This window comes from Mycobacterium mantenii, assembly GCF_010731775.1.
GTDB lineage: Bacteria > Actinomycetota > Actinomycetes > Mycobacteriales > Mycobacteriaceae > Mycobacterium > Mycobacterium mantenii.
The window spans coordinates 1,830,348-1,888,018 of record NZ_AP022590.1 but is presented as its reverse complement, the minus strand read 5'-3'; the positions used below and the strand labels follow the sequence as shown (position 1 = coordinate 1,888,018).

The window sequence follows — 57,671 nt, the reverse complement described above, 5'->3', positions numbered from 1 at the left end:
AAGGTCGGCCTGCGGGTGACCACGCTGGGACCCAAGGGCGTCGACATCGTCGAGCGCGACGGAACCACCACCCACGTCGGCGTGGTGCCCGAGACCAGCCAGACCGACCCCACCGGCGTGGGCGACGCCTTCCGGGCCGGTTTCCTCACCGGCCGCAGCGCCGGGCTGAACCTCGAGCGTTCGGCTCAGCTGGGCTCGCTGGTCGCCGTGCTGGTGCTGGAGTCCACCGGGACCCAGGAGTGGGACTGGAACCGCGAGACCGCGGTGAGCCGGTTGGCCGGCGCCTATGGCGACGACGCGGCCAACGAGATCGCCGCGGTGCTGGCCTGATTCGCACAATTGATTCAATTCGCGGTGGCGCCACGAGAGTGAACTGACGGCGTCGAGTGTGAGCTGAGGGCGGCGACACGCCGAAAGTCACCGCCCAGGGTTCACACTCGAAGCCCTCAGTCCCTTTACAGCTGCACTGGGTAGTGCGGCTCGCCGATCTGCGGCACCACGCTGTGCTCGACGAAGATCGCGTGCCAGAGCATGAAGATCAGCAGCGTCCACAGTCGGCGGCTGTGATCGCTGGCGCCGTTGCGGTGCTCGTCGAGCATCCGCCGGACGGCGGCCAGGTCGACGAGGTGACCGGCCTGCGACTCCTGCGACGAATCCACCAGCTCGTAGGCCCACTCCAGCAGCTCGCCGGCGCGCAGCCAGTGCCGGATCGGGACCGGGAACCCGAGCTTGGGCCGGTGCAGCACGTGCGCCGGGACGATCGGCTCCAGCGCACGCCGCAGCGCGTACTTGGTGGTGGTGCGGGTGATCTTGGCCTCGACGGGTAGCCGGGAGGCGACGGCGAACACCTCGGGATCCAAAAACGGCACCCGAAGTTCCAGCGAGTTGGCCATGGTCATCTTGTCGGCCTTGACCAGGATGTCGCCGCGTAGCCAGGTGAACAGGTCGATGTGCTGCATGCGGGCCACCGGATCCCAGCCGGCCGATTCGGCGTATACGGCCGCGGTGACGTCGGTGTGGGTCCATTCCTCGCGAAAGCCGGGCAGCACGTCGCGCAGCTGCGCGTCGGAGAAACTGCGGGCGTTGCCGTAGTAACGCTCCTCGAGCGTCAGCGAGCCGCGGTGTAGCAGGCTCTTGCCGCGCATGCCCTCCGGCAGCGGCTTGGACATCTTGCCCATCGACCGGCGCAGCGGGCGCGGCAGATAGTCGAAGGGCTTCAGCGACAACGGCTCCCGGTAAATCGTGTAGCCGCCGAACAACTCGTCGGCACCTTCGCCGGACAGCACGACCTTGACGTGCTTGCGGGCTTCACGGGCGACGAAGAACAGCGGCACCAGCGCGGGGTCGGCGACGGGCTCGTCGAGGTACCAGACGATCTCGGGCAGGGCGGCGACGAACTCGTCGGGTGTGACCACCTTGGCGATGTGGCGGGCGCCGATCGCCTCGGCCGAGGCCACCGCGACGTCGATCTCGGAGAACCCCTCCCGCTCGAAGCCGGTGGTGAACGTGATCAGCCGGGGGTTGTGCCGGATGGCCAGCGCCGCGATGGCGGTGGAGTCGATGCCCCCGGACAGAAACGCCCCGACGGTGACGTCGGCGCGCATGTGCTTGGCCACCGAGTCCTCGAGCACCGCGGTGATCTCGTCGTAGCGGGCCCGCTCGGTGTCGCGGGTGATCGGCACCGCGGCAAAGCGCGGCACGAAATACCGGGTGACCTCCGGTTTCAGGCGGTCGGGACGGATCCGGGCGTAGCAGCCCGATTCCAGCCGGCGCACCCCGCGGTGCAGCGTCTCGGGCTCGGGCACGTACTGCAGGACGGTGTAGTGCTGCACGGCGCGCTCGTCGATCGCGGTGTCGAATCCGACCAGCTCAGCCAGGTCCAGCAGGCACTTTTTCTCGCTGGCCACCGCGGTGCCGCCGGTGCCGGTCGCCATGAACAGCGGCTTGATGCCGAAAGGGTCACGGGCGCAGAACAATTCGCGGGTGACTGTGTCCCACAGCGCGAACGCGAACATGCCGCGCAGCCGCGTCAAGGCGTCGGTGCCCCAGTAGTGATAGCCGGCGACGACGGCCTCGCCGTCACCGTCGGTGGAGAAGACGGCGCCATGCCGGGTGGCCAGTTCGTCGCGCAGCTCGAGGTAGTTGTAGATCTCGCCGTTGAACACCAGCACGTAGCGGTCGGGCGCCTCGGGCGGGCCCCAGCGCAGCGGCTGGTGCGAATGCGCGATGTCGATGATGGATAGCCGATTGAAGCCGAAAACGACGGAGCCGTCGGTGTCCGGGTCCACCCAGGTCCCCGGCTCGTCGGGCCCGCGGTGGCGCATCGAATGCGACGCGCGCGCGATCGCACTGTCGGCGCGGGCGGCGGCCGCTTCTTTATCCGTGCCCTCCGGGGCGGCGACGAACGCCAGCAGACCACACACGGCGCCCCAGTATGCCGCACTTCGCGGGTGCGCGTGGATGCCGCATCCGGCACGTCGCGCTCGGCCGGGCGCACCGGCGGGCCGGGGTTTCGTCGCCGGGCTCAGGCACGTGGTCTACGCTGCGTAGTATTCGATATCCGAGCAGGAGGCGCTAACGTGACCCCTCGCGAGCAGGACCGTTCGCAACGTTTGTCGCAGGGCAGGTTTCGGCGCCGTTCCGGGGGCTCTGGGCGCCAAGGGAAGGGTCTTTCCCGTCGTCTTCGGCCCTTCGCGCTGGCCATGACGTTGGGTGTGCTGGCGTTGTTCCTGAGCGGATGCAGCAGCTGGGCGGACGCGCTGGCCCTGGGCTGGCCGCGGGGCATCACTCCGGAGGCCCACCTCAACCGGGAACTGTGGATCGGCGCGGTGATCGCGTCGCTGGTCGTCGGCATCATCGTGTATGGCTTGATCTTCTGGGCGTCGGCCTTTCACCGCAAGAAGGCGACCGACACCGAGCTGCCCCGGCAGTTCGGCTACAACATGCCGCTGGAGCTGGTGCTCACGGTGACGCCGTTCCTCATCATCTCGGTGCTGTTCTACTTCACCGTGGTGGTGCAGGAGAAGATGCTGCACCTGGCAAAGGACCCCGAGGTAGTGATCGACGTCACGGCCTTCCAGTGGAACTGGAAGTTCGGCTACCAGCGCGTCGCCTTCAAGGACGGCACGCTGACCTACGACGGGTCGGACCCGGCGCGAAAGAAGGCGATGCTGTCCAAGCCGGAGGGCAAGGACGCCCACGGTGAGGAGCGCGTCGGCCCCGTCCGCGGGTTCAACACCTCGGACCGGCAGTACCTGAACTTCGACAAGGTCGAGACGCTGGGATCCAGCAGCGAAATCCCGGTGCTGGTGTTGCCGACCGGCAAGCGCATCGAATTCGACCTGGCTTCCGCGGACGTGATTCACACGTTCTGGGTGCCGGAGTTCCTGTTCAAGCGCGACGTGATCCCCAACGCCGACGCGAACAACTCGGTGCACGTCTTCCAGACCGAGGAGATCCAGACGCCTGGTGCGTTCGTGGGTCACTGCGCCGAATTCTGCGGCACGTACCACTCGATGATGAACTTCGAGGTTCGGGTGGTGGCGCCCAACGACTTCAAGGCCTACCTGCAGCAGCGGATGGACGGTAAGAGCAACGCCGAGGCATTGCAGGCGATCGGGCAGCCCCCGCTCGCGGTGACCACTCACCCGTTCGATACCAAGCGCGGTCAATTGGCCGGAAGCCAGTAGGGTAGGACACCAAATGCATATCGAAGCCAGGCTATTCGAATTCATTGCCGCGTTTTTCATTGTGGTTGCGGTGCTCTACGCGGTGCTGACCGCGATCTTCGCCACCGGAGGTGTGGAGTGGGCCGGCACCACCGCACTGGTGCTGACCGGTGGCCTGGCGTTGATCACGGCGACGTTTTTCCGGTTTGTGGCGCGGCGGCTGGACACCCGGCCCGAGGACTACGAGGGCGCTGAGATCAGCGACGGAGCAGGCGAATTGGGCTTCTTCAGCCCGCACAGCTGGTGGCCGATTCTGGTCGCGTTGTCGGGCTCGGTGACCGCGGTGGGCATCGCGTTGTGGCTGCCGTGGCTGATCGTCGCTGGGGTGATGTTCATCCTGACGTCGGTGGCCGGACTGGTCTTCGAGTATTACATCGGTCCCGAGAAGCACTAATTCGCGGCATAAAGGTCACAATCAGATCACGTGATTGGTGGGCCGTTCGCCACGACGGCTTTGCCCCTTTGGGGTTCGGTAGTGTTCTGCCCAGGCAAACGAGAAGTTTCCCAGCGCGCCCGCAATTGAGTGATCGCGGAGTCTTGTGCGCAGGTGAGGCAGTCGAACAGGGTAGGCAAAGGCAGAGATGAGCGGGTCGAGACCCCCGGGATGGGATCCTGACGAACCCGACCATGCCGACCCGACCAGCCACGAACCGGATTCCGGCGGCGCGCCGGACCGCGACCTGGAATCCAACGCCGCAGCCGACGTCGAGGGCGAGCCGGAACCCTTCGAGGACAGCGCCGAACTGGCCGCGGCGGACCGGGCCGATGAGACGGACGCATACTCGCGCGCCTACTCGGCCCCGGAGTCCGAACACTTCACCAGCGGCCCCTACATGCCGGCCGATCTGCGGCTCTACGACTACGACGAATTCGACGAGTTATCCGATGCCGACGACGAACACCGGACTGCACGCTGGCCGTGGGTGGTGGGTGTGGCCGCCATCGTGGCCGCGATCGCGCTCGTCGTCTCGGTGTCACTGCTGTTCGCGCGGACCGACACCACCAAGCTTGCCAACCCCGGAACCACCACCGCCGCGTCCACGCCGCCGATGCAGGACGAGATCACGACCACCAAACCGCCACCTCCACCGCCTCCACCGCCGCCCCCGTCGACGACCGAGCCACCGCCCCCACCACCACCAACGGAGACCCAGACTGTGACGGTGACGCCTTCCCCGCCACCGCCGCCCCCGCCCGCCCCGGCTCCAGCGCCGCCGCCGGCGACCTCCACGGCGGCCGCGCCCCCGCCGCCCACGACGCCGGCGGGTCCGCGCCAGGTCACTTATTCGGTGACCGGCACCAAGGCTCCGGGCGACATCATTTCGGTGACCTACGTCGACGCGTCCGGCCGGCGCCGCACGCAGCACAACGTGTACATCCCCTGGTCGATGACCGTCACTCCGATCTCGCAATCCGACGTGGGCTCGGTGGAGGCATCTAGCCTGTTCCGGGTCAGCAGGCTCAATTGCTCGATCACGACCAGCGATGGAACCGTGCTTTCGTCGAACAGCAACGACTCACCGCAGACGAGCTGCTGATGGTCAGCAGGTATTCGGCGTATCGGCGCGGGGTGGGCGGCGACGACACTATCGCACCCGAAGTCATCGACCGCATCCTGATCGGGGCGTGCGCCGCCATCTATCTGGTGCTGCTGGGTGTCAGCGTGGCGGCCGCGGTCGCCCTGGCGGATCTGGGCAGGGGCTTTCACAAGGCGGCCAGCAGCCCGCACACCACCTGGGTGCTGTACGCCGTCATCATCGTCTCGGCGCTGATCATCGCGGGCGCGATCCCCATCCTGTTGCGGGCCCGCCGGATGTCCCAGTCCGAGCCGGCCGCTTCGGCGATGACCGCGCCGGCGCGCGGACCGTCCAGGCCGTCGGTGCGGCTGGGGAGCGGCGCTTTGCGCACCGGGACCGAGCGGACGCAGCAGACCACGGTGCAGACGGCGGCGCCGGCGTCGGATGGCGAGTGGTCGGGCGAGGCGGTGGACCGAGTCTGGTTGCGCGGCACCGTGATACTGACCGGCACCATGGGGGCGGCGCTGATCGCGGTCGCGACGGCGACCTACCTGATGGCGATCGGTCACGATGGCGCGTCGTGGGTCGGATATGGCTTCGCCGGCGTCATTACCGGGGCCATGCCGGTGGTGGAGTGGCTGCACATCCGCCAGCTGCGCCGCGTCCTCGCCGAGCAATAGTCGCCGCCGAACAGGGCCGGCAGGCGCGTCCGGCCCGTGGGGGAGGGCGGCCGCCCCGCGACGCTGCCGGCCCGCGACACCTCGACCACGCGAGCCCGCGAGCCCGCGAGCCCGTGACGCTGTCGGCCCGCGAACCCGCATTGCGGGGATGACTGGCCGCCGTTGAGGTTTCGCGGCGCTGGCGCCGACACGTGAACCACGCACACGACACGCCGTGGCTTACGTCTCGCGGTCATGCCCGCCCGGTGCGCCCAGCAACGTAACCCGGAGCGGTGCCGTGGATTACCGGCTGTGCGTCGCCCGCGTAAGCGCGGGCGGCGTCGTCGCCTAACTCTGCGAGCTAGTGCTCGCCGCCCTCGCCGTTGGTCGACCCGTTGAGGCTGTCCTGGTGTTCGCGCAGTGCAGTCAGGGCGCGCTGCTCAGAGCCGTGCGCCGCCTCCCGCAATGCCGCGTCCTCGGACGCCGGATCGGCGAACAGGAAGCTACCGCTACCCGGCGATCCGGCCGAGCCCAGCTTGTTCATCTTGTTGGGCAGCGGCGCACCCTGGTAGGCGAGTGGCAGCGGGTGGCCGTGGTCGTCGACCGGGCCCAGCGGCTGATGCAGTTCGATGTAGGCGCCGTGCGGCAGCCGCTTGATGATGCCGGTCTCGATGCCGTGCTCGAGCACCGCGCGGTCGCTGCGCTGCAGTCCGATGCACCACCGATAGGTGATGAAGTAGACCACCGGTGGAACGATCACCATGCCGATGCGCCCGATCCACGTCGTCGCGTTGAGCGAGATGTCGAACTTGTACGCGATGATGTCGTTCATCGCACACAGCGTCAGCAGCATGTAGAACGCGATCGCCATCGCACCGATCGACGTGCGCACCGGCACGTCGCGCGGCCGCTGCAGCAGGTTGTGGTGGGCGTAGTCGCCGCTGAACCGCTTCTCCAGGAACGGGTAGACGATCAGCAGACCGAACACTCCACCCATGATCAGCGCCACCCAGACCACCGCCGGGATGGTGTGATGCCAGAAGTAGAACTCCCACGGCGGCCAGATGCGGGCCAAGCCTTCCGTCCACATCATGTAGAAGTCCGGCTGCGAGCCGGCAGAGACGTGAGATGGCTTGTAGGGGCCCAGGTTCCAGATCGGGTTGATCTGCAGCAGACCACCCAGCAGGCCCAGCACACCGACGATCGCGGCGAAGAACGCGCCGGACTTGACCGCGAACACCGGCATCACTCGCACGCCGACCACGTTGTGCTCGGTGCGGCCGGGGCCGGGGAACTGGGTGTGCTTCTGGAACCACACCATGGCCAGGTGCAGCCCGATCAGCGCCAGGATGATCCCGGGTAGCAGCAGGATGTGCAGGGCGTACATCCGCGGGATGATGTAACCCGCTGTGGCGCATTCACTTCCGACGCCACCGCAGGGGAAGTCACCGCCGAACAGCGCCCAGTGCAGCCAGGTGCCGATCACCGGCATGCCCAAGGTGATCGAGGACAGTGCGGCGCGCAACCCGATGCCGGACAGCAGGTCGTCGGGCAGCGAGTAACCGAAGTAGCCCTCGAACATGGCCAGGATCAGCAGCAGCGAACCGATGACCCAGTTGGCCTCGCGCGGTCGCCGGAAGGCGCCGGTGAAGAAGATGCGGGCCAGGTGGACCATGATCGACGCGGAGAAGATCAGCGCGGCCCAGTGGTGGACCTGACGCACGAACAGGCCGCCACGGACCTCGAAGGAGATGTCGAGGGTCGACGCGAAGGCCTTCGACATGTCCACGCCGCGCAGCGGCTGGTAGGCGCCGTTGTAGGTGATTTCGCCCATGGACGGGTCGAAGAACAGCGTCAGGTACACGCCGGTGAGCAGCAGCACGATGAAGCTGTACATCGCGATCTCACCCAGCAGGAACGACCAGTGGGTGGGGAACACCTTGTTCAGCTGTCTGCGGACCGCGGCCGACGGGTGATAGCGCGTATCGATGTCCTCGCCCTGGCGGGCCAGGACATCGCCGATCTTCGGGGGACTCAATTTCGGACTCATGTTGTCGTCCTCTCCCAGAATGCCGGTCCGACGGGCTCGACGAAGTCACCGTTGGCGACCAGATACCCGTTGGTGTCGATGGTGATCGGCAGTTGCGCCAACGCACGCGCGGCCGGTCCGAAAATCGGCTTGGCGAAGTGCAGCGCGTCGAACTGCGACTGGTGGCAGGGGCACAAGATTCGGTAGGACTGCTCCTCGTACAGCGAGGCGGGGCAACCCAGGTGCGAGCAGACCTTGGTGTAGGCGAAGAACTCGCCGAAGTTGAAGCTCTCCTGACCCTGTCGCTTGACCACGCGGTTCATGTCGGTGGGCCGAACTCGGATGAGCATCACCGGGTTTCGCACGCCCTGGTTGATGGCCCGCAGCTTTTCCTGCGACTCCGGGGTGGTGCCGTCGCCGTCGGACTCGCGCCACGGGAAGACGGTCTCCATGCCGCCGGCGTCGAGGTCCTCGGGGCGCATCTTGACGAACGGGGAGGTGGAGGCCGAGCCGGTGGCGCGCGCCAGATAGATGGTCTCGCCGTGGTAGCGCGGGGTCCACCCGGACGTCCACAGCACGGCCTTCTTGCCGTCGGCGGTGGGCACGACCGGCTTCCACGGGTTCTTGATCAGCCCGCCGGCAAACGCGACCAGGGTGGACAGGCCGAACGCGCCCAGCCCCATTCCCAGCGACAGGCCGATCAGCTTGCGCCGCCCGACGGTCGAACCCTGATACGCGTCGGCCAGGTTGGCCACCACCGTCTTGCGGTCGACGTCGCGCGAGGCGCCGTCGTGGCGGTCCTGGATCGAAATCTCTTCGGGGATAAAGCGTTTCTGGTACAGGATGACGCCGATCCCGATCGACAGGATCGCCATCCCGAAGGTCAGGCCGTACAGCGGGGTGGTCAGGTCGTACAGGATGCTTCCGCGGGCCTCCTTGGGCTTGTACTCCCACGGCCAGAACAGGAAGATCAGCAGCAGGGCCAGCCCGAAGAAGCCGCCCAGCAAAAGCCAGAGAGCGACGCCGCGTTCGGCGCGCTTCTCGGCTTTGGTGCCCTCGATCGGCCAGCGGGGTTCCTTGAACACCGTTTCGACGCCGTCGAGCCTGCCGCCCAGCGCCACCAGTTCCTGCTGCGACATGGCGGCCAGCGCCGCGTCGTTGGGCTCCCGCTCGCCTGCGCCGTGCGGGTTCCCCTCGGTGTCAGAGCCGCGAACGTCTCCCTTACCACCCACGGCGTCGCTCATTTTGCGCTGCTCCTCCTCATCGCTTCGCTCTGCATCGTCGCGGCTGGCTCGTTTGCGCCGCTCCTCCTCATCGCTTCGCTCTGCATCGTCTCGGCGCGGCTCATGCTCGTGCCCCAATCCACAGTGCCAGCCCGATGGCGGCGACCATCCCGATGATCCAGGCGGCCATGCCCTCGGGTGCGGGCCCGAATCCGCCCAGGCCGTAGCCGCCCGGCTGGCGCTCCTCGGTGACGGCCTTGATGTAGCCGATGATGTCCTTCTTGGCTTCGAAGGACAGCTGGCGGTCGGAGAACTTCGGCATGTTCTGCGGGCCGGTCCGCATGGCCGCCAGGATCTGCTGCTCGTTGGCGGGCTCGAGGTCCGGCGCGTACTTACCCGACGACAGCGCGCCGCCCTTGCCGGTGAAGTTGTGGCAGGAAGAGCAGTTCAGCCGGAACAGGTCGCCGCCGCGGCCCAGGTCCTCGCCGCGCAGCGAGCGCATCGCCAGGCTGCCGTCCGGGTTGCGCACCGTGGTGGGGCCGCCGCCGTTGGCCTGGACATAGGCACCCAGGGCGTCGACCTGTGCCTCGTCGAAGATCGGTTCCTTGCGCGGTGCCTGGGCCTCGCCGGTCATCGCGGGCATCCGGCCGGTCGACACCTGGAAGTAGACGGCTTCTTCGCCGACACCGATCAGGCTCGGCCCGCGGTCGGGAACACCCTGCAGGTTGGCGCCGTGGCAGGACACGCAGGACGTGTCGAACAGCTGCTTGCCGGTGCGCAGCAGCGCCGAGTTCGACTCGTCGGCGACGGCCACCTGGGGCCGCGGGGTCAGGATGGCGGCGAGACCGCCGGCGATGGTCAGCGCGATCAGCAGCAGCAGGCCACCGGACAGCCGGCGGCGCAGCCGCCGCCGCGACCGGTCGCGCTGCCCCTTAGGCGGCTTGGCCGCACCGGGTCGGGTCGATCCCAGTTTCTTCAACCGAGCACTCCTATTCCTTCTCGTATTCGGAGCCGCCGGCTCAACGGATGAAATAGATCACGGCGAACAGCGCGATCCACACGATGTCGACGAAATGCCAGTAGTACGAGACGACGATGCTGGCCGTCGCCTGCGCCGGGGTGAACTTGCTCATCGCGGTGCGGGCCAGCAGGAAGATGAAGGCGATCAGGCCGCCGGTGACGTGCAGACCGTGGAACCCGGTCGCCAGGTAGAACACGCTGCCGTAGGCGCTTCCGGGGATGGTCGTCCCGTGCGTCGCCAGGTGGAAGTACTCGTAGCCCTGGCCGCAAACGAAGAACAGGCCCATCAGGAAGGTCAGCACGTACCAGCGGCGCAGCCCGAACACGTCGCCACGCTCGGCCGCGAACACCCCCATCTGGCAGGTGAACGACGACGCGATCAGCACCAAGGTGACCGGCACGGCCTGGTAGAGGTTCAGCTCGGTCGGCGGCGGCGGCCACTTGCCGCCCGATTGGGCGCGAGCGGTGAAGTACATCGCGAAGAGGCCAGCAAAGAACATCAGCTCGCTGGAAAGCCAAACGATGGTGCCGACGCTGACCATGTTGGGTCGGTTCAGCGAATGCACCCGCGACGTAATTGCAGTACCCGAAGTCCCGGCAGCGCTGGTCACATCCGCAAGTATGACGCTTTGTAGTTGTTGAACTCCACCCGGGGCGGCATTTGATGTCTGGCGCGTCGCGCTCGTGGGCGCGGCGGGCAGCTCGCGGCACGGTTGGGGCAGCTGTGGTCGCCGTGGGACTATCGGCGCGTGGCTTTGTCATCTGGGGCTTCGCCGTCCGGCGCTTCGCCGTCCGGGGCTTCGGCGTCCGGCGCGTCCACGACATCGTGGCCGCGGGTCCTGTCTCGCCTGACGGGTGGTCAGGACCTGACGCGCGGGCAGGCCGCCTGGGCCATGGACCAGATCATGGCCGGCGCCGCGACGCCGGCCCAGATCGCGGCCTTCGCGGTGGCGCTGCAGGTGAAGGGTCCGACGTCGGCCGAAGTCATCGAGCTGGCCGAGGTCATGCTCGACCACGCGTTGCTGATGCCAGCCGGCGCCGTCCGCGACGACACCGTCGACATCGTCGGCACCGGCGGCGACGGCGTCAACACCGTGAACCTGTCCACGATGGCCGCGATCGTGGTCGCGGCCGCGGGTGTGCCGGTGGTCAAGCACGGCAACCGGGCGGCCTCGTCGTTGTCCGGCGGGGCCGACACGCTCGAGGCGCTCGGGATTCGGATCGACCTCGGGCCCGAAGAGGTCGCACGCAGCCTCGTCGAGGTCGGCATCGGGTTCTGCTTCGCGCCGCTGTTCCACCCGTCCTACCGGCATACGTCCGCGGTGCGCCGCGAGATAGGCGTGCCGACGGTGTTCAATCTGCTTGGGCCGCTTACTAATCCGGCCAGGCCGCGGGCCGGGTTGATCGGCTGCGCGTTCGCGGACCTCGCCGAGGTGATGGCGGGCGTGTTCGCCGCCCGCCGGTCCAGTGTGCTGGTGGTGCACGGCGACGACGGGCTCGACGAGTTGACGACGACCACCACCAGCACGATCTGGCGGGTGCAGGCCGGGACCGTGGACAGGCTGACGTTCGATCCGGCCGGATTCGGTTTTCCTCGAGCCGATCTCGACGACTTGTTGGGCGGCGACGCGCAGGCCAACGCGGCGGAGGTGCGTGCGGTTTTGGCCGGCGGCAAGGGCCCGGTGCGCGACGCCGTCGTCCTGAATGCCGCCGGGGCGATCGTCGCCCACGCCGGTTTATCCAGTCGCGCTGAATGGTTGCCGGCGTGGGAGGACGGGTTGGCGCGCGCCTGCGCGGCCATCGATTCCGGTGCGGCCGAACACCTGCTCGCGCGATGGGTGCGGTTCGGCCAGCAGATCTGATTCCCGCAGCGCCTGCGCCGAGAGCTGTTCCGCGGCCAGTCGTGCCGAGCGCGCCGAGGCGGCCCACGCCGACCAGGCGCCCGCCGAGCGCAGTGGGGAAGCCCATCCCTCTTCCGACTCGGTCGTGACCCGAACGATGCGCACCCCGGGCGTCGTCAACCACCGCGTGATCAGCGCGGTTTCCTCGACGAGCGCGCCGCCCAGCGGTGCCGGTGTGGGCAGGATCGCTTGTGCCCCAGCAACAATCGCGTCGACAACCGGCATCGGCGGCACCCCGCGCCGGGCGCGGCCGGCCGCCGCGAGCTGGCCGTGGCGGATGACGGCCAGGTGATAACCACCCTCGCCGTCGGGTGCGGCGGCGATCAGCTCGGGCAGCGTGACCAGGGCGCGCAGCCGCTGGCCGCGCCACAGCGTGTCGACCGCGGTGACGGTGCGGTCACGCAGGCGCGCGGCGCTCTCGAAGTGGTGCCGCTCGGCGAGCGCGCCGACCTGGTCCACGGCCGACCTCAGCGCGCTGCTGTCGACGCCGTCGACCAACGCCGCGACCCGCGCCACGGCGCCGGCGTACTGGGTGGCGGTGACGCCGCGCGCGGCCGGGCACGGCGACACCTCCGCCTCGGCGCACAGCGGCCCGTGCAGCGCCGAGCGGCCCAGCCGGTTGGTGCAGGTTCGCAGTCCGGTGAACCGGGCCAGCAGGGCGGCCGTGTCGGCGGCGTCGGCGCGGGCGCGGAACGGGCCGACGGCACGGTCGTGCCGCGGCGCCCGCACCACCGCCAGCCTCGGGAACGCCTCCTCGGTCAGCGCCACCCACCACCAGCGCTGCGGGAACCTGGACCGCCGGTTGTACGGCGGGGCGTGCGCCGCCAGCAGCCGCAGCTCGCGCACGCCGGCCTCCAGCGCGTGGGCGCACTCGACGTGGTCGACCGCGTCGGCCAGCGCGACCATCTCCTTCATGCGGCCCCGGGGGTCGGCGCCGGTGAAGTACTGGCCGACCCGGCGGCGCAGGTCGACGGCGGTGCCGATGTAGAGCACCTCGCCCGACGGCCCGCGGAAGAGATACACCCCCGGCCCCCGCGGCAGGCCCTCGGCGAGCACCCGCTTGCGGCGTTGCGTGGGGGTGACGTCAGGTAGGTAGGCGCGCAGGTCGGCGTAGGTGTGCACGCCCTGGTTGCCCACTCGTTCGATGAGGGCGTGCAACACGTCGACGGTGGCGCGCGCATCGTCCAGGGCGCGGTGGGTGGGCTGGGTGGCGACGGCGAACAGCCGCGCCAGCGACGCCAGCCGCACGCTGGGGGCTTCCTCGCGGCTGAGTACCCGGCGGGCCAGCCGGACGGTGCACAGCACTTGCGGTCGCGGCCAACGGATTTCGCAATGCTCGGCGGCGGCTTTCAGGAATCCGATGTCGAAGCCGGCGTTGTGGGCGACCAGCACCGCGTCGCCGGCGAACTCCAGGAACATCGGCAGCACCGCATCGATGGTCGGCGCGTCGCAGACCATTGCGGTGGTGATGCCGGTCAGCTGCACGATCTGGGGCGGGATGCTGCGCTGGGGATCCACCAGGGTGGCGAACTCGCCGAGCACCACGCCGCCGCGCACCTTGACAGCCCCGATTTCGGTGATGGCGTCGGGCACGGTTCCCTCGGTGCTCTTGGTGCGCCCGCCGGTGGTCTCCAGGTCGACCACGACGAAGGTGGTTTCCCGCAGGGAGAGCTCGTCGGGCGTGAACGGCGACCCCACGTCCGCGAAGCTCAGCTGAGTCGCACCCCGGGAAGCCACGGCGGTGACGTTAAGCGCGACGACCGACATCCGCGCAGCTCCCACGCCGGGCGCGGGGCCGGAATGCGTCGAACGGATACGTGTCGGTGCCCGCGGTTACCGTTCGGGCAGTCCGGCGTGATGTTCGCCTACCAAGCCTGCCGGAGCCAGAGCGAGAGGACCGATCCCGATGGCACCAAAAACTGGACCCACCAACCTCGGCATGACGCCGCCGGAGCCGGGGACGCCGGTGGTGATCGACTGCGACGATTGCGCGGTGCGCGGTCCCGGCTGCCGCGACTGCGTCGTCAGCGTGATACTCGGGGTCCCGGATACTTTAATGCAGGACGAGCGGGCGGCATTGGAGGTTCTCGCCGAGGTGGGCTTGGCGCCGCGACTTCGCCTCGTCCCGATTCGTCGGGATCGGGGATCTGGTGTAGCCTAATTGCCTTGTCCCACAAAGGTCCTCGGGCCACGCGAAACGATTCACATAGAAATGACAGGATTCTTTCTAATTTCTTAACCGCTCGCTTTGGACAAATGCCGATATCGTTTCGTAACCTGTTTGAGACCTAAACCAGCTCGACGACAATTTTTCGTCGATGGCCGTTTAAGGAAGCAAATCTTGAGGCTTGACTCTAGGTACCCGGTTGCGCGTGTCCTCACACGTTCGGCCATAGGGGCACTAGCTGGCTTCGCAATCTTCTCCGGCGTCATGACCGCCCCCGCGTGGGCCGACCCGGCCGAAGACGCCACGGCAAAACTTCACGAACTGTCCCGCCAGGCCGAGCAGACCACCGAGGCGATGCACAGCGCCCAGCTCGATCTGAACGACAAGCTGGCCGCGCAGCGCGCCGCGGACAAGAAGCACAACGACGACCAGGCCGCGGTCGATGCGGCCAAGGCGCACCTGGCGTCGTTTCAAGACTCGGTCAACAAGCTGGCCGCCGCAACCTACATGGGTGGGCGCGTCGACGGCATGGAAGCCATCCTGACCGCCGGCTCACCGCAGGGCCTGATCGACAAGCTGGCCGTGCAGCGGGTGATGGCCACGCAGATGGCCAGCCAGATGAAGAGCTACCGGATCGCCGGGGACCAGGCCGTCAAGGCCGAGCGGGAGTCCGCCAAGTCCGCCGCCGACGCCAAGAGCGCCGCCGAGCAGGCGGCCGCTGTCCGGGCAAGCCTGCAGTCCAAGCAGAGCCAGCTGCAGGTGCAGATCGCGGTCGTCAAGTCGGAGTACCTCTCGTTGACCGCCGATCAGCGCACCGCGCTGGCCAATCCGGCACCCGCGGCCGCGCCGGCCCCTGGTGCCCCGGCGCCAGACGCGGCACCCCCGGGCGCGGCTCCCGGGCAGGCCCCGGGCGAGGCTCCGCCCGCCGGTGGCATGCCCGGCATGCCAGGCTCGATCCCCGGCGGGGTCGGCGGCGGTGACCGCGCGACCGTCGTGCAGGCCGCACTGACCCAGGTCGGTTCGCCCTACGTGTGGGGCGGCGCCGCGCCCGGCGGATTCGACTGCTCGGGCCTGGTGATGTGGGCGTTCCAGCAGGCCGGGATCTCGCTGCCGCACTCCAGCCAGGCGCTGGCCCACGGTGGCCAGCCCGTTTCGCTCGGGGATCTGCAGCCAGGCGACGTGCTGACCTTCTACTCCGACGCATCGCATACCGGCATCTACATCGGTGACGGCATGATGATCCACTCCTCCACCTACGGCGTGCCGGTACGGGTGGTGCCGATGGGCTCCGGTGGCCCGATCTACGACGCCCGCCGTTACTAGAGACCCTCGACCGCGGCGCCGGTGGCTCCCCCCGATACTGCTGGCCTGGGTATTCGTCGTCGAGCTGCTGGTGGCCGCGGCCGTACCGTTCGATGCCGTGCGCGAAAGCCGGATCCGGCCCGCCCAGCTGGTCACGCCCGCCCGCAGCCAGATCAGTGCGTCGACGAAGTCGATCGCCGTCGGCGACCGCACCGTCCGGCTGCTGGGCCTCGGCGGCCCGGCCAGTGACCGGTTGCTGTCCCGGGTGGCGTCGGGCATGGGCGCGGCGATCGCCGCGGTGGAGTCGTTCTGGGGCGCCGACTGGTCCCGCGAGATCTCGGTGGTTGCGGCCGGCACCGACGAGGAATTTCGCGCCGCCGCCGGCGGCGGGCCGGCGTCCCAGTGGGCCGATATCGCGGCCGTGACGGTCGTCGACCATGTCGATCCCGTTCGCCGGGTTGCCGTTGGCCAGCGGATTGTGTTCGCACCGGGCGCGGCCTACATGAGCGCCGCATCATTGCGAATCGTGTTGGCCCACGAGCTTTTTCACTACGCCGCGCGTGCCGACACCGTCGCGGATGCACCGCGCTGGCTCAGCGAGGGGGTCGCCGACTTCGTGGGCCGCCCACCGGCGCCGGTGCCCGCCGACGCGTTGCTTCCCGTGACGCTGCCCACCGACAGCGACCTGGACGTGCCGGGTGAGCAGCGCTCGTTGGCCTATGACCGCGCCTGGTGGTTCGCGCGGTTCGTGGCCGAGGACTACGGACCGCCGAAACTGCGGGACCTATATCTGGCCACCTGCGGCATCAGGCACACCGACATGGCCACCGCCAGCCAGGACATACTGGGCACCAGCCCGGCGGGCCTGCTCACGCGCTGGCATCAGTGGCTGACCCACTAGCGCCGGGTCGCGGGCTCCGACCGTGTGCACGGTCTGCACTGTCGCCAGGCTAGCCTGACGCAGGTGAGTCGGGTCCTGCTGGTAACCAACGACTTTCCGCCCCGACCGGGCGGCATCCAGTCGTACCTCGGTGAGTTCGTCGACCGGCTCGTCGACGCCGGGTCGCATTCGGTGACGGTGTACGCGCCGCAGTGGAAGGGCGCCGAGGCTTACGACGAGGCCGCCTGCTACCGGGTGGTGCGCCACCCGGGCACGCTGATGTTGCCCGGACCCGCGGTCGACACCCGGATGCGGCGGCTGATCGGCGAGCTCGGCATCGACACCGTCTGGTTCGGCGCGGCCGCCCCGCTGGCGCTGCTGGCCCAGCGGGCCCGCGGGGCCGGGGCGAGCCGGGTGGTGGCCAGCACGCACGGCCACGAGGTCGGCTGGTCGATGCTTCCGGTCGCGCGCTCGGTGCTGCGCCGCATCGGCGACGACACCGACGTCGTCACGTTCGTCAGCCGCTATACCCGGTCCCGCTTCGCGCCGGCCTTCGGCCCCAAGGCCTCGCTGGAATACCTGCCGTCCGGGGTGGACACCGACCGGTTCCGGCCCGATCCGGCGGCCCGGGCCGAACTGCGTCACCGCTACGGGCTGGGGGAGCGGCCCACCGTGGTGTGCGTGTCCCGGCTGGTGCCGCGCAAAGGCCAGGACATGCTGATCAAGGCGCTCCCGTCGATCCGGCGACGAGTCCCCGGCGCCGCCCTGGTGATCGTCGGCGGTGGCCCCTACGCCGACCCGCTGCGCGTACTGGCCCGCGACTGCGGGGTGGCCGACGACGTGACGTTCACCGGCGGGGTACCGGCCGCCGAGTTGCCCACGCATCACGCGCTGGCCGACGTGTTCGCGATGCCGTGCCGCACCCGCGGCGCCGGGCTGGATGTCGAGGGGCTGGGCATCGTATTCCTCGAGGCGTCGGCGACCGGCGTGCCGGTCATCGCCGGAAATTCCGGGGGAGCGCCAGAAACGGTGCAGCACAACAAAACCGGGCTGGTCGTAAATGGCCGCGAGGTGGACCAGATCGCCGACGCCGTCACCGAATTGCTGACCGATCGCGACCGGGCCGCGGCGATGGGCGCGGCCGGGCGCGACTGGGTGACGGCCCAGTGGCGCTGGGACACCCTGGCGCAACGGTTGGGGACGCTGCTCGGCTGAGCGGCGCTACTCAGACTGGTAGATGGCCTCGATGTCGGAGGCGAACTTCTCGGCCACCACGTTGCGCTTGACCTTCATCGTCGGCGTCAGTTCACCGGTGTCCTCGGTGAAGTCGACCGGCAAGATGCGGAACTTGCGGATCGACTCCGCGTGCGACACCGCCTGATTGGCGTCCTTGATGGCCGCGTCCACCTCGGCGACCAGGTCGGGATCGGTGGCCAGATCGCCCACCGACGCGCCGGCCCCCTTCTGGTTGCGCTGCTTCCAGCCGTCGAACGCTTCCGGGTCGATGGTGATCAACGCGCCGATGAACGGCTTGTTGTCCCCGACCACCATCGCCTGACTGATCAACGGGTGGGCCCGCAGCCGGTCCTCCAGGACGGCCGGCGCGACATTCTTGCCGCCCGCGGTGACGATGATCTCCTTCTTGCGCCCGGTGATCTTCAGGAAGCCGTCTTCGTCGAGCACGCCCAGATCGCCGGTCTTGAACCAGCCGTCGGTGAAGGCGTCGCTGGTGGCCTGCTCGTTGCGCCAGTAGCCGCTGAACACGACGCCGCCGCGCACCAGCAGTTCGCCGTCGTCGGCGATGCGCATGCTGTTGCCGGGCACCAACGTTCCGACGGTCCCGATCTTGACGTTGCCGACCTGGTTGACGGTGATCGCCGAGCTGGTCTCGGTGAGGCCGTAGCCCTCGTGAATGGTCAGGCCCACGCCGCGGTAGAAGTGCCCCAGCCGCGAGCCCAGCGGCGCGCCGCCGGACACGGCCGCGTGGCAGTTTCCGCCCAGCGCGGCGCGGAGTTTGGTGTACACCAGCCGGTCGAACAGGGCATGCTTGGCGCGCAGTGCGAGCCCGCGGCGGCCGCGGTCCTGCGCCTCGCTCCAGTCGACGGCGGTCTGCACGGCCGCTGCGAAGATCTTGCCCTTGCCGTCGTTCGCGGCGTTCTGCTCGGCCGTGTTGTAAACCTTCTCGAACACCCGCGGGACCGACACCACCACCGTCGGTTTGAACACGGCGAACAGCGGCACCAGGTTCTTGATGTCGCTGGTGAATCCGACGGTGACCTTGTTGGCGAACGCGGACAGCGTCAGAGAGCGCGCCAGCACGTGCGCCAACGGCAGGAAAACCAGCAGCCGCTGACCCTCGTCGAGCAGTGTCGGCAGGCTTTCCTTGGCGCCGCGGGTCTCGTACAGCAGATTCGAGTGCGTCAGCTGGCAGCCCTTGGGCCGGCCGGTGGTGCCCGAGGTGTAGATGAGCGTCGCCGGATCCTCGGCCCGCAGCGCCTCGAGGCGGGCGGTCAGCTCGGCCGGTTCCACCTCTGCGCCGGCCTCCACCAGCTGGTCGAGCCCCTTGGGGCCCGAACCGTCGATGTGCAGCACGCGGCGCAGCGACGGCAGTTCGGCGGTCAGCTCGGTGACCATCGCCGCGTGCTCGTCGGTCTCGGCGAACGCCAGCACCGCCTCGGAGTCCTGCAGCACCCAGCGCACCTGCTCGGCCGACGACGTCTCATAGATGGGCACGGTGACCGCGCCGACCGCCAGGATCGCCAGGTCGAGGATCGCCCACTCGTAGCGGGTGGCCGAGAAGATGGACACCCGGTCACCGGCCTGCACGCCCAGGGAGATCAAACCGAGTGCGGCCGAGCGGATCTGGTGAGCCGCCTCTGCACAGGTGACGTCGGTCCACTCGCCGTCGACTTGACGTTGGTAGATGACGAAGTCGGCGTCATCGCGCTCGTGTTCGAAGACCATCGCCGCGATGTTGTCGTGTTCGCCGACGGTGAAGCGGGCGGGGACGCTGTACTCACGCACTCTTATGACCTCGATTTGACCTCGTGGAGATTCCCGGGAGCGGGTTGCTGTTGACCAGCCTAATCCGCGCGTTGACCCAGCCCCGCCGGAGTCGGTCGGGCCGGGGCGGCGATTGCCCGCGCGACGAGCGGCCCGCCCTGAGCGGGGTGCCGCCGGCCGGTGTGTGAAGCTGTGGTCATGAACAGCATCCAGATCGCGGATGAGACGTTTGTCGCCGCCGACGGCGCCCGGGTGAGCGCCGCGGTTGCCGATCAGTCGAGCTGGCGCCGCTGGTGGCCTGACCTGCGGCTGCAGGTCGTCGAGGATCGCAGGGAGAAGGGCATCCGGTGGTCGGTCACCGGCGCGCTGACCGGCACCATGGAGATCTGGCTGGAACCGTCGCTGGACGGCGTCGTGCTGCACTACTTCCTGCACGCCGAGCCGACCGGGGTGGCGGCCTGGCAGCTGGCCAAGCTGAACTTGGCAAAGATGACGCACCGCCGTCGGGTGGCGGGAAAGAAAATGGCCTTCGAGGTCAAGACGACACTGGAACGTTCACGTCCGGTCGGAGTTTCTCCGGTAGTTTAGCCGGGTCAGGTCCGCGCGGGGAGTACCGTGTCGGACCGGGACTTGCGGGGTCCCCCACATCAGAGGGGTCGATCCGTTCGCAGGAGAGAGGGCAGCAACCAGGTGGCGGAGAAGACGACGCAAACCATCTACATCGAAGCCGACCCGGACACCGTGATGCAGGTGATCGCGGATATCGATTCCTATCCGCAGTGGATCTCGGAGTACAAGGAAGCCGAGGTTCAGGAGAAGGACGCCGACGGCTACCCCAAAGTGGCGCGGATCGTCCTGGACGCCACGGTGCTCAAGGACACGATGGTGATGTCCTACGAGTGGCCCAAAGATCGCCAGTCGGTGAGCTGGACGCTGGTGTCGAGCTCACTGCTGCGTTCCCTTGAAGGCTCATATCGGTTGGCGGCCAAGGGATCTGGCACCGAAGTCACCTACGAACTCTCCGTTGACCTGGCCATGCCGATGATCGGCCTGCTCAAGCGCAAGGCCGAGCGCCGGCTGACCGACACCGCGTTGAAGGATCTCAAGAAACGAGTCGAGGCTGAGTGAGTCCACTGAATTCCGAGCGCCCGCCCCGGCCCGGATCAGCCTTTTCGTCGGCAAAGGCGGGGTAGGGAAATCCACCCTGGCTTGCGCCACCGCCGTCGGTGCGGCAAGCGCCGGGCAGCGGGTGCTTGTGGTCTCCACCGATCAGGCGCATTCGCTGGGTGACGTCCTCGGCGTTCCCGTTTCGCCGAGTCAGGGCGAGCGGGTGCGGGTGTTCGCCGACCTCGAAACCGGCCACGCGGAGGCCGGCGGCGGGTTTCTCGACGCCCTGGCATTGGACACTCTGGCCCTGCTTGAGGCCCGGTGGCATGACGTCGTCGCGACACTGGACCGGCGCTTTCCCGACTCGGAGCTGAGTACCATTGCGCCCGAGGAGCTTTCGGCTCTACCGGGGGTTCAGGAAGTGCTCGGCCTGCACGCCGTCGGCGAGCTGTCCCGCTCCGGGGAGTGGGACAGCGTGGTGGTCGACTGCGCGTCGACCGCCGATGCCCTGCGGATGTTGACGTTGCCCGCCACCTTTGGGCTGTATGTCGAGCGGGCGTGGCCGCGGCACCGCCGGCTGTCGGTGACCGCCGACGACGCACGGTCGGCGGCGGTGGTCGCGCTGCTCGAGCGGATCAGCTCTCATGTGGAGTCGCTTGGCGCGCTGCTCACCGACGGTGATCTGGTCGGTGCGCACCTGGTGCTGACCCCCGAGCGGGTAGTCGCGGCCGAGGCGGCCCGAACGCTGGGGTCGCTCGCCCTGATGGGGGTGCGCGTCAAGGAGCTGATCGTGAACCAGGTTCTGCTGCAAGACGACTCGTATGAGTATCGCAACTTGCCCGAGCACCCCGCCTTCTACTGGTACACCGAGCGCATCGCCGAGCAGCAAACCGTGCTCGACGAGCTCGACGCCACCATCGGTGAGGTGGCGCTGGTGATGACCCCGCACCTGTCCGGCGAGCCGATCGGCCCCAAGGCGCTGAGCGGGCTGCTCGACGCCGCGCGTCGTCGGGGCGGCACGGCGCCGCCGGGACCGCTGCGGCCCACCGTGGACCTCGAATCCGGGACGGGACTAGGGTCCATCTACCGAATGCGGCTAGCGTTGCCGCAACTCGATCCGTCGGCACTGACGTTGGGCCGCGTCGACGACGATCTGATCATTAGCGCCGGGGGACTGCGGCGCAGGGTTAGGTTGGCGTCGGTACTTCGGCGGTGCACGGTGCTGGACGCACATCTGCGGGGTAGCGAGCTGACGGTGCGTTTTCGACCAGATCCGGAGGTGTGGCCGAAGTGAGTGGGGCTCATTCCGACATCGGTCCGGAACTGCGCAGGCTCGCCCAGACGATCCTGGACGGCATAGACCCCGCGGTGCGCGCGGCGGCGGCGCTAACGGCCGGCGCGGGGGTCGGCACCGGCAAGTGCCAACAGGTCTGGTGCCCGGTGTGCGCGCTGGCCGCGTTGGCGACCGGCGACCAGCACCCCTTGCTGACCGCGATCGCCGACCACAGCATCGCCCTGCTCGAGGTGGTTCGGAGCATCCTCAACGACGTCGACCGCTCCGCCGACCCGACACCGGAGCCGCCGCCGGACGGCCCGCCCGGCGGCGGACCGGGCGCGCCGGCCGACGCCAAGGACCCGCCGCCGCGGACCCGTTATCAGTCCATCCCGGTCACGCTCGAGGAGTGAGCGCGCCGCGTCGCAGGTGGTCCCTTCGGGTGGGGATGGGTACAGTTGGCGCAGAACATCAGCGGTATAGCCGAGAGGGAGGGCCATGTGGTACTGGCTATTCAAGTACGTGCTCCTCGGCCCGCTGCTGTCGCTGCTGGGACGCCCGAAAGTTGAAGGCCTAGAACATGTTCCGAATTCGGGACCGGTGATCCTGGCCAGCAACCACCTGGCGGTGATGGACAGCTTCTACCTTCCGCTGGTGGTGCGGCGCCGAATCACGTTCCTGGCCAAGTCGGAATATTTCACCGGCACCGGCCTGAAGGGCTGGTTCCAGCGGTGGTTCTTCACCGCCGTCGGCCAGGTGCCGATCGACCGCACCGACGCCGACAGCGCCCAAGCCGCGCTGAACACCGCGCAGCAGGTGCTGGGCCAGGGCAAGGTGCTGGGCATGTATCCCGAGGGCACGCGGTCGCCGGACGGCCGGCTGTACAAGGGCAAGACGGGCCTGGCGCGGTTGGCCCTGGAGACCGGAGTCCCGGTGATCCCGGTCGCGATGATCGGCACCAACGTCGTCAACCCGCCCGGGACGAACATGCTGCGCTTCGGCCGGGTCACCGTCCGCTTCGGCAAGCCGATGGACTTCTCCCGGTTCGACGGGATGGCCGGCAATCGCTTCATCGAACGCGCCGTCATCGACGAAGTGGTCTACGAGCTGATGGGGCTGTCCGGCCAGGAATACGTCGACATTTATGCGGCGAGCCTGAAAAAGGGCGGTGACGACGCGGCGGCCAACGGCGAGGCCGCGCGGATCCCCGAGACGGCCGCCGGCTAGCCGAGACGGTTGCGGGCTAGCCGACGGCGGTCGCCGGCGTCAACTGCTGCGGAGCCGCATTCCGCGAAACTCCGCGGGCGGCGACGGTGAACCCGACCGTGACGATGACCGCCAGCGCCCACCACACGTAGGACATCCCGGCGACCTGACGCCACCAGACCGCGCTGGCCTCGTGGTGCTTGGGAAGCAGGTCGATCGGCGACCAGCGCGTCAGCGCCACCCCGACGGCGCTGATCACCATCAGCGCCGCGGTGCGGCGCCGCCAGCCCACAATCCCCGTCACCAGCACCGCCGGCAGCACCCAGACCCAGTGGTGCGACCAGGACACCGGCGACACCACCAGCCCGAACAGCGCGACGCACACCAGCGCGAGGGTGGGCTCGTCGGCGCGCAGCACCCGTCGCATCGCCCACACCGTCACCGCCAGCACCAGCAGCGACGCGGCCACCCAGAGCAGGGAGCGCTCCTGCTCTCCCAGACCCAGCCGGGCCAGGGCTCCGGCGATGTTCTGGTCGGTGTTCAACGACGCGGAACCGATGCGGTCGGTGTGATGCACGGTGTGCGTCCAGTACTCCCACGAGTCGTTCCAGGCCAGAGCAAAACCGAGCAGCGTCGCCCCAACGAAAGACACCAGCGCGATCAGCGCCGCGCGGTTGTCGCGCCTCAGCAGGAAATACAGCAGGAACACGGCCGGGGTCAGCTTGAGCGCCATGCCCAGGCCCAGCAGCAGCCCGCGCGGCCACGGCGTGCGCCGCGGCACGCAGTCGGCGATCACCAGCGTCATCAGCACGACGTTGATCTGGCCGAAGGCGAAGTTCGAGCTGATCGGTTCCAGCCAGATCGTCGCCGCCGCCGCGATGACGATCGCCAGCCACCACCGGCGCAGCCCGGCCGGCCCGGGCAGCGTCGTCGAGGCGCTCCAGACGTCGAGGCGGGTCAGCACGATCACGGTCGACACGACCAGCAGCACCAGCGTCAGGGCGGTGATCGCCACGCTGGCGGTGGGCATGTGCATCCAGGCGAACGGGCAGAACACGATGGCGGCCAGCGGCGGATAGGTGAACGGCAGATCCACGATCGGGGTGTGGAACAGCACGTCCCCGCGGTACAGCGGGTGGCCGTCCATCCAGGCCCGGGCGCCCATCTGGTAGACGTCGATGTCGATGCGATAGGGCGTGTGCCCGAACAGCTGCCACGCCGCATAACTCAGCCCGGCGGCGGCCCCCAGCCAGGCCAGCCCCCACCACAGCGCCCACCCGGGACGCTTGCCCACGCCGGGCGCCTGCCGTGTACTCATGTCGCACAACAGCGTAATGGGTGTTGCGGCCCCGACCCGCCTGGTGCAGTGCGGGTCCCACGGCCCCGGCGCGGACAGGCGTAGGTTTCAAGGGTGCTCCATTCGTTCGTGGCCGAGGTGACCCGATGGTTTGCACATGACATCCACGACCGTGGCCACCTGCCGTTACTGTGCTGCCTGGTCGCCTTCATCCTGACGTTTTTCGTCACGCGGACGTTCGTGCGTTTCATCCGTCACCGCGCCGACACCGGCCGGCCCGCGCGGTGGTGGCACCCGCGCAACGTCCACGTCGGGGGAGTGCACATCCACCACGTGACCTTCGGGGTGGTGCTGACCCTGCTCTCCGGTCTGATGTTGGTCACGTTGTCCATCGACGGTCATGAACCTGAGTTCATCGTTGCCGCAACGCTTTTCGGGATCGGGGCCGCCCTGGTCCTGGACGAGTACGCCCTGATCCTGCACCTGTCCGACGTCTACTGGTCCGAAGACGGCCGCACCTCGGTGGACGCGGTGTTCGCCGCGGTGGCGGTGGCCGGGCTGTTGATCATGGGTCTGCACCCGCTGATGTTCTTCCTGCCGATCTGGCATGGTGCCGACTCGACGGCGCTGCGGGCGGTGGTGGCCGGCGCCATGGCGCTGACCTTGCCGCTGGCCGTCGTGGTGGTGCTCAAGGGCAAGGTGTGGACCGGCCTGCTGGGCATGTTCCTGGTCGTCCTGCTGGTCATCGGCGCCATCCGGCTGTCCCGCCCGCACGCCCCCTGGGCCCGGTGGCGCTACTCCGCGCAACCGGACAAGATGCGCCGCGCGCTGCAGCGCGAGCGGACGCTGCGCCGCCCGGTGGTGCGGGTCAAGCTTTACCTGCAATGCGCAATCGCCGGCACGCCGCGGATGCCCGACGAACGCACGGTCGACGCCACGCTCGACCACGAGATCCACCCCGCGCCGGCGCCCACCGGGCCCATCCTGATCAGTCGCTGACGTTGTCCCTAAGCTTTTGAGGTGCGGTATTTCTACGACACCGAGTTCATCGAGGACGGCCGCACCATCGAGCTGATCTCGATCGGGGTGGCCGCCGAAGACGGCCGCGAGTACTACGCCGTATCCACGGAATTCGACCCCGAGCGCGCCGGCCCCTGGGTGCGCGCCAACGTGCTGCCCAAGCTGCCGCCCCCTGCGTCGCAGCTGTGGCGTTCCCGCCGCCGGATCCGGGAAGACCTGGAGGAGTTCTTCGGCCTGAATTCAGGCAAGGCGACCACCGAGCCGATCGAACTGTGGGCGTGGGTGGCGGCCTACGACCACGTGGCCCTGTGCCAACTCTGGGGAACCATGCCTGAGTTACCGCGATCCATTCCCCGCTTCACCCGTGAACTGCGGCAATTGTGGGAAGACCGGGGCAGCCCGCAAATGCCGCCGCGGCCGACGGATGCCCACGACGCGCTGGTCGACGCCCGCGATCAGCTCCGCAGATACCGGCTCATCACCGCCGGGGACCCAGACGCCGGGTGCGACGAGCCCGCCGAGTCGCGCTCGCGCTGATCAACCTTGACCAGGGGCGTCGGCGCCCCGGCTACGATGGACCGATGAACTGGACCGTCGACATACCGATCGACCAGCTGCCGCCGCTGCCGCCGCTGCCGACCGATCTGCGGGCGCGGTTGGACTCCGCGCTGGCCAAACCGGCCGTCCAGCAGCCCAGTTGGGACGCCGACCAGGCGGGGGCGATGCGCAAGGTCCTGGAGAGCGTGCCGCCCGTGACGGTGCCGTCGGAGATCGTCCGGTTGCAGGAGCAGCTGGCCCAGGTGGCCCGGGGTGAGGCGTTCCTGCTGCAGGGCGGTGACTGCGCGGAGACGTTCACCGAGAACACCGAACCCCACATTCGCGGCAACGTGCGCACCCTGCTGCAGATGGCGGTGGTGCTCACCTACGGCTCGAGCATGCCGGTGGTCAAGGTGGCCCGCATCGCGGGGCAGTACGCCAAGCCGCGCTCGGCCGACATCGACGCGCTGGGGTTGAAGTCCTACCGCGGCGACATGATCAACGGTTTCGCGCCGGACGCCACCGTGCGCGAGCACGACCCGTCGCGACTGGTGCGCGCCTACGCGAACGCCAGCGCGGCGATGAACCTGGTTCGCGCGCTGACGTCGTCGGGACTGGCCTCGCTGCACCTGGTGCACGACTGGAACCGGGAATTCGTCCGGACCTCGCCGGCCGGCGCCCGGTACGAGGCGCTGGCCACCGAGATCGATCGCGGGCTGCGCTTCATGAGCGCCTGCGGGGTGGCCGACCGCAACCTGCAGACCGCCGAGATCTATGCCAGCCATGAGGCTTTGGTGCTCGACTACGAGCGGTCCATGCTGCGCCTGGCCGAGAGCGACAGCGGCGACCCGCAGCTGTACGACTTGTCGGCGCACACCGTGTGGATCGGTGAGCGCACCCGCCAACTCGACGGGGCGCACGTCGCCTTTGCGGAGGTGATCGCGAACCCGATCGGCGTCAAGATCGGCCCGACTATCACTCCGGAGCTGGCCGTCGAATACGTCGAGCGGCTCGACCCGCACAACAAGCCCGGCCGGCTGACCTTGGTGAGCAGGATGGGCAACAACAAGGTCCGCGACCTGCTGCCCCCGATCGTGGAAAAGGTCCAGGCCACCGGGCACCAGGTGATCTGGCAGTGCGACCCGATGCACGGCAACACCCACGAATCGTCCAACGGCTACAAGACCCGCCACTTCGACCGCATCGTCGACGAGGTGCAGGGCTTCTTCGAGGTGCACCGCGCGCTGGGCACCCACCCCGGCGGCATCCACGTCGAGATCACCGGCGAGAACGTCACCGAGTGTCTGGGTGGGGCGCAAGACATTTCGGACACCGACCTGGTCGGCCGCTACGAAACAGCCTGCGATCCAAGGCTGAACACCCAGCAGTCGCTGGAGTTGGCGTTCCTCGTCGCCGAGATGCTGCGCGACTGAGCGCCCCGCGCGGCCCGGCTACAACAATCCGTTGAGGTTGCTCCCGACGGTCCATGCCGCGGTGGCGACCAGCCCGGTGATCGCCAGCACTAACGCCACCCAGACCAGCACCATGCGCCGGTTGTGCTGGCGCACCCACACGAATTCGCTTATCGGAATGCCGGCGAATTCGCCTGTGACGGACTCATATTCGTAATCGTCCTCGGGTTCGTCGTCGGTGTGGGTCGGGCGTTCCGGCTCGGCCCAGTCCTCGGGACCCCTCGTCATCTGACGCGTGGGCTGACGCACCGGCGCCGGATCGTCCGGCCGGGGTTGCTGCGCGGCGGCCGGCCGCTGGCCCATCCGGCTGTGCTGTAGCGCCCTGTGCTGTAGCGCCGCCGAGCGGTGTTGCGCGGAGTTGTGCGGCGCGGGCATCCGAAAGGCCGGCAGCGCAAGCTCATCGGCGATCGCGTCGAGGTCGGCGCGCATCTCCGTCGCATCGGCGTAGCGGTCGGCCGGGTCGCGGGCCGTCGCGCGCTCGACGAATTCGTCGAACTGCGCGGGCACGCCGTCGATGACCGTGCTGGGCGGCGGCACGTCGGTGTCCAGTCGCTGGTAGGCGAGCGACAACGCCGAGTCGCCGGTGAACGGTGTGCGCCCGGTCAACAGCTCGTAGGTCATGATGCCCGCGGAGTAGACGTCGCTGCGCGGACTGGCCTCGCCGTCACGTACCTGCTCGGGCGACAGGTAGGCCGCGGTGCCCAAAATCACGCTGGCGGAGGTGATTCCGGCGGCCGCGACGGCCCGGACCAAACCGAAGTCGGCGATCTTCACCCCGCCGTCGTCGGAGATCAGCACGTTCTCGGGCTTGACGTCGCGGTGCACCAGGCCGGCCCGGTGCGCGGCGGCCAGCCCGCCGAGCACCGGTCGAAGCACCGCCGCCACGGCGTATGGCGGCATGGGTCCGCGTTCGCCCAGCAGTTCGCGCAGCGTGCCACCCTCGATCAGTTCCATCACCAGGAACGGGTGCCGCGCGTCCAAGCCCTGGTCATAGACCGCGACCAGCCCGGCATCCTTCAGCCGGGCCACGGCTTGGGCCTCCCGCTGGAAGCGGGTCAGGAACTGCTCGTCGCCGGCGTAGCGGGAATCCATCACCTTCACCGCGACGGGACGGTCGAGCCGGGTGTCCAGGCCGCGGTACACCGTTGACGTGCCGCCGCTGGCGATCCGGGACTGGACCAGGTAGCGCCCGTCCAGCAACGTGTTCTCCAACGGATCGACCGGCCCGCCTCCGGGTCGGCGACGATCCGGCCCGCCCCGGCCCGAGGCGGGGGCACCTCCCGCTCGCGGGGGAGGGCCGGGCAAATCAGCGTTGGCCACGGGGCCATCGTAGGTGCGCGGCGGTGATTGGCCGGTTGAACACGGGCTCAACGCGGGTATCTAGGCCTACACTTGCCCGGATGAGCAGTATTCCTGCCGGCGACGATGTGCTCGAACCCGACGAGCCGATCTATGACTTGAAGCGGGTCGCCGAACTGCTGGGGGTGTCGGTCACCAAGGTGCACCAGCAACTCCGGGAGGGGCACCTGGTCGCCGTTCGGCGCGACGAGGGACTGGTGGTACCGCAGGTGTTCTTCACCAAGTCCGGTGAGGTGGTCAAAAGCCTGCCGGGATTGTTGACGATCCTGCACGACGGCGGCTATCAGAACACCGAGATCGTGCGCTGGTTGTTCACCCGGGACCCCTCCTTGACAGTCACCCGCGACGGCAGCCGAGACGCCCTCAACAACGCCCGTCCCGTCGACGCCCTGCACGCCCATCAGGCGCGGGAGGTCGTGCGCCGGGCGCAGGCGATGGCCTACTGAGCCCGTCCGCTCATCCGGCGGTGACGTCGGCCGGCTCGGCGTGCCGGGCGGGAGCTCGATACAGGCCGTACCCGGCGATCAGCGCGCACGCGGTGGCCAGCGAAAAGTGCAGCCACGAGTACATGCCGTGCGAGCCATCGGGTTTGAAGATCACCATCACCCAGGTCGACAATCCGCCGATGATCGCGACGGCCCGTCGGGACTGGGCCAGCGGGGCCACGATCGCCAGCGGCCACGAGTAGTACCAGGGCAGGGCGGCCGGCACGAACAGCACCACGATCAGCATCGACCACGCGACGCCGGTCAGCGCGGCCCGGTCGTCGCGGCGGTACCGCCACCACAACAACGGCAGCGCGACCGCGATGATCGCGATGCCGACGAGCCGGGTGACGCGAAGGATCGGATAGAAGCTCACCGGGAAGAACCCGCCGCCGATCGCGTGGATCAGGTTGGCGGCCGCGGTCGGCACGGTCAGCCAGTTGATGATCTTCACCGATCCCGCCAGCGCGGTCAGCCACCCCAGGCCGACGCCGGCCACCGCGGACAAGATTGCGAAGACGACGGCGAAGATCAGCAGCGCTGCCGCCGTGGCGGCGAAAAACGCCGGCACCGCCCGGTAACCCCGCCGATCGCGCAGCTGCCGCATCCACACCCACACCAGGAAGGGCAGTGCGATGCCGGCGGTGGCTTTGACCGCGATGGCGACGGTGATCGATGTGATGCCCGCGATGGGGCGGCGACCCAGCGTCAGCGCGATACCGGCGGTCATCAGGCCCACCATCAGCATCTCGTTGTGCACCCCGCCCATCAGATGGATGAGCACTAAGGGGTTGAGAACGCAGATCCACAGCGCCGTTGAAGCGTCAGCGCCCAGATGGCGCGCCACCCGGGGGGTGGCCCAGATCAACAGCACCAGGCCGGGCAACATGCACAGCCGCAGCAACATGGTGCCCGCCACCACGTTGTTGCCAACCAGGATGGTGACGATCTTCGCCACCAGGATGAACACCGGGCCATAGGGTGCGGTCGTGATCGACCAGATCGGACTGACGTTGTCCAGCAGGCTGTTTGGGTTGGCGACCGGACCGACCGCGTACGGATCCAGGCCGTCGCGCAGCAGTGCGCCCTGCGCCAAATACGAATAGGTGTCGCGGCTGAAGACGGGCACCGACACCAGCAGTGGCGCCAGCCAGAAGCCGGTGGTCGCTTTCATGACGAACTCGGTCGCCTGGCCGGCCAGCACCCGACGGCCCAGGGCAATCCAGGCGATCAGCATCAGACCGACGCCGGTCCACAACACGATCGACGACAGCACCAGTCCGTGGCCGAACCGCAACCAGGACATGTGCATCGACTCGAGCAGCGGGTCGTGCTGGCGGGTGCTGCCCGCACCCAGACCACCGAGGGTGATCAGCACCGATCCCAGCAAGCCCAGCTTCGCCGGACCGGAGTCGCCGGCGGCGACAAAGCTTTTCAGCTGTGAAAACCATTCGCCGCGAGAGGGTTTGGCCGTCGGCGAGTCGGCCGCCGGGGTGTCCGTTGGTGTAGTCATCGGTTCACGGTCATCGGTTCAGGCGGACCGGTTCGTGGCCAGCTTGGCCATCTCGGACAGCCCCGCTTTGGCCGCGCTGTTGATCGGCGCGGCGGCCAGCGTGGCCAGCGCCCGCTGGGTCAGCGTCGCGATCCGCTGTTCGGCCGCGGCCAGGGCGCCCACCGACTCGATGACGTCGCGCAGCCGATCCACTTGCGCGTCGGTCAGCCGGGCTCCGATGGAGGTCCGTAATAGATTGGCCGCCAACGGGTCTGACTTCTCCGCCAGCTCGACGGCCTCGGCCAGCAGCACGGTGCGCTTGCCCGACCGCAGATCATCGCCCGACGGCTTGCCGGTCACCGCGGGGTCGCCGTAAACCCCGAGCACGTCGTCGCGCAGCTGAAACGCCACCCCCAGGTCGGTGCCGAACTGGCTGAAGACGTCGTGGACGTCCGGCCGGTCGGCGGCGGCGGCCGCCCCGAGCTGCAGCGGCCGTGACACGGTGTAGCAGGCGGTTTTAAAGGTGTCGACATTCATCGCCGAGGCGATCGAGGTGGCCGCGCTGGCCTCGGCGACGATGTCGAGGTATTGCCCGCCCAGCACCTCGGTGCGGATGTTGGCCCACACCTGCCGCACCCGCCGATGGGCCTGCGGCGTCAATTCGACACCGAACACGATGTCGTCGGCCCAGGCCAGTGCGAGATCACCGAGCAGGATGGCGGCCGATATGCCGAACTGCTCCGGCGCGCCCTGCCAGTGCCGGTCGCGATGCAGCGTCGCGAACTGGACGTGAACCGTCGGCCGGCCCCGACGGGTCGAGGATTCGTCGATCACGTCGTCGTGCACCAGCGCACAGGCGTGCAGCAGCTCGAGTGCGGAAAACAGCAGCAGCGCTTGCTCATCGGGAGCATGGGTGGTCACGGCGCGCCAGCCCCAATAGGCGAAGGCGGGCCGTAACCGCTTGCCCCCATTGAGCACGAAACCTTCCAGCGCGGCGATCAGACCGCTGTAGTCGTCACCGATGTACGCGGTCTCGATGCGCCGGTCATGCATATACCGCCGCAACTGGTCGGTGATAGCGCCGGTCAACTCGACGGTTGCCGCTGCTTCTGAAGCTCCTAGGCTCAGCGCCGCGCCCCTTCCTGCTCGGCTGGCTGGGTGTTCCAGGCCCGACCAGTGTATTCGCCGCATCACCGGAGCTGCTCTCCCCATGACGCGGGCGGGGCGGGCCCAGTTGCTTCGACTGCCTCACTAACCCGCCCCTATGCTGGCGGGTGCGCTGGGCTCGCGCGGACACCGCGCGGCCACAAGATGCCCCGGGCCAACAGTCGTCAGATGGAGAGAAGCCGCGTGACCCTCAACACCATTGCGCTCGAGTTGGTGCCGCCGAACGCCGACGAAGGTCGGGAGCGGGCACTCGAAGAGGCGCAGAAAGTGGTGCGGAATTCCGCCGAATCCGGTCTAGAGGGCCGGATCCGGCACGTGATGATTCCGGGGATCATCGCCGAGGACGACGATCGTCCCATTCAAATGAAGCCCAAGCTGGATGTGCTCGACTTCTGGTCGGTCGTCCAGCCGGAACTGCCGGGGATCAAAGGCTTGTGCACCCAGGTCACCGCGTTCATGGACGAGTCGTCGCTGCGCACCCGGCTGACCGAGCTGACCTCGGCCGGCATGGAAGGCGTCGTCTTCGTCGGGGTGCCGCGCACCATGAACGACGGCGAGGGCTCCGGCGTCGCCCCCACCGACGCCCTGTCGATCTACCGCGAGCTGGTGACCAACCGCGGCGTCATCCTGATCCCCACCCGGGACGGCGAACAGGGCCGCTTCAACTTCAAGTGCGACCAAGGCGCCACCTACGGCATGACCCAGCTGTTGTATTCCGACGCGATCGTCGGGTTCCTCAGCGAGTTCGCCGGCCAGACCGACCACCGGCCGGAGATCCTGCTGTCGTTCGGGTTCGTGCCGAAGATGGAGAGCCGGGTCGGACTGATCAACTGGCTGATCCAGGACCCCGGCAATCCGGCGGTGGCCCGCGAGCAGGAGTTCGTCAAGCAGCTGGCCGCCGGCGAACCGGCACAGAAACGCCGGCAGATGGTCGACCTGTACAAGCGCGTCATCGACGGCGTCGCCGAGCTCGGCTTCCCGCTGAGCATCCATCTCGAGGCGACCTACGGGAACTCCGGGCCGGCCTTCCAGACGTTCGCGGAGATGCTCGCCTACTGGTCACCGGGCCGGCAGGGCTAGCTGTAGGAGGTCACCACGTTGGTGACGCCGGTGGTGAGTCGTGATGCTGGTGGCTGGCCGTCGGCGGCAGAGTGTGGTCGATGGTAGTTGAAGTGGATGTTCCAGACCTTGAGTGCCTCGCTGCGTTGGGATTCTGAGGTCCAGGTGCGGGCGTAGAGGAATTCTTCGGCCAGGATGCGGTGATATCTCTCTACCTTGCCGTTGTGGCGCGGGGTGTAGGGCGTGATGCGCTGGTGGCGTGCGCCGTGCAGGACGTGGGCGAAGTCGCGGGCGCGGTAGCAGGAGCCGTTGTCGGTGACAATCCGTTGGATGCGGTCGATCCCGTGCGCAGCGAACCAGACCCGGGAACGGTGCATAAATCCGATTGCTGTGATTGCCTTTTCATCGGTGAGCGCTTCGGTGTAAGTCAATCGGGAGTAGCCGTCCACCGCGGAATGCAGATAGACATAGCCGGCGCGGGCCGCTCGCGAGGCTCTGCCCTGGGCGCTGTTCTTGCCGTGCACCCGCCACCCACCACCGTCGGGGATGCGGCCGACCTTCTTGACGTCGACGTGCACCATGTGCCCGGGGCAGCGAGCGATGATACGTTGCGGTACTCGATTCAGATCCCCGCTGGGGTCAAGGAACTTGCGCCGATTGAGCCCCAAGGTCACCAGCTGCCGGCTCACGGTGCGCCGGCCGATCACGATGCCGCGTGCATTGAGTTCGAATGCGATCCGCGTTGCCGACCACTTGCGGCCTCGGCGCATCGCCTCGATCACACTGATGACCTCAGCCGCAGTGGCCGTGGGCTGCCCTACCGGCGCCGACGAGCGGTCGTATAGGCCGAGTTCGCCGAACCGTCGGAACCGGTTGACCCGACTTGGAGGCACACGCCCGCGAGATCCCCATCTCAGCAGCTACGTGGGCAATGGGACGGTCAACGCAGCGGGCAACGAGGCGGCGACGGCCTTCAACGGACAACGGAGCATTACCGTGGGTCATGGACGGGTTCCTTCAGGTTCAGGACGAGGGGTTTGGCGATTTCTCATCCTGCCGCCGAAGGACCCGTCCTCCTCACATCCCGACCATGTCGGCGTCTACAACGTCATGACCCGCAACAGCTAGCCCGCCCGACGACGATGCAGGCCGGTGCGGCCTGAGGAGGAGTTGGGCAAATTCAGCCCGCCCGACGACGATGCAGGCCGGTGCGGCCTGAGGAGGAGTTGGGCAAATTCAGCTGGGCGGCGGTTGGTCGCGCGGTGCGGTCAGCCGCGGTGACCGGTCCCGGCTGACCCAGGCCAGCAGCCCCACCACCCCGGCGGCGGCGAAGGACGCGATGCCCAGCCACACCACCGCTCCGGTGAAGGACCGGGTGTTGGGGTCGGTGTAGCGGGCCTGGGCGGTCATGGTGGTCACCACGCCCGGTTTGAGCTTCCACGACACCACGTCGGGTTCGACCCGGTCGCCGTTGGTGGAGGTCACCACGCCGGGGAAGGCGACCGTCAGCTCGACGTCGGCCTCCGAATCGGTCAGCGCGGTCAGGTCCGCCCGGCCTTCCAGGATCACCAGGTTGCCGTTGCGGCGCAGCGTCAGGTTGACCCCGGAGGCATCGGAGTTCATGTTCGCCAGCTGCGGCAACTCCGCGAACGTCAGATCGGAGAAGACCGCCTGCGAGCCGACGTAGCCGTCGCTGTCGTAGTTCGACACCGCCACCTTCTGGCTGAACGGCAGGTTATTGCTGTCCAGCTGCGGACCGGTGTCTTTGGGGGTCTTGGGTTTGGCGGCGGCGACGATCTCACCGGACACCAGGTCATCGGGGGAGATGGTGAGCGAGGCCCGGACCCGCAGGCATCCGGTGGCCAGCGGCACCAGCATGAGCAACATCGCGATGGCCACCAGGCGGCGCCGTCTAGTTCGAGACGCTCGGGATCCTCGGCTGCGGGGCGGGGGAGAGCTGGCTCGCACCACGTCATCGTGCCAGATCCGATGTGCCCCTTAACGGAGCCTGCCGATGTGTGCCGAGTCAGGGTGCTACAGGGGCAGCTTGCGGCCCAGGATCGCAAACGCCCGCGGGTCGCCGGCGAAGTGATAGCCGCGGATGATGTCGGTGAACCCCAGGCGCCGGTACAACCGCCAGGCGCGATTGGGTTCACCACTGGTTTCCGGCGTGGAGAGCAGCACATTCTGCTCGGTGCGGCCGGCGAGCAGCCGCCGGGCCAACGCCTCGCCGAGGCCGCGACCCTGGGCGTGGGGATGGATGTGCAGCTCGGTCAACTCGAAGTAGCTGTCCATCAGCCGGGAGATCTCCTGGGGCGGCGAGCCGCCGCGCTGCATGCCCAGAACGACCTGCTGCTGCCACCATTGCCCGGGCGCACCGGGATAACCGTAGGCGACGCCGAGCAGCCGGGCGCTGGCCAGGTCTTCCGCCGAGGGCAGCTGTGCGCCTTCGCTGTCGGCTTCTTGGGTTTCCACGACGCCGGCGCCCTGCCAGCCACGTCGCCGGATGTGTTCCAGCCACATCGCGGCGCGCTGATTCTCGGTGCCCCGCGGGTAGCGCATCGCATCGACGTACACCGACAGCGCGTCATCGAGGCGGCGCTCCATGTCGTCGGGAAGCAGATCGATGAGGAATATCGCCAATTCGCGGTGTCCCTCCTCTGATCCAGTTCGTGCGGCGCCTCGCCATTATGTGGTCGCTGCGTACCGGGCCGCTGTCGCCCATTATCGGACCCGTGTGCGACGGGCCGACGAGCGGTGGCACCGGACCGACGAGCCGCCCCGGTACGGGAAGCCGGTTGTAGCGCACGGCCGTTCCGGTCTGGCGGTGTGTCGGGAGACGGTCGGGATAGAATCGGCGCCGAACCAGTGGTATGGGGCAGATTGACCTCGTATCATGCAATTAGTTGCCCCCGCAACGGGCATCAGCGTGTTATCGATAGTCACGTGCCAAACTGTCGGCAAGGAGGGAAAATGCCACTCTCCGATCATGAGCAGCGGATGCTCGATCAGATCGAGAGCGCTCTCTATGCCGAGGACCCCAAATTCGCGTCAAGTGTCCGTGGCGGCGGGTTTCGCGCACCGACCGCCCGTCGGCGGCTGCAGGGCGTAGCGCTGTTCGTCATCGGTCTGGCGATGCTGGTCTCCGGGGTGGCGTTCAAGGCCACGATGATCGGAAACTTCCCGATCCTCAGCGTCTTCGGGTTCATCGTCATGTTCGGCGGGGTGATCTTCGCGATCACCGGCCCCCGGTTGTCCGGCAGGTCCGATCATTCCGGCCCGGCCCCCACATCGCTGCGTCAGCGTCGCAACAAGAGCGGGGGTTCGTTCACCAGCCGCATGGAGGACCGCTTCCGCCGCCGCTTCGACGACTAAGCGCATCCGCGCACTCGGGGCAGCCGGCCGGCTGCCCCGATTTGTTTGTCCGGGACCGGGTGTCGGCGTCCCTGCCGTCGCGGGTCTGACGCCTGCGCAACCGTCGATGCCGTTTTGCGGCCCAATCGAGGCCTAACCGAGGCGCGTCGCAACTTCTGAGCCCCACTGGCCCCCACTACTGTTCCCCACTACGCCCCACAAATCGCGTTTTTCCTGGTTGGCAGGCTGTGGTCGATGACCCGGAACCTGCCCGGGCGCGGCCTCGACACACCCCGTCCGAGGCGTTTACGGCCTCCTGACGACGCATAATCCCGGAAACGCCACGGCGACACTCAAAGAATGGGGTGAAGTGGGGGATTGTGGGGTATGGTGGCTGCAGTGTTTGGGTGACCTCGAACGGGAGGTGAGCTGGTGTTTCTCGGCACCTACACGCCCAAACTCGACGACAAGGGGCGGCTGACGTTGCCCGCCAAGTTCCGCGACGCACTGGCAGGGGGGTTGATGGTCACCAAGAGCCAGGACCACAGCCTCGCCGTCTACCCGCGGGCGGAATTCGAGCAACTGGCCCGCCGCGCGAGCAAGGCGTCGCGGAGCAACCCGGACGCCAGGGCCTTCCTGCGCAACCTGGCCGCCGGCACCGACGAGCAGCATCCCGACACGCAGGGCCGGATCACCCTGTCGGCCGACCACCGTCGTTACGCGAGCCTGTCCAAGGACTGTGTGGTGATCGGTGCGGTCGATTACCTCGAAATCTGGGATGCGCAGGCCTGGCAGGACTATCAGCAGACCCACGAAGAGAACTTCTCCGCGGCCAGCGATGAAGCACTCGGCGACATCATCTGAGGCGCATGCCCGTGCAACGTGGCCTCTGCCCGAACCGACCCTGACGTACTTCCCCAACGCCAGGTTCGCGTCTTCGGTCAGAGGCCTCGATGCAGGGGCGCCGCGCCCGATCAGGTGCCGGCAGATCCGTGGAGGCGTTGCGGTGGCTGACAATTCAAGTTCCGACGATTACGGGCATGTCCCCGTGCTGCTGGAGCGCTGCGTCGAACTGCTCACGCCCGCCCTGACTCGTCAGCACCCCGACGGGTCGGGGGCGACCCTGGTCGACGCCACCCTGGGCGCCGGCGGACATGCGGAACGGTTCCTGACCGACCTGCCCGGCCTGCGGCTGATCGGACTGGACCGCGACCCCAGCGCGCTGGACATCGCCCGGGCGCGGCTGGCGCGCTTCGCCGACCGGGTCACCTTGGTGCACACGCGCTACGACGGCATCGCGGACGCGCTGGCCGAATCGGGTTATGCGGCAACCGAATCGGTGGACGGAATGCTATTCGACCTCGGGGTGTCGTCGATGCAGCTGGATCGCGCCGAGCGCGGCTTCGCCTACGCCCAGGACGCGCCGCTGGACATGCGGATGGACCCCTCGGCTCCGCTGACCGCGGCCGACATCGTCAACACCTACGACCAGGCGAAGCTGGCGAGCATCCTGCACCGCTACGGCGAGGAGCGGTTCGCGCGTCGCATCGCCGCGCACATCGTTCGTCGACGCGCCCGCGAGCCGTTCACGTCGACCTCGGACCTGGTAGCCCTTCTCTACGAAGCGATTCCGGCCGCGGCCCGGCGCACCGGCGGGCATCCGGCCAAGCGCACGTTCCAGGCCCTGCGGGTCGCGGTCAACGACGAACTCGACACGCTGCGCCGTGCGCTCCCGGCCGCCCTGGACGCTCTGAGCGTCGGCGGGCGCATCGTGGTGATGGCCTACCAATCCCTGGAGGACCGAATCGTCAAGCGGCTCTTCGCCGAGGCCGTCGCGTCCCGCACCCCGGTCGATCTGCCGGTGGAACTTCCCGGCCATGAGCCCCGATTCCGGGCCCTGACGCACGGCGCTGGACGCGCCGACGCCGCCGAGGTCGAACGCAATCCACGAAGTGCCGCAGTGCGATTGCGGGCGCTGCAACGAATGGAATCACAGCACGCTAGCGGGAGAGGCGACGCATGAGAGCAGAACGCGAGACGTCGAAACGGCGCGGTAGCAGCGACCGTCGGGGCGGACGCGATGGTTCTGCCCGACGGAGAGCTCGCCCCGGGGCCGAATCCGGATTGGCGCGGCGCACCCGGAGCGGCCGGTCGGCGCCCGCCCGCGAAGCCCGGGCGCCCAAGTCCGGACCGCAGACCAGCCCCATCGCCCGGCCGGTCGAGCGGCCGGCGCGGCCTAAGAGCACCAGCCAGGCCAAGGCGCGGGCCAAAGCCCGGAAAGCGAAGGCCCCCAAGGTTGTCCGTCCCCGCCTGAGCGAAAGATTGGCCGCTCGGCTGGCATCGATCGACCTGCGACCGCGGACATTGGCCAGCAAGGTCCCGTTCGTCGTCCTGATCATCGGTGCGCTGGGCATCGGGCTCGGGCTCACGCTGTGGCTGTCCACCGACTCCGCCGAACGTTCCTACAAGTTGAGTCACGCCCGGGAGCGGACCCGGTTGTTGCAGCAGCAGAAGGAAGCGCTGGAGCGCGACGTGCGCGAGGCCGAGGCCGCCCCTGCGCTGGCCGAGGCGGCCCGCAAGCAGGGCATGATCCCGAGCCGAGACACCGCCCACCTGGTCCAGGACCCGTCCGGCAACTGGGTGGTGGTCGGCACGCCCAAGCCGGCCGACGGGGTTCCGCCACCGCCGTTGAACAACAAGCTTCCCGACGAGGCGCCGCAACCCCCCATGCCGCCGGCCGCCCCTCCCGAGGTCTCGGTTCGGGTGGAACCGGCCCCTGGCGCCCCGGCCCGGTCCGGCCCCGAAGCGCTGCTGCGCGCTCCCGACGGCGCGTCGACGGTGGGCGGTCAGCACCTACCGCCGGCGGTGCCTCCGGTGCCCGGCGCGCCTGCCGCCCCCGGTGTGTCGGTGCCCGGTACGCTGCCCGGCATGCCAGGTGGACCGGCGACGGGTGCATTGCCCGGTATGCCCGTATCCCCGCCAGCCGGTGCGCTGCCCGGTGCACCCGCCGCTCCGCTCACCGGACGCGCGCCCGGCGTGCTGCCGGCGCCGCCCACGCCCGGGCTGCCCATGCCGGCCGGGCCCGCGACTGCTCCGGTACCCGCCGAGGTGTCGATTCCCCTGGGCGGGTTGCCGATTCCCGCTCCCGGCCAGGTGCCCGCGCCGTTGCCCGCCGAGATCCCGGTTCCCTTGCAGGTGGGCCGCCCGGCGGCGCCGGCTCAACCCGCAAATCCCGTCGCGCCGCCTAACGGCCTGCCCGGGCCCGCGGCCTTCGCGGCGCCAGGTGCCCCCAGGTGAGCCGCGGTGAATCCCCGCGGGCACGCCGGTCCCAGTCGGCACGGCCGACACGTGGTCCCCGGAAGGACTTGGCGGGCAAGGGTGGACGGCAACCCACGCGTCGCCCGAAACCGCAGCAAGCCGAAGTCGGCCGGGGCGTTGAACAGCCTAAGCGCTTCCGGAAAGCCAAGCAGGCCAAGGGCGTAGGGGCCACGCAGCGGTCCGAGGCGGTGGCGGCGGGGCACTCGGCGCGGGAGCGCCGCACCCGCCAGCTGGTGGAATTGACCAGCCGCGGCGGGTCGTTCGTCTTCCGGCATCGGGCCGGCAATGTGGTCATTCTGGTGTTGATGCTGGTGGCCGCCGCCCAGCTGTTCGTCCTGCAGGTGACCAACGCCCCGTCGCTGCGCGCCCAGGCCGCCGGCCAGCTCAAGGTCACCGATGTGGAAAAGGCGGTGCGCGGCAGCATCATCGACCGCCGCAAAGACCAGCTTGCCTTCACCATCGAGTCGCGTGCGCTGACGTTTCAGCCGAAACGGATTCGCAAGCAGCTGGAGGAAGCCAAGGCCAAGAATTCGGCCGCTCCCGATCCGCAGCAGCGATTGCGCGATATCGCCAAGGAGGTCTCCAGCCGCCTGGGCAACAAGCCGGACTCGTCGACGGTGTTGAAGAAGCTGCAAACTGACGAGAACTTCGTCTATCTGGCGCGTGCGGTGGATCCCGCTGTCGCCAGCGCGATCTCGGACAAATACCCCGAGGTAGGCTCCGAACGTCAGGACCTGCGCCAGTATCCGGGCGGATCGTTGGCGGCCAACATCGTCGGCGGCATCGACTGGGACGGTCACGGACTGCTGGGCCTGGAAGAGGCCATGGACTCGGTGCTGTCCGGCACCGACGGTGCGGTCACCTATGACCGCGGCTCCGACGGCGTGGTCATTCCCGGCAGTTACCGCAACCGGCACCGGGCGGTCAACGGCTCGATGGTCCAGCTGACCCTCGACGACGACATCCAGTTCTACGTGCAGCAGCAGGTTCAGCAGGCCAAGAATGTGTCTGGCGCGCACAATGTTTCGGCTGTCGTGCTCGACGCGAAGACCGGCGAAGTGTTGGCCATGGCCAACGACAACACCTTTGACCCCTCCCAGGACATCGGGCGTCAGGGCGACAAACAGCTGGGCAACCTGGCGGTGTCCTCGCCGTTCGAGCCCGGCTCGGTGAACAAGGTGATCACCGCGTCCTCGGTCATCGAGTACGGGCTGTCAAATCCCGACGAGGTGTTGCAGGTCCCTGGCACCATCCAGATGGGCGGGGTGTCCATCCACGACGCGTGGGATCACGGCGTGATGCCCTACACCACCACCGGGGTCTTCGGAAAGTCTTCCAACGTCGGCACGTTGATGCTCGCGCAGCGCGTCGGCCCGGAACGCTTCTACGACATGGTCCGCAAATTCGGTCTGGGGCAGCGCACCAATGTGGGGCTGCCCGGTGAGAGCGCCGGACTGGTGCCGCCGATCGACCAGTGGTCGGGCAGCACCTTCTCGAACTTGCCCATCGGCCAAGGTCTTTCGATGACACTGCTGCAGATGACCGGCATGTATCAGGCGATCGCTAATGACGGGCTGCGGATACCGCCGCGGATCATCAAGGCCACCATCGCACCCGACGGCACGCGTACCGAAGAGCCGCGTCCGGAAGGCGTGCGGGTGGTGTCGCCGCAGACGGCGCAGACGGTGCGCAACATGCTGCGTGCCGTCGTGCAGAAGGACCCGATGGGTTACCAGCAGGGCACCGGGTCGGCCGGCGCGGTGACGGGCTACCAGATGGCCGGCAAGACGGGTACCGCGCAGCAGATCAACCCGGCCTGCGGCTGCTACTTCGACAACGTCTACTGGATCACGTTCGCCGGTATGGCCACCGTCGACAACCCCCGGTACGTCATCGGCATCATGATGGACAACCCGGAGCGCAACGCCGACGGCACACCCGGCCACTCGGCGGCCCCGCTGTTCCATAACATCGCCGGCTGGCTCATGCAGCGCGAGAACGTGCCGCTGTCGCCGGACCCCGGCCCGCCGCTGACGCTGCAGGCCACCTAGCGGCGATCGCCAGCGCGGCGAAGCCGGGTGCAGCGGGTCGCCGCCAGACAGGCGGAGCGGCGATCGCCAGCGCGGCGAAGCCGGGTGCAGCGGGTCGCCGCCAGACAGGCGGAGCGGCGATCGCCAGCGCGGCGAAGCCGGGCGCAGCGGGTCCTCGCCCGAACCCCGGGAGGCGCTCGGCGGCCCCGTCGGCGCGCGGATCACCTCGTGGCCGGTTGCGGCTAGGTAGGGTGTCATGGCCGATCATGAGGATCACGCGGCGTCGGAGGGAGGTGTGACTGAGGTGGTGTCGGTGCCCACTGGGTTACGCCCCAGCGCCGCCGCGGGTGTGCGGCTGCCCGCGCTCGCCGACCAGGTCGGCGCGGTGCCGGCGGACGGTCCAGGTCAGGGTGCCGGCGTGCCCGACGTGACCATCACCGGCGTGACGCTGCGCGCCCAGGACGTGCGGCCCGGTGACCTGTTCGCCGCGCTGGCCGGTCTGACGACGCACGGGGCCCGCTACGCCGCCGAGGCGATCGAAGGTGGCGCGGTGGCCGTGCTCACCGATCCCGCTGGAGTGGCCGAGATGCGCGCGGCCGGCGCCCCGACGGTGCCGACGCTGGTGCATCCCGACCCGCGCAGCGTGCTCGGCGGCCTGGCCGCCACGGTGTACGGGAACCCGTCCGAGCGGGTGGCCGTCATCGGCATCACCGGCACCTCCGGCAAGACAACCACCACCTATATGGTCGAATCCGGTCTGCGCGCCGCCGGCCGCAGGGCCGGGCTGATCGGCACGATCGGCATCCGCATCGACGGCGCCGACATCCCCAGCGCGCTGACCACTCCGGAAGCCCCCACGCTGCAGGCGATGCTGGCGGCGATGGCCGAACAGGGCGTGGACACCGTCGTCATGGAGGTCTCCAGCCATGCGCTGGCATTGGGCCGGGTGGACGGAACCGGCTTCGCGGTAGGCGGTTTCACCAACCTGTCGCGCGACCACCTCGACTTTCACCCCACCATGGCCCACTACTTCGACACCAAGGCCAAGCTGTTCGACCCGGACTCGCCGCTGCGGGCCCGCCGCGTGGTGGTGTGCATCGACGACGAGGCCGGGCGGGCCATGGCGAATCGAGCCGGCGACGCGATCACCGTCAGCGCCGAGGGGCGGCCCGCGCACTGGCGCGCCGTCGATGTTGCCCCGATGGGCGCCGGGGGACAGCAGTTCACCGTCGTCGACCCCGGCGGCGCGCAGCATCAAATCGGGGTCCCGCTACCCGGCCACTACAACGTCGCTAATTGCCTTGTCGCACTGGCACTTCTGGACGCGGTGGGGGTGTCACCGGAGGATGCGGCGCCGGGACTGCGGCAGACCCGGGTGCCGGGGCGCATGGAAGAGATCGACGCCGGGCAGGACTTTCTGGCGCTGGTCGACTACGCCCACAAGCCGGGTGCCTTGCGGGCGGTGCTGACCACGCTGGCGGGTCCGGGCCGCCGGCTGGCGGTAGTGTTCGGCGCCGGCGGCGAACGCGATCCGGGCAAACGGGCGCCGATGGGCGCGACCGCCGCCGAGCTGGCCGATCTGGTCGTCGTTACCGACGACAACCCGCGCGGTGAGGACCCGGCGGCAATTCGCCGGGAAATCCTGGCCGGTGCATCCGAAAGTGGTTATGCGGCAGAGGTTGTCGAGATCGCCGATCGGCGCGAGGCGATCAGGCGCGCGGTCGCCTGGGCGGGTCCCGGTGACGTCGTGCTGATCGCCGGCAAGGGCCACGAAACGGGACAGCGCGCCGGCGGCCACACCCGTCCCTTCGACGACCGCGTGGAGTTGGCGCAGGCGTTGGAGAATCGCGCATGATCGACCTGACGGTCGCGCAGATCGCCGAGATCGTCGGCGGCACCCTGGCCGACATCTCGGCGCAGGACGCCGCGGAACTTCACGTCACCGGGACGGTCGAATTCGACTCACGCGCCGTCAAGCCGGGCGGGCTGTTCCTCGCGCTGCCGGGAGCGCGCAGCGACGGGCACGACCACGCGGCCTCGGCCGTCGCGGCCGGTGCGGTGGCCGTCCTGGCCGCGCGCCCGGTCGGGGTGCCGGCCATCGTCGTCGCACCCGAGGGGGCTTCGGGATCGCGGGCCGGGGTGCTCGAGCACGACCCGGACGGCTCGGGGGCCGCAGTCCTGGCCGCGCTGGCCAAGCTGGCCCGGGCGGTGGCCGCCGAACTGGTGGCCGGCGGGCTGACCATCGTCGGCATCACCGGATCGTCGGGGAAGACCTCGACCAAGGACCTGGTGGCCGCCGTGCTGGCGCCGCTGGGCGAGGTGGTGGCCCCGCCGGGGTCGTTCAACAACGAGCTCGGGCATCCGTGGACGGTGCTGCGCGCGACGGCCGACACCGACTACCTGGTTCTCGAGATGTCGGCGCGCCATCCCGGCAACATCGCCGCGCTCGCCGAAATCGCCACACCGTCGATCGGGGTGGTCCTCAACGTCGGCACCGCGCACCTGGGCGAGTTCGGCTCACGCGAGGCCATTGCCCAGACGAAATCCGAACTGCCGCAATCGGTTCCGGCTTCCGGCATGGTAGCCCTGAACGTCGACGATCCGGCGGTGGCCGCGATGGCGGGGGTGACCGCCGCCCGGGTGGTCCGGGTCAGCCGCGCCGAGCACACCAGCGCGGGTCCCAGCGACGTGTGGGCCGGGCCGGTGTCGCTCGACGAGTTGGCCAGGCCGCGGTTCACGCTGTACCGGCGCGACGCGTCGGGGGTGAGGCAGGTGCCGGTGCAACTCGGTGTCTATGGCGATCATCAGGTCGGCAACGCCTTGTGCGCGGCCGCGGTCGCGCTGGAATGCGGCGCCGACCCCGAACAGGTGGCGGCCGCACTCGCCGGGGCGGGTCCGGTGTCGCGGCACCGCATGCAGGTCACCACCCGCGCCGACGGAGTTACCGTGATCGACGATGCCTACAACGCCAACCCCGATTCGATGCGGGCCGGGCTGCAGGCGCTGGCCTGGATCGCGCACGGCGGGGGCGAAGCGGGCGCGCGACCCCGCCGCAGTTGGGCGGTGCTCGGCGAAATGGCCGAGCTCGGTGAGGACGCCATAGTCGAGCACGATCGCATCGGCCGGCTGGCCGTGCGCTTAGATGTGTCTCGACTCGTTGTCGTGGGAAGTGGGAGGTCGATGAGCGCCATGCACCACGGAGCGGTCATGGAGGGTTCCTGGGGCGCAGCCGATAAGGGGGCCGTCAACGTCGCCGACAGCGATGCCGCTCTGGCGTTACTGCGGGCCGAGGTGCAACCCGGCGACGTCGTCCTGGTCAAGGCGTCGAACTCGGCCGGCCTCGGTGCGCTGGCCGACACCCTGGCCGCCGACGACTCGGCGGGCGTCAACGGCGGGATGCGCCCGTGAGGCAGATCCTGATCGCCGTCGCCGTCGCGCTGACCGTGTCGATCCTGCTGACCCCTGCGCTGATCCGGTTGTTCACCCGGCAGGGATTCGGCCACCACACCCGCGAGGACGGCCCGCCCACCCACCACGCCAAGCGGGGCACGCCGTCGATGGGCGGGGTGGCCATTCTGGCCGGCATCTGGGCGGGCTACCTGGGCACCCACCTGGCCGGGCTGGCCTTCGACGGTGAGGGCGTGACCGTGTCGGGCCTGTTGGTGCTGGGACTGGCCACCGTGCTCGGCGGCGTCGGATTTCTCGACGACCTGATCAAGATCCGCAGGTCGCGCAACCTGGGCTTGAACAAGACGGCCAAGACCGTCGGGCAGGTCGCCGCCGCGGTGCTGTTCGGCGTGCTGGCGCTGCAGTTCCACAACAACAACGGCCTGACACCGGCCAGCGCGGATCTGTCCTACGTGCGCGAGATCGCCACCGTCACCCTGGCGCCCGGGCTGTTCGTGCTGTTCTGCGTGGTCGTCGTCAGCGCCTGGTCGAACGCGGTCAACTTCACCGACGGCCTGGACGGGCTGGCCGCCGGGAGCATGGCGATGGTCACCGCCGCCTACGTGCTGATCACCTTCTGGCAGTACCGCAACGCCTGCGTCACCGCGCCCGGGCTGGGCTGCTACAACGTGCGCGATCCGCTGGATCTGGCGCTGGTCGCGGCGGCGACCGCCGGCGCCTGCATCGGCTTTCTGTGGTGGAACGCCGCGCCCGCCAAGATCTTCATGGGCGACACGGGATCCCTGGCGCTGGGCGGCATCATCGCGGGCCTCTCGGTGACCAGCCGCACCGAGATCCTCGCCGTCGTGCTGGGCTCGCTGTTCGTCGCCGAGGTCACCTCGGTCGTGTTGCAGATCTTGACGTTTCGCACCACCGGGCGCCGGGTGTTCCGGATGGCGCCCTTTCACCACCACTTCGAATTGGCCGGCTGGGCCGAGACCACGGTCATCATCCGCTTCTGGCTACTGACCGCGATCGCCTGCGGGCTGGGCGTGGCCCTCTTCTACGGTGAGTGGCTGGGCGCGATCGGTGCCTGATGAGCGGTCTTGAGGCCCCGCTGGAACCGCTGGCGCCCGGCACGCCGGTGCTGGTGGCCGGGGGCGGGGTAACGGGCAGGGCGGTGCTGGCGGCGCTGACCCGATTCGGCGCGGCGCCCACGATGTGTGACGACGACCCGGCCACGTTGCGCGGCTTCGCCGAGGCCCGCGTGGCGACCGCGGCCACCTCGACGGCGATCGAGCAGATCTCCCGTTACGCGCTGGTGGTCACCAGTCCCGGGTTCTCGCCGACCACCCCGCTGCTGGTCGCCGCCGCGGCGGCGGGGGTGCCGATCTGGGGTGACGTGGAGCTGGCCTGGCGGCTCGACGTCGCGGGCCATTACGGACCGCCGCGCCGCTGGCTGGCGGTGACCGGAACCAACGGCAAGACGACCACCACGTCGATGCTGCACGCCATGTTGACCGCCGGCGGCCGGCGCAGCCTGCTGTGCGGCAACATCGGCGAGCCGGTGCTCGACGTCCTGCCCCAACCCGCCGAGCTGCTGGCTGTGGAGCTGTCGAGCTTCCAATTGCATTGGGCGCCTTCGCTACGGCCGGAGGCCGGTGCGGTGCTCAACGTCGCCGAAGACCACCTCGACTGGCATGGCAGCCTGGCCGCGTACGCCGCGGCCAAGGCGCGGGTGCTCGATGGCCGGGTGGCGGTGGTGGGCCTGGATGACAGCCGGGCGGCTGCGTTGCTGGACACCGCCCGGGCGCCGGTGCGCGTCGGCTTCCGCCTGGGCGAGCCGGCGGCGGGGGAGCTGGGCGTGCGCGACGGCCAGCTGGTCGACCGCGCCTTCGCCGACGACCTGGCGCTGCTGCCGGTCGAGTCCATCCCGGTGCCGGGGCCGGTCGGGGTGCTCGACGCCCTGGCCGCCGCGGCGCTGGCGCGCTGCGTCGACGTGCCGGCCGAGGCGATCGCGGCTGCGATCGCCTCGTTCCAGGTGGGCCGGCATCGGGCCGAGGTGGTGGCCGTCGCCGACGGGATCACCTACGTCGACGACTCCAAGGCCACCAACCCCCACGCCGCTGAGGCATCCGTGCTGGCCTATCCCCGGGTCGTCTGGATCGCCGGTGGGCTGCTGAAGGGCGCGTCCGTCGACGCCGAGGTGGCCAGGATGGCGTCCCGGCTGGTCGGGGCCGTGCTGATCGGCCGAGATCGGCAAGAGGTTGCAGAGGCGTTATCGCGACACGCGCCGGATGTACCCGTCCTCCACGTTGTGACAGGCGAGGATGCTGGTATGGATGCGACTGCTGTGGTTGTTGGGGCAGATGTGACAGAAGTGAAACAATTCGGTGGCGATCTGAGCGCGGCGGTGATGGACGCGGCGGTAGCTGCGGCGCGCACCGTGGCCAAGCCCGGCGACACCGTCCTGCTGGCACCGGCGGGCGCATCGTTCGACCAGTTCGCGGGTTACGCCGACCGTGGCGACGCCTTCGCGGCGGCCGTGCGCGCGGCGCTCCGGTAGGGCGGGCGTGGGTAACGCACTGACCCGGCTGCTGGGCCGGGGTAAAGACAACACCGGGACCGCCACGGCTGAGCCCGGGCCGGCCGACGACGTCGACGCGGACGACGGCTTGAACGCAGCGTCCGACAAGCAGTCCGACAAGCAGGCCGACAAGCAGGTTGATAGAGCGCCCAAGGCCAAGAAGGACAAGGCCACCGCCGCAGAGGGCGGTACGCACGGCCGGTTCGGCGCCTGGCTCGGCCGGCCCATGACGTCGTTTCACCTGATCATCGCGGTGACCGCGTTGCTGACGACGCTGGGACTGATCATGGTGCTGTCGGCGTCGGGCGTGCGGTCCTACGATGCCGACGGATCGGCCTGGGTGATCTTCGGCAAACAGGTCCTGTGGACCGTGATCGGGCTGATCGCCTGCTACGCCTCGTTGCGGATGTCGGTGCGGTTCATCCGGCGCGTCGCGTTCGCCGGCTACGTCGTCACCGTCATCCTGCTGGTGTTGGTGCTCGTTCCCGGCATCGGCAACCTGGCCAACGGATCTCGTAAGTGGTTCGTGGTCGCGGGCTTCTCGATGCAGCCGTCCGAGCTGGCCAAAATCGCCTTCGCCATCTGGGGCGCCCACATGCTCGCCGCCCGTCGCCTGGAGCGGGCGAGCCTGCGCGAGTTGCTGATTCCGCTGGTGCCGGCGGCGGTGATCGCGCTGGCGCTGATCGTGGCGCAGCCCGACCTCGGACAGACGGTGTCGCTGGGCATCATTTTGCTCGCCCTGCTGTGGTACGCCGGCCTGCCGCTGCGCGTCTTCGTCGCCTCGCTGCTGGCCGTCTTCGTGGCCGGCGCGATCCTGGCCATGTCGGCCGGCTACCGGTCGGACCGGGTGCGGTCCTGGATCAACCCCGAGAACGACCCGCAGGACACCGGTTACCAGGCTCGGCAGGCGAAATTCGCGCTGGCGCACGGCGGGATCTTCGGCGACGGCCTGGGCCAGGGTGTGGCCAAATGGAATTACCTGCCCAACGCCCACAACGACTTCATCTTCGCGATCATCGGCGAGGAGCTCGGCTTCATCGGTGCCTTCGCGCTGCTGGTGCTGTTCGGGTTGTTCGCCTACACCGGTATGCGGATCGCCCGCCGCTCGGCCGACCCGTTCCTGCGGCTGCTGACCGCCACCACGACGATGTGGGTGCTGGGCCAGGCGTTCATCAACATCGGCTACGTGATCGGCATCCTGCCGGTTACCGGTATCCAGCTGCCACTGATTTCCGCCGGTGGAACATCCACCGCGGCAACGCTTTTCATGATCGGCATTATGGCCAACGCGGCCCGTCACGAACCCGAGGCGGTGGCCGCGCTGCGGGCGGGCCGCGACGACAAGGTGAACCGGATCCTGCGGCTGCCGCTACCCGAGCCCTACTCGCCGACGCGGCTGGAGGCGTTCCGCGACCGCAGGCGTGCCCGTCCGAAGTCGGCCGAGGCGAGCCGCAAGGGCGCGGGGGCGCCCGGGCGCACGGCGTCCCGCAAGTCCTCCCGCAAGGCCGACGCGTCGCTGCGGCCGGCGCTACCGCGAACGGCGGGCCGGCCGGCTCGCCAGACCGGGGGGACCGCCCGCTCACGGGCGAGGCATCATGGATCTGGCCAGCGCCGCGTCAGCCAGGCGGCCGGCCAGCGTCAGCCACGACGCGCTCGCGCATTGGAAGGTCAGCGTTACGGGTGAACGACACGGTCAACAAGCCGACCGGCGGGCGGGGGGTAAACCCTTCGCCCGCCGGTGCCGCGTTGTCCTCTTTTACCTCGCATAGGCCGCTGTCGGTCGTGCTGGCCGGGGGCGGAACCGCCGGCCACGTCGAACCCGCGATGGCCGTCGCCGACGCGCTGAGTGCTCTCGATCCGCAGGTCAGGATCACCGCGTTGGGCACCGCCCGCGGGCTGGAGACCCGGCTGGTGCCCGAGCGCGGCTATGACCTCGAGCTGATCACACCGGTGCCCCTGCCCCGCAAGCCCAGCGGCGATCTGGCACGGCTGCCCTCGCGGGTGTGGCGGGCGGTCCGGGAAACCCGTGCCGTGCTGAGGGCGGTCGACGCCGATGTGATCATCGGTTTCGGTGGGTACGTGGCGCTGCCCGCCTACCTCGCGGCCCGCGGGGTGGCGGGGCGCAAGCGCCGGGTCCCGGTGGTGATCCACGAAGCCAACGCCAGCGCCGGGCTGGCCAACCGGGTCGGCGCCCGCAGCGCCGACCGGGTGCTCTCCGCGGTGGCCGACTGCGGGCTGCCGCGCGCCGAGGTGGTCGGCGTGCCGGTGCGCGAGGCCATCACCTCGCTGGACCGCGCGGCGCTGCGCGACGAGGCACGCAGGTACTTCGGTTTCGCCGACGACGCCCGGGTCCTGCTGGTGTTCGGCGGCTCGCAGGGGGCCGCCTCGCTGAACCGGGCCGTCTCCGGTGCTGCCGCCGAGCTGGCCGCCGCCGGCGTGGCCGTCCTGCATGCGCACGGCCCCAAGAACGCGCTCGACCTGCGTGAATCCCGGCCGGGTGACCCGCCCTACGTGGCGGTGCCCTACCTCGACCGGATGGATCTGGCCTATTCGGCCGCCGACCTGGTGATTTGCCGGTCCGGTGCGATGACGGTTGCCGAGGTCTCGGCGGTGGGCTTGCCGGCCATCTACGTGCCCCTGCCGATCGGCAACGGCGAGCAGCGGCTGAACGCGCTGCCGGTCGTCAACGCCGGGGGCGGCATGATCGTCGCCGACGCCGATCTGACGCCCGAGTTGGTCGCCCGGGAAGTGGCGGCGCTGCTGGGCGATCCGCCGCGGCTGGCGGCCATGACCACCGCCGCCGCGCAAGTGGGACATCCCGACGCGGCGCGCCAGGTCGCCCAGGCGGCGCTGGACATCGCCAGGAAGGCGCAGCTCGGCCGCTCGGCCGGAGGAAAGCTGTGAACACCGAACAGCTGCCGCCCTCGCTACCCCCTGAGTTGCAAAGGGTGCACATGGTCGGCATCGGGGGAGCCGGCATGTCGGGCATCGCCCGCATCCTGCTCGACCGCGGCGGTCTGGTGTCCGGCTCGGATGCCAAGGAGTCGCGCGGCATTCACGCGCTGCGCGCCCGGGGTGCGCAGATCAACATCGGGCACGATGCGTCCTCGCTGGACCTGTTGCCCGGCGGCGCCACCGCGGTCGTCACCACCCACGCCGCCATCCCGAAAACCAATCCCGAGCTCGTCGAGGCCCGGCGCCGCGGCATTCCGGTGATCCTGCGGCCGGCGGTGCTGGCCAAGCTGATGAACGGGCGCACCACGCTGATGGTCACCGGCACGCACGGCAAGACGACGACGACGTCGATGTTGATCGTGGCGCTGCAGCACTGCGGACGCGACCCGTCGTTCGCGGTCGGCGGCGAGATGGGGGAGGCCGGCACCAACGCCCACCACGGCAGCGGCGACTGCTTCGTCGCGGAGGCCGACGAAAGCGACGGCTCGCTGCTGGAGTACACGCCCAACGTCGCCGTGGTCACCAACATCGAGACCGATCACCTGGACTTCTACGGCAGCGCCGACGCCTACGTCGCGGTGTTCGACGCCTTCGTGGAGCGGCTGGCCCCGGGCGGGGCGCTGGTGGTCTGCGTGGACGACCCGGGGGCCGCGGCACTGGCGCGGCGCACGGCCGAGCTGGGCATTCGGGTGCTGCGGTACGGATCCGCGGCGCAGGAGGGCGCGGACCAGTCCGGCGAACTGGCCGCCACGTTGTTGTCGTGGCAACAGCAGGGCACCGAAGCCGTCGCGCAGATCCGGCTGGCCCCCGAACTGGACCCAGAGCAGCACCCGACGGTGCTGCGGTTGTCGGTGCCCGGACGCCATATGGCGCTCAACGCGATGGGCGCGCTGGTGGCGGCGCTCGAGATCGGCGCCCCGGCCGACGCCGTGCTGGACGGCCTGCAGGGCTTCGAGGGCGTGCGCCGCCGATTCGAACTAGTCGGCAGCGCGGCCTCGGTGCGGGTGTTCGACGACTACGCGCACCACCCGACGGAGATCAGCGCGACGTTGGCGGCGGTCCGCACCCTGCTCGAGCAGAGCGGCGACGGCCGCGCCATCGCGGTGTTCCAGCCCCATTTATATTCGCGGACAAAGGCTTTCGCCGAAGAGTTCGGGCGGGCGCTGGACGCGGCGGACGAAGTCTTCGTTCTCGACGTCTACGGCGCGCGAGAACAACCGCTGGCCGGCGTGAGCGGGGCCACCGTCGCAGAGCACGTCAGCGTGCCGGTGCGCTATGTGCCGCACTTCTCCGCCGCCGCCGAGCAGGTGGCTGCAGCCGCCGGGCCGAACGATGTCATCGTCACCATGGGCGCGGGCGACGTGACCCTGCTGGGCCCCGAGATCGTCACGGCATTGCGGGTGCGGGCCAACCGCAGCGCCCCCGGGGCATTGCGATGACGCAGTCGGACGATCCCGTCCCGACCAACGTGGTCGGCGAACAGGCCGACCGTCAGCCGGCCGGCGACGCCGACGACAACGCGGCCACCGAACCGCTCGCCACCGGCGCCGGCTCGGATCGGACGGGAGCCGATGCGGGGGCCGATCGGCAGCGCGACCAAAGGGCCGATGAAGAGGCCGATAAAGAGACCGGTGAGGCCGAGGTCGAGGGCCCCCGCCGCCGCGCCCGGCGCGAACGGGCCGAACGCCGCGCCGCGCAGGCCCGCGCCACCGCCATCGAAGAGGCCCGCCGCGAGGCTAAGCGCCGCGCCAGCGGACGGCTGGTCAACGAGCCCAAACCCGTTGCGCGCGGCGTCGTTCGGGGCCTGAAGATGCTGCTGGCGACCGTCTTGCTGGTGATCGTCGGGATCGGGCTGGCGTTGATCCTCTATTTCACGCCCGCGATGTCGGCCCGCAACATCGTCGTCGTCGGCACCGGGGTGGTGACCCGGGAAGAGGTCTTGGACGCGGCGCGGGTGCGGCCGGGGACGCCGCTGCTACAGATCAACACCAGCCAGGTCGCCGACCGGGTGGCCGCGATCCGGCGAGTGGCCAGCGCTCGGGTGCAGCGCCAGTATCCGTCGGCGCTGCGGATCACCATCGTCGAGCGAGTCCCGGTGGCGGTCAAAGACTTTCCCGATGGCCCGCATCTCTTCGACCGGGATGGCGTGGACTTCGCGACCGGGCCGCCGCCACCGGCGCTGCCCTACCTCGACGTCGCCGACCCGGGGCCGAACGACCCGGCGACCAAGGCGGCGCTGCAGGTGCTGACTGCGCTGCGCCCCGAGGTCGCGGGCCAGGTCGGCAGGATCGCGGCGCCCTCGGTGGCCTCGATCACGCTGACGCTGGGCGACGGCCGGGTGGTGATCTGGGGGACCACCGACCGCACTGACGAGAAGGCCGAGAAGCTGGCTGCGCTGCTCACCCAGCCCGGCAAGACCTACGACGTGTCCAGCCCCGACCTGCCGACGGTCAAATAGCGATCTTTGTCACGTCGTTCGGGCCGACGCGCCGTCGAACAGCGCGCACGCCGCACCGGGCGGGAAAATTGCGCGAAATTTGCGGAACGCGTGTCGGCGCGCCTGCCGGGTTAGGGCCCGCCATACCCATACCGTTCTGGTTGCGCGGTACTACTTGACATAACTCTAACTCTATGGTTGAGGTTGAGGGTTTGCCAGAGAGGACCGCGAACGTCCGGAGGAGCCACCGCCGGTAGCCCATCACCGGGAGAACTAAGCCCATCAGGGAGGAAGACGAATGATGACCCCCCCGCACAACTACCTGGCCGTGATCAAGGTCGTGGGTATCGGTGGCGGCGGCGTCAACGCCGTCAACCGGATGATCGAACAAGGCCTCAAAGGCGTGGAGTTCATCGCGATCAACACCGACGCGCAAGCGCTGTTGATGAGTGATGCCGACGTCAAACTCGATGTCGGGCGCGACTCCACGCGTGGCCTGGGCGCCGGGGCGGACCCTGAAGTCGGCCGCAAGGCCGCCGAGGACGCCAAGGATGAGATCGAGGAGCTGCTCCGCGGCGCGGACATGGTCTTCGTCACCGCCGGCGAGGGCGGCGGGACCGGGACCGGCGGGGCGCCCGTCGTCGCCAGCATCGCGCGCAAGCTGGGTGCGTTGACCGTCGGCGTGGTCACCCGCCCGTTCTCGTTCGAGGGCAAGCGGCGCGGCAACCAGGCCGAGAGCGGCATCTCGGCGCTGCGCGAGAGCTGCGACACCCTGATCGTGATTCCCAACGACCGGCTGCTGCAGATGGGCGACGCCGCGGTATCGCTGATGGACGCCTTCCGCAGCGCCGACGAGGTGCTGCTCAACGGTGTGCAGGGCATCACCGACCTGATCACCACGCCGGGCCTGATCAACGTGGACTTCGCCGACGTCAAGGGCATCATGTCCGGCGCGGGCACGGCCCTGATGGGTATCGGTTCCGCACGCGGCGAAGGCCGTTCGCTCAAGGCCGCCGAAATCGCCATCAACTCACCGCTGCTGGAGGCCTCGATGGAGGGCGCCCAGGGCGTGCTGATGTCGATCGCCGGCGGCAGCGACCTGGGTCTGTTCGAGATCAACGAGGCGGCCTCGCTGGTGCAGGACGCCGCCCACCAGGACGCCAACATCATCTTCGGCACCGTGATCGACGACTCGCTGGGCGACGAGGTGCGCGTCACCGTCATCGCCGCGGGCTTCGACGCCGCCGGCGCCGGCCGTAAACCCGTGATCGGCAGCAGCGCCGACAGGGAGGAGAAGACCGGCGGCGCGCACCGGATCGAGTCGGCGAAGGCGGGCAAGCTCACCTCGACGTTGTTCGAACCGGTCGACGCGGTCAGCGTGCCGGTTCATACCAACGGATCGACATTGAATATTGGCGGCGATGACGATGACGTCGACGTGCCGCCGTTCATGCGTCGCTGAGATCATGCCCGTGACCCTGGACCCCCGATCGGAACAGTCGGGGCCGCCTGGCCGACACGGAATCTTCGATACTGGTCATGTGAGCGTTCGCGTCCGGCGGGTGACCACCACCCGCGCCGGTGGTGTCTCCAAGCCGCCCTTCGACACCTTCAACCTGGGCGACCACGTCGGTGATGACCCGGCGGCGGTGGCCGAAAACCGGACCCGGCTGGCGAAGGCGGTCGGACTGCGCCCCAACCGCGTGGTGTGGATGAACCAGGTCCACGGCGATCGGGTCGAGGTGGTCGACGGGGCGCGAGGCAGCGCGGTCGACGACACCGACGCGTTGGTGACCCGCACGGCGAGACTCGCGCTGGCGGTGGTGACCGCCGACTGCGTTCCGGTGTTGATGGCCGATGCGCGTGCCGGGGTGGCCGCGGCGGTGCACGCCGGCCGGGTCGGCGCCCAGCGCGGCGTGGTGGCCCGGACGGTGGAGGCGATGCTGGCGCTCGGCGCGCAGCCCGAAGACATCACGGCCCTGTTGGGCCCGGCCGTCAGCGGCCGCAATTACGAAGTGCCCGCCGCCATGGCCGACGAGGTCGAGGCCGCGTTGCCGGGCAGCCGCACCACCACCGCCGCCGGAACACCCGGACTGGATCTGCGGGCCGGAATCGCTTGCCAGCTAAGGGATTTGGGTGTGACCGCAATCGACATCGATGCGCGGTGCACGGTGGATGACCCGGCATTGTTCAGTCATCGCCGGGACGCGCCGACCGGCCGGCTGGCCTCACTGGTCTGGATGGAGTGACCTCGATGGCGGTAGGAATACCAGCCCCGGGCAGTCGAAGCGACCGCGAATCGGAATTGACCCACGCATTGGCATCGGTGCGCTCGCGCCTTGCGGCGGCGGCTGAAGCGGCGGGCCGCAACGTCGGTGAAATCGAAGTCCTACCGATTACCAAATTCTTTCCAGCAACCGATGTTGTGATTTTGTCCCGATTGGGTTGCCGGGCCGTTGGCGAATCGCGGGACCAGGAGGCGACGGCGAAAGTGGCCGAAGTCACTCGGCTGCTGGCGGCGCCCGAGCGGGCGAACGTGGGAAATCCGCGGTGGCACATGGTCGGTCATATCCAGCGGAATAAGGCCCGATCGGTGGCGCGCTGGGCGCATACCGCTCACTCGGTGGACAGCGCACACCTGGTGACCGCGCTCGACAAGGCGGTGGGCGCGGCCCTGGCCGAGGGCAGCCGCACCGACCCGATGCGGATCTACGTCCAGGTCAGCCTCGACGGCGACGAGTCTCGCGGCGGCGTCGACATTTCGCGACCGGGCGCCGTCGACGAAGTGTGCGACCAGGTCGAGGAGTCCACGAACCTGGACCTGGTCGGGCTGATGGGGATCCCCCCGCTGAACTCGGACCCCGACGAGGCCTTTGACCGGCTCCGATCCGAGCATCGGCGGGTCCTCGAGTCGCATCGCAACGCGGTCGGGTTGTCCGCCGGCATGACCAACGACTTCGAAATCGCCGTCAAACACGGTTCGACGTGTGTGCGTGTCGGTACCGCGCTATTGGGTCCGCGGCGGTTACCGTCACCGTAAGTAGTCACTGCAGTAACAGCTTTATCACTAACACCAGTACTCCCAGGGGCTAGAAGGGTCAACGCAATGAGCACACTGCACAAAGTCAAGGCCTATTTCGGTATGGCCCCAATGGACGACTACGAGGACGAGTATTACGACGACCACGCTCCGTCCCGTGGTTTTCCGCGCCCGCGATTTGACGACGGATACGGTCGCTACGAGCAAGACGACTACGACGATCCGCGCCGCGAGCCCGCCGACTACCCGCCGCCCGCCGGCTACCGCGGCGGCTACGGGGACGAGCCCCGCTACGGCGCCGTCCACCCCCGCGAGTTCGACCGGGGCGAGCGGGGCGGGCCGCGTTTCGGGTCGTGGTTGCGCAACTCCACCCGCGGAGCGCTGGCGATGGACCCGCGCCGCATGGCGATGATGTTCGAAGAGGGCCACCCGCTGTCCAAGATCACCACGCTGCGGCCCAAGGACTACAGCGAGGCCCGCACCATCGGCGAGCGTTTCCGCGACGGCACCCCGGTCATCATGGACCTGGTGTCGATGGACAACGCGGACGCCAAGCGGCTCGTCGACTTCGCCGCCGGCCTGGCCTTCGCGTTGCGCGGCTCCTTCGACAAGGTCGCGACCAAGGTGTTCCTGCTCTCACCCGCCGACGTGGACGTGTCCCCGGAGGAACGCCGCCGGATCGCCGAAACCGGCTTCTACGCTTACCAATAGGCGCATCCGCCGTCGGCTTCGCCGCGGTAGTTCGGTTTCTTGGGGAACTGAAGGGGCCACGTGAGATAAGGCCTCTCACCCAGAGTCGGTAGGCTGGCAGGCGCCGCGCTGGTCCGCGGCGCTTGGCATCTCATCGTTAAGGTCGGGGCACTTCAGTTGGTGTTGTTCTTTCAGATCCTCGGGTTTGCGCTGTTCATCTTCTGGCTGCTGCTCATCGCTCGGGTCGTCGTTGAGTTCATCCGCTCGTTCAGCCGGGACTGGCATCCCACCGGGATCACCGTGGTGGTGCTGGAGATCATCCTGTCCATCACCGATCCGCCGGTGAAACTGCTGCGCAGGTTGATCCCGCAACTCACCATCGGGGCGGTCCGCTTCGACCTGTCGATCATGGTGCTGTTGCTCGTCGCGTTCATCGGCATGCAGCTGGCCTTCGGCGCCGCGGCGTAGCTCCCTAGGCGCCCCGGAGGCCGCGAGCGGCCCCTCGGCGTGGACCCATTCCGGCCCGGAGACGGTACGGGCACGCTTTAGCATCGGTTTGGTTCCGTCGATTTAAAACTTCTAAGGTTTCGGATTTTATTGGCCTCAATGTTTGAAATTGGCTCTTATTTATTGGGCTAATCAGCAACGGTCGCGCCTGGTGTGACAGGATGGACGGCAGTTGCGCTACGGCTACCACTGCGTTCTACACTTTCCAGAACGTTCGACAGGAACTTGAGGGGACGAAACAATGCCGCTTACACCAGCCGACGTCCACAATGTGGCGTTCAGTAAGCCACCGATCGGCAAGCGCGGCTACAACGAAGACGAGGTGGATGCCTTCCTCGATCTGGTGGAAGCCGAGCTGACGCGACTCATCGAGGAGAACAGCGATCTGCGCCAGCGGATCGAAGAGCTGGACCACGAGCTGGCCTCCGGTGGTGGCTCGGTCACTCCGGCGGCTGCCGCCGCG

The 57,671-nt window shown here is 68.9% G+C and carries 50 protein-coding genes and 3 pseudogenes (2 of these 53 cut by a window edge); 39 read left to right on the top strand and 14 right to left on the bottom strand.

Annotated elements, in window-relative coordinates; genetic code table 11:
• Positions 1-330, top strand: partial view of a carbohydrate kinase family protein gene (locus G6N50_RS08455; RefSeq protein WP_083099978.1) — the final stretch only. 645 nt of this gene lie to the left of the window's left edge; the window shows 330 of its 975 coding nt (coding positions 646-975); the start codon falls outside the window, past its left edge; its stop codon occupies positions 328-330.
• 125 nt (positions 331-455) lie between these two features.
• Here G6N50_RS08455 and asnB read toward each other — a convergent pair whose 3' ends face one another.
• Positions 456-2,423, bottom strand: coding sequence for an asparagine synthase (glutamine-hydrolyzing) (asnB, locus tag G6N50_RS08450; RefSeq protein ID WP_083099980.1), 1,968 nt, complete (start codon positions 2,421-2,423; stop codon positions 456-458).
• A 156-nt stretch (positions 2,424-2,579) separates the two neighbouring features.
• Here asnB and ctaC point away from each other — a divergent pair, with 156 nt between their 5' ends.
• The 4 genes from ctaC to G6N50_RS08430 all read left to right on the top strand — a co-directional run bounded on the left by ctaC (position 2,580) and on the right by G6N50_RS08430 (position 5,925).
• Positions 2,580-3,689, top strand: coding sequence for an aa3-type cytochrome oxidase subunit II (gene ctaC, locus G6N50_RS08445; protein WP_142275808.1), 1,110 nt, complete (start codon positions 2,580-2,582; stop codon positions 3,687-3,689).
• 13 nt (positions 3,690-3,702) lie between these two features.
• Positions 3,703-4,122, top strand: coding sequence for a cytochrome c oxidase subunit 4 (locus G6N50_RS08440; protein ID WP_067839087.1), 420 nt, complete (start codon positions 3,703-3,705; stop codon positions 4,120-4,122).
• Positions 4,123-4,309: 187 nt separating this feature from the next.
• Positions 4,310-5,266 (top strand): MmpS family transport accessory protein, encoded by a 957-nt coding sequence (locus G6N50_RS08435; protein ID WP_163650827.1) that lies wholly within the window; start codon positions 4,310-4,312, stop codon positions 5,264-5,266.
• On the top strand, positions 5,266-5,925 hold the full coding sequence (locus tag G6N50_RS08430) for a DUF2561 family protein (protein WP_083099749.1): 660 nt from the start codon (positions 5,266-5,268) through the stop codon (positions 5,923-5,925). Before G6N50_RS08435 ends, G6N50_RS08430 begins: the two co-directional genes overlap by 1 nt.
• 340 nt (positions 5,926-6,265) lie before the next feature.
• Here the strand turns inward: G6N50_RS08430 and qcrB are convergent, their stop codons facing one another.
• The 4 genes from qcrB to ctaE form a co-directional block, all read right to left on the bottom strand.
• A complete protein-coding gene (gene qcrB, locus G6N50_RS08425) occupies positions 6,266-7,954 on the bottom strand; it encodes a cytochrome bc1 complex cytochrome b subunit (protein ID WP_083099751.1) in 1,689 nt (562 codons plus the stop codon).
• Positions 7,951-9,177 (bottom strand): cytochrome bc1 complex Rieske iron-sulfur subunit, encoded by a 1,227-nt coding sequence (gene qcrA, locus G6N50_RS08420; RefSeq protein WP_083099752.1) that lies wholly within the window; start codon positions 9,175-9,177, stop codon positions 7,951-7,953. The genes qcrB and qcrA overlap by 4 nt, the downstream gene beginning before the upstream one ends.
• A 100-nt stretch (positions 9,178-9,277) precedes the next feature.
• Positions 9,278-10,135 carry a cytochrome bc1 complex diheme cytochrome c subunit gene (gene qcrC, locus G6N50_RS08415; RefSeq protein ID WP_163650826.1) on the bottom strand — a complete coding sequence of 286 codons (858 nt, stop codon included), beginning with the start codon at positions 10,133-10,135 and terminating at the stop codon, positions 9,278-9,280.
• 40 nt (positions 10,136-10,175) lie between these two features.
• A complete protein-coding gene (ctaE, locus tag G6N50_RS08410; RefSeq protein ID WP_083099756.1) occupies positions 10,176-10,787 on the bottom strand; it encodes an aa3-type cytochrome oxidase subunit III in 612 nt (203 codons plus the stop codon).
• A gap of 138 nt (positions 10,788-10,925) precedes the next feature.
• Here ctaE and trpD point away from each other — a divergent pair, with 138 nt between their 5' ends.
• Entirely contained in the window at positions 10,926-12,038 is a 1,113-nt protein-coding gene (gene trpD, locus G6N50_RS29280; RefSeq protein ID WP_142275799.1) for an anthranilate phosphoribosyltransferase, read from the top strand.
• Here the strand turns inward: trpD and G6N50_RS08400 are convergent.
• Positions 11,976-13,844, bottom strand: a pseudogene (locus G6N50_RS08400) (DEDD exonuclease domain-containing protein); the annotation flags it as partial. The gene trpD and the pseudogene G6N50_RS08400 overlap by 63 nt on opposite strands.
• 139 nt (positions 13,845-13,983) lie before the next feature.
• Here G6N50_RS08400 and G6N50_RS08395 point away from each other — a divergent pair.
• The 4 genes from G6N50_RS08395 to pimB all read left to right on the top strand — a co-directional run bounded on the left by G6N50_RS08395 (position 13,984) and on the right by pimB (position 17,641).
• Positions 13,984-14,238, top strand: a complete 255-nt coding sequence (locus tag G6N50_RS08395; RefSeq protein ID WP_083099760.1) for a hypothetical protein — start codon at positions 13,984-13,986, stop codon at positions 14,236-14,238.
• Positions 14,239-14,418: 180 nt separating this feature from the next.
• On the top strand, positions 14,419-15,567 hold the full coding sequence (gene ripC / locus G6N50_RS08390) for a peptidoglycan hydrolase RipC (protein ID WP_083099762.1): 1,149 nt from the start codon (positions 14,419-14,421) through the stop codon (positions 15,565-15,567).
• A 37-nt stretch (positions 15,568-15,604) separates the two neighbouring features.
• A complete protein-coding gene (locus G6N50_RS08385; RefSeq protein ID WP_232068972.1) occupies positions 15,605-16,447 on the top strand; it encodes a hypothetical protein in 843 nt (280 codons plus the stop codon).
• A 63-nt stretch (positions 16,448-16,510) separates the two neighbouring features.
• Complete coding sequence (gene pimB, locus G6N50_RS08380; RefSeq protein WP_083099763.1) at positions 16,511-17,641, top strand: GDP-mannose-dependent alpha-(1-6)-phosphatidylinositol monomannoside mannosyltransferase; 1,131 nt, start codon at positions 16,511-16,513, stop codon at positions 17,639-17,641.
• A 6-nt stretch (positions 17,642-17,647) separates the two neighbouring features.
• Here the strand turns inward: pimB and G6N50_RS08375 are convergent, their stop codons facing one another.
• Entirely contained in the window at positions 17,648-19,450 is a 1,803-nt protein-coding gene (locus G6N50_RS08375) for an AMP-dependent synthetase/ligase (RefSeq protein ID WP_083099765.1), read from the bottom strand.
• Positions 19,451-19,627: 177 nt separating this feature from the next.
• Between G6N50_RS08375 and G6N50_RS08370 the strand changes: the two genes are divergently transcribed.
• The 5 genes from G6N50_RS08370 (at position 19,628) to G6N50_RS08350 (ending at position 23,036) form a co-directional block, all read left to right on the top strand.
• Positions 19,628-20,017 (top strand): polyketide cyclase / dehydrase and lipid transport, encoded by a 390-nt coding sequence (locus G6N50_RS08370; RefSeq protein ID WP_083099767.1) that lies wholly within the window; start codon positions 19,628-19,630, stop codon positions 20,015-20,017.
• A gap of 102 nt (positions 20,018-20,119) precedes the next feature.
• Positions 20,120-20,557, top strand: a complete 438-nt coding sequence (locus G6N50_RS08365; RefSeq protein ID WP_083099769.1) for an SRPBCC family protein — start codon at positions 20,120-20,122, stop codon at positions 20,555-20,557.
• Positions 20,550-21,830, top strand: coding sequence for an ArsA family ATPase (locus G6N50_RS08360; RefSeq protein WP_197748071.1), 1,281 nt, complete (start codon positions 20,550-20,552; stop codon positions 21,828-21,830). The genes G6N50_RS08365 and G6N50_RS08360 overlap by 8 nt, the downstream gene beginning before the upstream one ends.
• A complete protein-coding gene (locus G6N50_RS08355; RefSeq protein ID WP_083099787.1) occupies positions 21,827-22,222 on the top strand; it encodes a hypothetical protein in 396 nt (131 codons plus the stop codon). The genes G6N50_RS08360 and G6N50_RS08355 overlap by 4 nt, the downstream gene beginning before the upstream one ends.
• A gap of 85 nt (positions 22,223-22,307) precedes the next feature.
• Positions 22,308-23,036, top strand: coding sequence for a lysophospholipid acyltransferase family protein (locus G6N50_RS08350; RefSeq protein ID WP_083099772.1), 729 nt, complete (start codon positions 22,308-22,310; stop codon positions 23,034-23,036).
• Positions 23,037-23,052: 16 nt separating this feature from the next.
• On the opposite strand, the gene G6N50_RS08345 is transcribed toward G6N50_RS08350, so the two are convergent.
• Positions 23,053-24,333: a glycosyltransferase 87 family protein gene (locus tag G6N50_RS08345; protein ID WP_083099773.1), complete on the bottom strand. Its 1,281-nt coding sequence runs from the start codon at positions 24,331-24,333 to the stop codon at positions 23,053-23,055.
• 108 nt (positions 24,334-24,441) lie between these two features.
• On the opposite strand from G6N50_RS08345, the gene G6N50_RS08340 reads away from it, so the two are divergent.
• From G6N50_RS08340 to G6N50_RS08330, 3 genes are read left to right on the top strand one after another with little or no spacing between them, the layout of a single operon-like run.
• Positions 24,442-25,311: a hypothetical protein gene (locus tag G6N50_RS08340; RefSeq protein WP_372510014.1), complete on the top strand. Its 870-nt coding sequence runs from the start codon at positions 24,442-24,444 to the stop codon at positions 25,309-25,311.
• Between the two features lie 21 nt (positions 25,312-25,332).
• Positions 25,333-25,869, top strand: a complete 537-nt coding sequence (locus tag G6N50_RS08335; protein WP_083099776.1) for a polyadenylate-specific 3'-exoribonuclease AS — start codon at positions 25,333-25,335, stop codon at positions 25,867-25,869.
• A gap of 44 nt (positions 25,870-25,913) precedes the next feature.
• Positions 25,914-27,302 (top strand): class II 3-deoxy-7-phosphoheptulonate synthase, encoded by a 1,389-nt coding sequence (locus G6N50_RS08330; protein ID WP_083099789.1) that lies wholly within the window; start codon positions 25,914-25,916, stop codon positions 27,300-27,302.
• A gap of 18 nt (positions 27,303-27,320) precedes the next feature.
• On the opposite strand, the gene G6N50_RS08325 is transcribed toward G6N50_RS08330, so the two are convergent.
• Complete coding sequence (locus tag G6N50_RS08325) at positions 27,321-28,553, bottom strand: protein kinase domain-containing protein (protein ID WP_083099778.1); 1,233 nt, start codon at positions 28,551-28,553, stop codon at positions 27,321-27,323.
• 188 nt (positions 28,554-28,741) lie between these two features.
• Here G6N50_RS08325 and G6N50_RS08320 point away from each other — a divergent pair, with 188 nt between their 5' ends.
• Positions 28,742-29,146, top strand: coding sequence for an Rv2175c family DNA-binding protein (locus tag G6N50_RS08320; RefSeq protein ID WP_083099779.1), 405 nt, complete (start codon positions 28,742-28,744; stop codon positions 29,144-29,146).
• A gap of 10 nt (positions 29,147-29,156) precedes the next feature.
• Here the strand turns inward: G6N50_RS08320 and G6N50_RS08315 are convergent, their stop codons facing one another.
• Positions 29,157-30,698 (bottom strand): alpha-(1->6)-mannopyranosyltransferase A, encoded by a 1,542-nt coding sequence (locus G6N50_RS08315; protein ID WP_083099781.1) that lies wholly within the window; start codon positions 30,696-30,698, stop codon positions 29,157-29,159.
• An 18-nt stretch (positions 30,699-30,716) separates the two neighbouring features.
• The gene (idsA2, locus tag G6N50_RS08310; protein WP_083099782.1) at positions 30,717-31,766 is read right to left on the bottom strand and encodes a bifunctional (2E,6E)-farnesyl/geranyl diphosphate synthase; all 1,050 of its coding nucleotides are present in this window, start codon (positions 31,764-31,766) and stop codon (positions 30,717-30,719) included.
• A gap of 261 nt (positions 31,767-32,027) precedes the next feature.
• On the opposite strand from idsA2, the gene G6N50_RS08305 reads away from it, so the two are divergent.
• Positions 32,028-32,924 carry a mycobacterial-type methylenetetrahydrofolate reductase gene (locus tag G6N50_RS08305; protein ID WP_083099784.1) on the top strand — a complete coding sequence of 299 codons (897 nt, stop codon included), beginning with the start codon at positions 32,028-32,030 and terminating at the stop codon, positions 32,922-32,924.
• On the opposite strand, the pseudogene G6N50_RS08300 reads toward G6N50_RS08305, so the two are convergent.
• The 3 genes and pseudogenes from G6N50_RS08300 to G6N50_RS08290 all read right to left on the bottom strand — a co-directional run bounded on the left by G6N50_RS08300 (position 32,921) and on the right by G6N50_RS08290 (position 35,546).
• A pseudogene (locus tag G6N50_RS08300) lies at positions 32,921-33,908 on the bottom strand (IS481 family transposase). The gene G6N50_RS08305 and the pseudogene G6N50_RS08300 overlap by 4 nt on opposite strands.
• A gap of 231 nt (positions 33,909-34,139) precedes the next feature.
• Positions 34,140-34,790: a lipoprotein LppM gene (gene lppM / locus G6N50_RS08295; protein ID WP_083098771.1), complete on the bottom strand. Its 651-nt coding sequence runs from the start codon at positions 34,788-34,790 to the stop codon at positions 34,140-34,142.
• A gap of 147 nt (positions 34,791-34,937) precedes the next feature.
• Positions 34,938-35,546: a GNAT family N-acetyltransferase gene (locus tag G6N50_RS08290; protein WP_083098762.1), complete on the bottom strand. Its 609-nt coding sequence runs from the start codon at positions 35,544-35,546 to the stop codon at positions 34,938-34,940.
• A 330-nt stretch (positions 35,547-35,876) separates the two neighbouring features.
• On the opposite strand from G6N50_RS08290, the gene G6N50_RS08285 reads away from it, so the two are divergent.
• From G6N50_RS08285 to wag31, 19 genes and pseudogenes are all read left to right on the top strand, one after another.
• The gene (locus tag G6N50_RS08285) at positions 35,877-36,278 is read left to right on the top strand and encodes a DUF3040 domain-containing protein (protein WP_067833587.1); all 402 of its coding nucleotides are present in this window, start codon (positions 35,877-35,879) and stop codon (positions 36,276-36,278) included.
• A 411-nt stretch (positions 36,279-36,689) separates the two neighbouring features.
• The gene (gene mraZ / locus G6N50_RS08280) at positions 36,690-37,121 is read left to right on the top strand and encodes a division/cell wall cluster transcriptional repressor MraZ (protein WP_083098760.1); all 432 of its coding nucleotides are present in this window, start codon (positions 36,690-36,692) and stop codon (positions 37,119-37,121) included.
• The gene (rsmH, locus tag G6N50_RS08275) at positions 37,096-38,280 is read left to right on the top strand and encodes a 16S rRNA (cytosine(1402)-N(4))-methyltransferase RsmH (protein ID WP_142275735.1); all 1,185 of its coding nucleotides are present in this window, start codon (positions 37,096-37,098) and stop codon (positions 38,278-38,280) included. Before mraZ ends, rsmH begins: the two co-directional genes overlap by 26 nt.
• Positions 38,277-39,554 (top strand): hypothetical protein, encoded by a 1,278-nt coding sequence (locus G6N50_RS08270; RefSeq protein WP_083098757.1) that lies wholly within the window; start codon positions 38,277-38,279, stop codon positions 39,552-39,554. The genes rsmH and G6N50_RS08270 overlap by 4 nt, the downstream gene beginning before the upstream one ends.
• Positions 39,555-39,622: 68 nt before the next feature.
• Entirely contained in the window at positions 39,623-41,626 is a 2,004-nt protein-coding gene (locus G6N50_RS08265; protein ID WP_142275734.1) for a peptidoglycan D,D-transpeptidase FtsI family protein, read from the top strand.
• A 245-nt stretch (positions 41,627-41,871) separates the two neighbouring features.
• A pseudogene (locus tag G6N50_RS08255) lies at positions 41,872-43,460 on the top strand (UDP-N-acetylmuramoyl-L-alanyl-D-glutamate--2,6-diaminopimelate ligase).
• Positions 43,457-45,013 carry a UDP-N-acetylmuramoyl-tripeptide--D-alanyl-D-alanine ligase gene (locus tag G6N50_RS08250; RefSeq protein WP_083098753.1) on the top strand — a complete coding sequence of 519 codons (1,557 nt, stop codon included), beginning with the start codon at positions 43,457-43,459 and terminating at the stop codon, positions 45,011-45,013. The pseudogene G6N50_RS08255 and the gene G6N50_RS08250 overlap by 4 nt, the downstream one beginning before the upstream one ends.
• Positions 45,010-46,089, top strand: coding sequence for a phospho-N-acetylmuramoyl-pentapeptide-transferase (mraY, locus tag G6N50_RS08245; RefSeq protein WP_083098751.1), 1,080 nt, complete (start codon positions 45,010-45,012; stop codon positions 46,087-46,089). The genes G6N50_RS08250 and mraY overlap by 4 nt, the downstream gene beginning before the upstream one ends.
• Positions 46,089-47,558, top strand: a complete 1,470-nt coding sequence (gene murD, locus G6N50_RS08240; RefSeq protein ID WP_083098750.1) for a UDP-N-acetylmuramoyl-L-alanine--D-glutamate ligase — start codon at positions 46,089-46,091, stop codon at positions 47,556-47,558. Before mraY ends, murD begins: the two co-directional genes overlap by 1 nt.
• 7 nt (positions 47,559-47,565) lie before the next feature.
• Positions 47,566-49,263 carry a putative lipid II flippase FtsW gene (ftsW, locus tag G6N50_RS08235; protein WP_083098769.1) on the top strand — a complete coding sequence of 566 codons (1,698 nt, stop codon included), beginning with the start codon at positions 47,566-47,568 and terminating at the stop codon, positions 49,261-49,263.
• Positions 49,260-50,483: an undecaprenyldiphospho-muramoylpentapeptide beta-N-acetylglucosaminyltransferase gene (gene murG / locus G6N50_RS08230; RefSeq protein WP_083098748.1), complete on the top strand. Its 1,224-nt coding sequence runs from the start codon at positions 49,260-49,262 to the stop codon at positions 50,481-50,483. Before ftsW ends, murG begins: the two co-directional genes overlap by 4 nt.
• Entirely contained in the window at positions 50,480-51,973 is a 1,494-nt protein-coding gene (gene murC / locus G6N50_RS08225; RefSeq protein ID WP_083098747.1) for a UDP-N-acetylmuramate--L-alanine ligase, read from the top strand. The genes murG and murC overlap by 4 nt, the downstream gene beginning before the upstream one ends.
• Positions 51,970-52,992, top strand: a complete 1,023-nt coding sequence (locus G6N50_RS08220; RefSeq protein ID WP_083098745.1) for a cell division protein FtsQ/DivIB — start codon at positions 51,970-51,972, stop codon at positions 52,990-52,992. The genes murC and G6N50_RS08220 overlap by 4 nt, the downstream gene beginning before the upstream one ends.
• A gap of 280 nt (positions 52,993-53,272) precedes the next feature.
• Positions 53,273-54,433, top strand: a complete 1,161-nt coding sequence (gene ftsZ, locus G6N50_RS08215) for a cell division protein FtsZ (RefSeq protein ID WP_083098766.1) — start codon at positions 53,273-53,275, stop codon at positions 54,431-54,433.
• A 79-nt stretch (positions 54,434-54,512) separates the two neighbouring features.
• Entirely contained in the window at positions 54,513-55,220 is a 708-nt protein-coding gene (pgeF, locus tag G6N50_RS08210; RefSeq protein ID WP_083098743.1) for a peptidoglycan editing factor PgeF, read from the top strand.
• A 5-nt stretch (positions 55,221-55,225) separates the two neighbouring features.
• Positions 55,226-56,011, top strand: a complete 786-nt coding sequence (locus G6N50_RS08205) for a YggS family pyridoxal phosphate-dependent enzyme (protein WP_083098768.1) — start codon at positions 55,226-55,228, stop codon at positions 56,009-56,011.
• A 66-nt stretch (positions 56,012-56,077) separates the two neighbouring features.
• A complete protein-coding gene (locus G6N50_RS08200; RefSeq protein WP_007770769.1) occupies positions 56,078-56,722 on the top strand; it encodes a cell division protein SepF in 645 nt (214 codons plus the stop codon).
• 156 nt (positions 56,723-56,878) lie between these two features.
• Positions 56,879-57,169, top strand: a complete 291-nt coding sequence (locus G6N50_RS08195) for a YggT family protein (protein WP_007770770.1) — start codon at positions 56,879-56,881, stop codon at positions 57,167-57,169.
• Between the two features lie 280 nt (positions 57,170-57,449).
• A protein-coding gene (wag31, locus tag G6N50_RS08190; RefSeq protein WP_083098742.1) for a DivIVA-like cell division protein Wag31 crosses the window boundary here: on the top strand, positions 57,450-57,671 show its 5' end (the start). It continues 576 nt past the right edge of the window; 222 of the gene's 798 nt are visible here — the first part of the coding sequence; it begins with the start codon at positions 57,450-57,452; its stop codon lies off the right edge, out of view.

Bases quoted from the DNA above. Each gene is read 5' to 3' on its own strand.
- G6N50_RS08285 (WP_067833587.1), top strand. From the start codon at position 35,877: ATGCCACTCTCCGATCATGAGCAGCGGATGCTCGATCAGATCGAGAGC.
- G6N50_RS08430 (WP_083099749.1), top strand. From the start codon at position 5,266: ATGGTCAGCAGGTATTCGGCGTATCGGCGCGGGGTGGGCGGCGACGAC.
- G6N50_RS08330 (WP_083099789.1), top strand. From the start codon at position 25,914: ATGAACTGGACCGTCGACATACCGATCGACCAGCTGCCGCCGCTGCCG.
- G6N50_RS08350 (WP_083099772.1), top strand. From the start codon at position 22,308: ATGTGGTACTGGCTATTCAAGTACGTGCTCCTCGGCCCGCTGCTGTCG.
- G6N50_RS08250 (WP_083098753.1), top strand. From the start codon at position 43,457: ATGATCGACCTGACGGTCGCGCAGATCGCCGAGATCGTCGGCGGCACC.
- G6N50_RS08200 (WP_007770769.1), top strand. From the start codon at position 56,078: ATGAGCACACTGCACAAAGTCAAGGCCTATTTCGGTATGGCCCCAATG.
- G6N50_RS08440 (WP_067839087.1), top strand. From the start codon at position 3,703: ATGCATATCGAAGCCAGGCTATTCGAATTCATTGCCGCGTTTTTCATT.
- qcrA (WP_083099752.1), bottom strand. From the start codon at position 9,177: ATGAGCGACGCCGTGGGTGGTAAGGGAGACGTTCGCGGCTCTGACACC.
- rsmH (WP_142275735.1), top strand. From the start codon at position 37,096: ATGAAGCACTCGGCGACATCATCTGAGGCGCATGCCCGTGCAACGTGG.
- G6N50_RS08345 (WP_083099773.1), bottom strand. From the start codon at position 24,333: ATGAGTACACGGCAGGCGCCCGGCGTGGGCAAGCGTCCCGGGTGGGCG.
- G6N50_RS08395 (WP_083099760.1), top strand. From the start codon at position 13,984: ATGGCACCAAAAACTGGACCCACCAACCTCGGCATGACGCCGCCGGAG.
- G6N50_RS08320 (WP_083099779.1), top strand. From the start codon at position 28,742: ATGAGCAGTATTCCTGCCGGCGACGATGTGCTCGAACCCGACGAGCCG.
- G6N50_RS08220 (WP_083098745.1), top strand. From the start codon at position 51,970: ATGACGCAGTCGGACGATCCCGTCCCGACCAACGTGGTCGGCGAACAG.
- ftsZ (WP_083098766.1), top strand. From the start codon at position 53,273: ATGACCCCCCCGCACAACTACCTGGCCGTGATCAAGGTCGTGGGTATC.
- G6N50_RS08205 (WP_083098768.1), top strand. From the start codon at position 55,226: ATGGCGGTAGGAATACCAGCCCCGGGCAGTCGAAGCGACCGCGAATCG.
- G6N50_RS08315 (WP_083099781.1), bottom strand. From the start codon at position 30,698: ATGACTACACCAACGGACACCCCGGCGGCCGACTCGCCGACGGCCAAA.
- murD (WP_083098750.1), top strand. From the start codon at position 46,089: ATGAGCGGTCTTGAGGCCCCGCTGGAACCGCTGGCGCCCGGCACGCCG.
- G6N50_RS08435 (WP_163650827.1), top strand. From the start codon at position 4,310: ATGAGCGGGTCGAGACCCCCGGGATGGGATCCTGACGAACCCGACCAT.
- G6N50_RS08270 (WP_083098757.1), top strand. From the start codon at position 38,277: ATGAGAGCAGAACGCGAGACGTCGAAACGGCGCGGTAGCAGCGACCGT.
- qcrB (WP_083099751.1), bottom strand. From the start codon at position 7,954: ATGAGTCCGAAATTGAGTCCCCCGAAGATCGGCGATGTCCTGGCCCGC.
- lppM (WP_083098771.1), bottom strand. From the start codon at position 34,790: ATGTTGCTCATGCTGGTGCCGCTGGCCACCGGATGCCTGCGGGTCCGG.
- G6N50_RS08370 (WP_083099767.1), top strand. From the start codon at position 19,628: ATGAACAGCATCCAGATCGCGGATGAGACGTTTGTCGCCGCCGACGGC.